Source organism: Palleronia sp. LCG004 (assembly GCF_032931615.1).
Taxonomy (GTDB): Bacteria; Pseudomonadota; Alphaproteobacteria; order Rhodobacterales; family Rhodobacteraceae; genus Palleronia.
On sequence record NZ_CP136759.1, the window covers coordinates 2,254,825 to 2,310,321 of the forward strand.

Consider the following 55,497-nt stretch of genomic DNA (forward strand, 5'->3'; position numbering starts at 1 on the left):
GTTGAACGCGTCGAGGTCGAAACCGTCACGACCGGACCCGGGCTCGGACTGGTCGACGAAGCGGATCTGGCTGAAGGCACCGGCGAATTCCAGACGGCTCGTCCCGCCGAGCGGCACGCCGTCGAAGTTGCCCTTGTTGCTCACGGTGCCGATCAACTGGAAGTCGTCGTCATTGCCGACGTAGACTTGGGCGACCTCGTCCGAATAGCTCGAACCGAATGTAACCTCGATGGCGGACAACGGACCGGTAAAGTCGGGCGAGATCCAGAAGGTCGCGGAACCGCCCAGGCCGAGGGCGAAGAAATCCCCGTCGCCCATCGAGCTGAGTTCGACGTTGTCGAGGTTACGCCGATCGCCCGCACCGCAGGTAACGCCTGCAGGCGCCACGTTCCCGAGGGCGCAATCCGCCTCGCGATCGGTAATTGTGAGAGCGTTCGCCGCCCCGCTCACAGCCATGAAAATCGCTGCTCCGATAATAGTATACTTCATTTCAAATACCCTCCGATGCTGTCGGCGGGCGGCAATCGCCCGCCGAGTGCGTTTGATTTTATGGGTAATGATCGCGCTTCGTTCAACATTTATTTACGACTTTGGGGTCGCTCGCGAACGAAGCGCCAAAACTGTATTTCACCTTATTATCAAGGCTCTACTCCCCCACCGGTTGATTCGTTTCGCGGGTCACAACTGGATCGACCAGTCCCGAATCCGGCCGCTTACCTGGCGCGGCTCTTGCTTCCCCTTCCTGCTGACCTATAGAGCCCGGGATCATCAGTCCCGAAGGAGCCCGGATGCCCCACGATCACCTCGAAGCCGCGATTTCCACAGCGTGGGAAGACCGCGAGACGATCTCGTCCAGCACGGGCGGGGAGACCCGCGAGGCGATCGAGGAGACGCTTGATGCGCTCGATCGCGGCACTCTGCGTGTGGCCGAGAAGCGCGGCGACACTTGGCACGTGAACCAGTGGGCCAAGAAGGCCGTGCTTCTGGGTTTCCGGATCCGCGACATGGAGATGCAGGCGGGCGGACCGCAAGGCGGCGGCTGGTGGGACAAGGTGGACAGCAAGTTCGCCGCCTGGGGCGAAGAGCGCTGGCGCGAGGCCGGTTTCCGTGCCGTGCCGAACTGCATCGTCCGTCGTTCCGCCCATATCGCGAAGGGCGTCGTGCTGATGCCCTCCTTCGTGAATGTCGGTGCCTATGTCGACGAGGGCACGATGGTCGATACCTGGGCGACGGTCGGGTCCTGCGCGCAGATCGGCAAGAACGTGCATCTCTCGGGCGGCGTGGGCATCGGCGGCGTGCTCGAGCCGCTGCAGGCGGATCCCACGATCATCGAGGACAACTGCTTCATCGGGGCGCGTTCGGAGGTCGTCGAGGGTTGCATCGTGCGCGAAGGCTCGGTCCTCGGGATGGGTGTCTATATCGGCAAGTCGACCAAGATCGTGGACCGCGAAAGCGGCGAGGTCTTCATGGGCGAAGTGCCGCCCTACTCCGTCGTCGTGTCGGGTTCGATGCCCACCAAGAACGGTTTGAACCTCTATTGCGCGGTCATCGTGAAGCGTGTCGATGCGCGTACGCGGGCAAAGACCGGGATCAACGAGCTTCTCCGCGACTGAGGAATCGGCCCAGGCAAGGCTTTCGCAACCCAAGGTAGAGCACCCTTGCCAGCCACGCCCAAAACACGTGCAGAAACACTCTGTTCTTGATCGAAACCCACTATTTCTTCGCGGAAAACGCCATTTTCCGCTAGGATGAGAAGACGGCTTCCGATGAGGGGGCCGCAATTTCGATCACCAGATTTATTGAACGGGATCGCCGCTTTCGCAAGGAAGCGGCGATCTCGTCTCATCCTTCGACCGCTCCGCCGCAAAGCGATGTGAACCAAATCGCTTTGCGCGTCGTTGCCGCTGCGCAATGACCGATCTGACTTCATGAATTTAGACACCCTGCCCCTCGTATGGGTGCTTGCGATCTTCGCCGCGGCGGCCCTCGTGGTCGTCGGAGCGTCGATCAAGGCCACGCATCTCGCCGACATCATCGCCGACCGCACCCGGATGGGCGAAGCGATGGCCGGTGGACTGATCCTTGGCGGGGCCACATCGCTCGCCGGGGTCGTCGTCTCGGTCGATGCCGCGGCCGGGGGCGATGCAAGTTTCGCTTTCTCGAACGCCGTCGGCGGGATCGCCGCGCAGACCGTGTTCCTCGCGCTGGCCGATATCCTGCACAAGCGTGCCAATCTGGAACACGCCGCGGCGGAACCCGCGAACCTGTTCCAGGCCGTCATGCTCATCATCCTGCTGAGCCTGCCGATCTGCGCCATCGCCGGCCCCGAGATCGCCTATTTCGGCGTGCATCCGGCATCGGTCGCACTGTTCCTCGCCTATATCGCCGGGACCAAGCTCGCTTCGGACGTGAGCGAAACCCCGATGTGGAAGCCGGTCCAGACCTCCGACACCCGCAACGACGAACCCGAGGAAGACAGCGATCCGTCGAAATCGGCGATGAAGCCCGCGCTCGTCTTTGCGGGACTTGTCGCGATGATGGGGCTCGGCGGCTGGGTCATCAGCCAGATCGGCGGCAGTTTCATCTCGCGCTTCGGCCTCGCCTCGAGCCTCGTGGGGTCGCTCATCACCGCGGTCGTGACCTCGCTGCCGGAGCTTGTCACCACGCTCGTCGCCGTGCGCCGAGGGGCGCTGCAACTGGCAGTGGGCGGGATCATCGGCGGCAACACGTTCGACACGCTCTTCCTCGTGGCCTCCGACGTCGCCTATCGCGACGGCTCGCTCTATCACGCGATCGAAGGCAACGACCTCTACTGGCTCGGAACCGGCCTGCTGATGACGGCGATCCTGCTTGCAGGCCTCATCCTCCGCCAGCGCGAGGGACCGGGCCGCATCGGCATCGAATCCGTGCTGATGATCGGCATCTATCTCACCGCGCTCTGCGTCGAGGTTTTTGCATAGCGGGTCACGGAACCGAGAGGACCGGGCGACGTTCTCTGGAGACCTCTCCGCGTTTTGGCGGACCTATAGACACGAAAGGAAATTCCATGGGCTGGCTTGCAGCTATCATCGTCGGGGGCCTCGCTGGCTGGTTGGCAGAGCAATTCATGAAGTCCAACATGGGACTTCTGATGAACATCATCGTCGGTATTATCGGCGCGATCCTGTTCAACTTCATCTTCGGAACCCTGCTGGGTCTTTATGCTGCCGGCGCAAGCTTCAGCATCGGCTACCTGGTCGCCGGTTTCATCGGGGCCTGCATCCTGATCTGGATCGTACGGATGGTGCGCGGACGCGCCTGACCCTCGATCTACGGGATCCTTTGATTGGCCGCGCCCTCACCGGGCGCGGCCTTCTTGTTGACACCACACGACTTTCCATCGAAGCAGGCGCGCATGGCACGTTCGCAATTCGTCTACACACTGGTTGTCGAAGTCGGTCGCGCGCCGGGCGACGGTCTGCCCGACGGCGCGACGGGGGCGGCACTCATGTGCTATGCCTCCGGCATCGACGAGGCCGAGGCCGTGCGCGAGACCGTCGCACTCCTCAAGCAGGCCGAGATGTCACCGCTTGACGTCACGGGGTACGGCACGGTCGAGGACAGGCTCGCCGAAGGCCACGAGATCGACGACGAGGAACGCGCCCTGATGGAGCGTGCCCGGTCCGAGAACGCCGTCATCGTGGCGCAGATGACCCCCTTCTTCGACGATGCAAAGGCAAAGGGCGGGAATGGCTGAGATCGATCCCGTCGAACTTACGGCAGAACTCATCCGCTGCCCGTCGGTCACGCCCGTCGAAGGCGGCGCGATCGATCTCCTGCATCGCCTTCTCGATGATGCCGGTTTCGTCTGTACCCGCATCGACCAGGGGGGCATCGCCAACCTTCATGCGATCTGGGACCGGGGCGGAAAGATCCTCGGCTTCAACGGACATACGGATGTCGTTCCGGTGGGCGATCCCGCAGCCTGGACGCACGATCCGTTCGGTGCCGAAATGTCGGATGGCCTCGTCTACGGACGCGGAGCCTGCGACATGAAATCGGGCGTGGCGGCCTTCGTCGCCGCCGCGATCGAACATGCCGGGGCGGGCAGACCGGGCTCCATCGCCATTGCCATCACCGGGGACGAGGAAGGTGACGGAATCCATGGCACGCCCGCCATCCTCGACTGGATGGACCGGACGGGCGCACGCATGGATGCCTGCATCGTGGGCGAACCCACCTGTCCCGAGACGATGGGCGAGATGATCAAGGTCGGTCGCCGGGGCTCCATGACCGTCTGGCTTACCGCCACGGGCCGGCAGGGCCATTCGGCCTATCCGCAGAACGCACGCAACCCGATCCACGCGATGGTGGCGCTGCTCGATCGTCTGATCGCCTTCGACCTGCCCGATGCCTCCGACCTTTTCGATCCGACGAGCGTGCAGGTCACCGGCTTCGATACCGGGAACGCGGCCAACAACGTCATTCCCGGCCAATGCCGCGCGATGGCGAACATCCGCTTCAACGACGCGCATCGCTCCTCCGACCTGTCGGAATGGATCGCGGACGAAATCGCGGCCGTCACCCGGGCGACCGATGTCGAATTCTCGACCGAAACCAAGGTCTCGGGCGAAAGCTTCGTCACCGAGGAAGGCGACTTCTCGCGCCTCATCGCCCGCGCGGTCGAGGCCGAGACCGGTATTTCGCCGATCCTGTCGACCAGCGGCGGCACGTCGGATGCGCGCCATATCCGCGCGCATTGCCCCGTGGTCGAGGTGGGGCTGGTGGGTCGGACGATGCATCAGGTCGACGAATACGCATCCATCGACGACATCCGGACGCTGAAGGCGATCTATTCCCGCATCCTGGACGCGTACGCACGATGACGGCAGATATCGGCGTGACCGAGGACATCGCGCTCTGTCACGCGCTGCGCCGTGCCGTCTTCATCGAAGAGCAGCGCATTGCCGAGGCGGAGGAATGGGACGATCTCGACGGCGAGGCGGTGCATCTTCTGGCCTCGCTCGACGGTGTGCCGGTCGGCACCGCGCGCCTGCTTTCGCTGGGCAAGACGATGCGGATCGGCCGCATCTGCGTCCTGCACGCCCATCGGGGCAAGGGGATCGGCCGGCAGCTCGTCGAACACGCGCTCGACGTCGCGCGCGATCGGGGCATGTCGGATGCCGCGCTCGGCGCGCAGGTCCACGCGCTCGACTTCTACCGGACGCTGGGCTTCGTGGCCGAGGGTGAGGTCTACGACGATGCGGGCATTCCCCATCGCGAGATGACGCGCCCCCTCTGACCCTGTTGCCCGGCCCCGCCCCGTGATAGCGGAAGGCATGGCTCAGATACCCAGCAAGCGACAGATCCTCGACTGGATCTCGGAAAACCCCACGCAGACGGCGAAGCGCGACATCGCGCGCGCCTTCGGCATCAAGGGCGCGGACCGCATCGACCTCAAGCGCCTCCTGCGCGAGCTCGAGGATGAGGGCCATCTGCGAAAGCGCGGCAAATCGTACCGCGACCCCGAAGCGCTGCCTCCGGTCTCGGTCTGCGAGGTGGGCGCGCCCGACCGCGACGGCGACCTCTTCGCGCGGCCGCTCGAATGGCATGGCGACGGGCCGGAGCCGCGTATCCTGATCGTCTCGCGCGATGCGGATCCGGCGGTCGGCGCGGGCGACAGGGTGCTCCTGCGTCTGCAGGAGGTCCGGGCCGAGGATCACCGCTACGAAGGGCGGCTCATTCGCAAGATCGACCGCGGCACGCGCCGGATGCTCGGGATCTTCCGGGCAGGCTCCGAAGGCGGGCGTATCGTCCCGATCGACAAGGGTCAGGACCGCGAGTGGATGGTGGGCCCCCGCGATGCGGGCGGTGCCGAGGAGGGCGAGCTCGTCGAGGCGGAACAGGCCGGACCTCCGGGCCGGATGGGTCTGCCGCGCGCCCGCATCGTCGCGCGCCTCGGCGACCCGAGCGCACCGCGCGCGGTCTCGCTCATCGCGATCCATCAGCACGGCATTCCCGACGACTTCCCGGACGAAGTCATCGCCGAGGCCGAGGCCGCCGAACCCGTGGGCCTTAAGGGCCGCGAGGATCTGCGGCACCTGCCCCTCGTCACCATCGACCCGAGCGACGCGCGCGACCACGACGATGCCTGCTTCGCCGAGCCCGATCCAGATCCGAAAAACCCCGGCGGCCATGTCGTCTGGGTCGCGATCGCCGATGTCGCGCATTACGTGCGCCCGGGATCCGCGCTCGACCGCGAGGCGCGGCTGCGCGGTAACTCGACCTATTTCCCCGACCGTGTCGTGCCGATGCTCCCCGAGGCGCTGTCGGGCGATCTCTGCTCGCTTCACGAGGGGGCGGACCGGGCCTGTCTTGCCGTGCGGATGGTGCTCGACGCCGAGGGCACCAAGATCGGACATGCCTTCAGGCGCGGTCTGATGCGCTCGCCCGCCTCGCTCAGCTACGAGGAGGTTCAGGCCGGCCGCGACGGGGCACCGTCCGACAGGGTCGCGCCCCTCATGGAGGGCGTGATCGACCCGCTCTACGCGGCCTATCACGCGCTCAAATCCGCGCGAGAGCGTCGCCAGCCGCTGGATCTCGACCTGCCCGAACGGCAGATCGTGCTGTCGCCCGAGGGCCGCGTGACCAGCGTCGAGTTCCGCGACCGACTCGATGCGCACAAGCTCATCGAGGAATTCATGGTCCTCGCCAATGTCGCCGCCGCCGAGGAACTCGGAAAGCGCAAGTCGCCCCTCCTCTACCGCGTCCACGAAGAGCCGAGCCCCGAAAAGATGGATTCGCTGCGCGAGGTCGCGCAGGCGGCGGGCTTCTCGCTTGCCAAGGGACAGGTCCTGCAGACCCGGCATCTCAACCGCCTTCTCGCGCAGGCGGCGGATGGCGAATTCTCCGAGCTCATCAACATGAGCACGCTGCGCTCGATGACGCAGGCCTATTACAGCCCCGAGAATTACGGCCATTTCGGCCTCGCGCTCAGGAACTACGCGCATTTCACCTCGCCCATCCGGCGCTATGCCGACCTCGTGGTGCATCGCGCGCTGATCTCGGCGCATGGCTGGGGCGATGACGGGCTCGATCCCGACGAGGTCGAGCGGCTGGAGGAGACGGCCAAGCAGATCAGCGATACCGAGCGGCGGTCGATGGTGGCCGAGCGCGACACGACCGACCGCTACCTCGCGGCCTATCTTTCCGAACGAGTCGGATCCGAGATGGGCGGGCGGATCTCGGGCGTTCAGAAATTCGGGCTCTTCGTCAAGCTCGACGAGACGGGTGCCGACGGCCTCGTGCCCGTGCGTTCGATCGGGCGGGAATTCTATGTCTTCGACCCGGAGGCGCACACGCTGATGGGGGCCGATAGCGGCCTCACCCTCGCGGCCGGTCAGCGGGTGACCGTGCGCCTCGCCGAGGCGGTGCCGGTGACGGGCGGCCTGATGCTCGAATTGCTGGCGATCGAGGGCGACCCCCTTCCGCGTGGCGGCGGAAAGCCGCCCCGCCGCGGCCCGCCCAAACGCGCGAAGGGCAAGTCGAAGGCCAAGGCCGAGAAAGCCAAGCGCAAGGTCAAGCGGACACGGCGCTAGGCCGCCGTCACGCGGGCGAGCCCGCGTCCGGCCATGCGTATTTCAGAAAGCAAAGAGGGGCCGATCAGTCCTCCGCGGCGGCGGGGCCGAGATGGTCCTTGCCGCGGGCCCGGGCGAGTTCGACCTGACGGTGGCGTTCGCGGAAACGGGCCCGCTGAGCCTCGGTGTATTCCTCAGCGCAATGCGCGCAACGCGCCCCCTCCTCGAAAAGCGGATGCGCGCGATCCTCGGGGCCCAGGGGGCGGCGGCAGGCATGGCAGATCGTGGCCGTACCGGGGGCGAGCCCGTGGCCGACCGTGACGCGGCCGTCGAAGACGAAGCATTCGCCCCGCCAGCGGCTCTCCCTCTCCGGCACCTCTTCGAGGTACTTGAGGATGCCGCCCTTGAGGTGCGAGACATCCTCGACCCCCTCGGACCGGAGATAGGCGGTCGCCTTTTCGCAGCGGATCCCCCCGGTGCAGAACATCGCGATCCGCTTGCCCGCGTAGCGGTCGCGGTTGGCCCGCCACCAGGCGGGAAAGTCGCCGAAGGCCGCGGTGCCCGGATCGACGGCCCCCTCGAAGCTGCCCATCGCGACCTCGTAGGCATTGCGCGTGTCGATCACCGCGACGTCCGGCGCGGCGATCAGCGCGTTCCACTCGGACGGATCGACGTAATGGCCCGCCATGTCGGGATCGACCGGCACCCCCATCGTCACGATCTCGCGCTTGAGGCGGACCTTGAGCCGGCCGAAGGGCATCTCGGCGGCGGCGCTCTCCTTCCAGTCGAGATCGGCGCAGCCGGGCCAGTCGCGGATATGGGCAAGCGTCGCCTCGATGCCCGCGCGGGGGCCCGCGATGGTTCCGTTGACGCCTTCGGATGCGACGAGGATCGACCCCCTGACGCCATGGCACGCGGCCAGATCGCGCAGCGGTGCACGCAGCGCGTCGGGATCGCGAAGGGGTGCGAAGGCGTAGAAGGCGGCAACGACGAACATCGGGCGGGTGATACGCCCCGGCCGGCGGCGTCACAAGCCCGGCCGGTTGACTTGCCGCCTGCCGCCGGCCCAATTGGCCAGAGCACGCAACCGGAGGAACGGACACGGTGAAGGACAGATCGCACGCATTGCTGGTCATCGACATGCAGAACGATTTCTGCCCCGGAGGCGCGCTCGCCGTGCCGGGCGGAGACGCGCTCGTCCCGCGCATCAACGCGGCGATGGACGAGTTCGCGACCGTGATCCTGACGCAGGACTGGCATCCGGCCGGCCATTCCTCCTTCGCGTCCTCGCATCCGGGACGCGATCCGATGGAAACGGTCGAGATGCCCTACGGCCTGCAGATCCTCTGGCCCGATCATTGCATCCAGGGCTCTCACGGGGCAGCGTTCCATCCGGACCTCAGGACAGATGGCGACCTGATCGTCCGCAAGGGGTTCAACCCGGCGATCGACAGCTATTCGGCCTTTTTCGAAAACGACCACGAGACGCCCACCGGCCTTGAAGGGTATCTCAGGACACGGGGCATCTCGAAGGTGACGATGGTGGGCCTCGCGCTCGATTTCTGCGTGAACTCGTCGGCGCTCGACGGGGCGCGGCTCGGCTTCGAGGTCACCCTGCGCGAGGAACTGAGCGCCGCGATCGATCTCGACGGGTCGCGGGAGGCTTCGATGGACGCGATGCGGCGCGCGGGCGTGGCGATCGCCTGATGGATGCCCGCTCGATCGTCCTCAGCATCGCCTTCGCGGCGATGTGGGCGTCGGGCTTCACTTCCGCCAAGTTCATCGTGGCCGATGCGCCGCCCCTGACGGCGCTGGCGCTGCGCTTTGCCATCTCGGGCATCCTCGCCGTCGCGATCGCGGGGGCGATGGGACAGGGCTGGCGGCTCGACCGCCGGCAATGGCGGCTGACGATCCTTTTCGGTCTCTGCCAGAACGCGCTCTATCTGGGCCTGAATTTCATGGCGATGCGCACCATCGATGCCGGGCTCGCCTCCATCATGGCCAGTACCATGCCGATCTGGGTCGCGCTCTTCGGCTGGGCGGCCCTGGGCGAGCGTCTGCGCCCCGCGACGGTGCTGGGCCTCCTGGCCGGGTTCACGGGCGTCACGATCATCATGGGAAGCCGCATCTCCGGCGGCGTCGATCCGGGCGGCCTCGGGCTCTCGGTGCTGGCCGTGATGGCCCTGACGGTGGCGACGCTGTCGCTCCGGGGGGCGTCCTCGGGCGGCAACGTCCTGATGGTCGTGGGCCTGCAGATGCTGGTGGGAGCCGCGGCCCTGGCCATCGCTGGCCTCGTCTTCGAGCCGTGGGAGGTGAACTGGTCGACCTCGCTGGTCGTGGCCTTCGTCTATACCACCCTCGTTCCCGGTCTGGCCGCCACGTTCGTCTGGTTCGTCCTGGTGCGTCAGATCGGACCGGTCCGGGCGGCGACGTTCCACTTCCTGACACCGTTCCTCGGCGCGGCGATGGCGGCAGCCCTGCTCGACGAGGATGTGAGCGCGCTCGATCTGTTCGGTGTCGCGATCATCATGCTCGGCATTCTGGCGGTTCAGTTGTCGCGACCGCGATCACGCGTGTGATGCGATCCGGGACCGGTCTTCGAAGGGGGGTGGAATGGTGAGCCCGCAGGGGTTCGAACCCTGGACCTACTGATTAAAAGTCAGTTGCTCTACCAACTGAGCTACAGGCTCACGAGGCGGGTGACTAAAGCCGCCTTTCTGGACCGTCAAGCGAAAAACTGTCTCGTCACGCTTCGCTTTTCAGCGGCCTCCGGGAGGATTATAGGGCGAGCCATGAAAAAGCCGTCCTCCGACCTGCCCTTCATGAAGATGCACGGGCTCGGCAACGATTTCGTTGTCATCGACCGACGTTCCGGCGGACGGGCCGTCGATGCACGCCTTGCGCGCGCGCTCGGCGACCGGCATCGCGGGATCGGCTTCGACCAGCTCGCAACGATCGAGGCCGAGGACGGCGTGGATGCGCGGCTCGTCTTCTGGAATGCCGACGGGACGCTTTCGGGGGCCTGCGGCAACGCCACGCGCTGCATCGCGCGCTATCTGATCGAGGAGGGCCGCTCGGAGGTCACTCTCAGGACCGATCGCGGAGATCTCGTGGCACGCGACGCGGGCGAAAAGTTGACAGCCGTCAACATGGGTCCGCCGCTTCTCGACTGGCGGGAGATTCCGCTGGCCGAGGCCGTCGACACCGACAGGCTGCCCTTGCCCGGCGACCCGGTGGCGACCGGCATGGGCAACCCCCATTGCACCTTCTTCGTCGAGGATGCCGAGGCCGTGGACCTCGGGGCCATCGGAGCCGAATACGAACATCACCCGCTCTTTCCGGAACGCACCAACGTCCAGGTCGCGCATCTCGTCGGGCCCGATCACCTGCGGATGCGCGTCTGGGAGCGTGGCGTGGGCGTCACGCTGGCCTCCGGCTCCTCCTCCTGCGCGGTCGCGGTCGCCTCGGCACGACGCGGGCTCACGGGTCGGCGGGTCGCGATCGACCTCGATGGCGGGCGGATCGTCATCGACTGGCGCGAGGACGGCGTCTGGATGACCGGGCCGACGGCCCATGTCGCCGATGGCGTGATCCGCGCCGCCTGGATCGGAGCAGTGACATGAACGCGCCTGTCTTCTCGAACCATGGCTGCCGGCTGAATGCCTACGAGACCGAGGCGATGAAGGCCCTCGCCCGCGAGGCGGGGCTCGAGGACGCGGTCGTCGTCAACACCTGCGCCGTCACGGCCGAGGCGGTGCGCAAGGCCCGCAAGGATATCCGCCGCCTCGCGCGCGAGAATCCGGGCGTGCCTCTCATCGTGACGGGCTGCGCCGCACAGACCGAAGCCGAGCGCTTCGCCGCCATGCCCGAGGTCACCCGCGTCATCGGCAACGCGGAGAAGATGCGCCCCGAAACATGGTCCGGCCTCGCCCCCGACCTCATCGGCACGACCGAGCGGGTGCAGGTCGACGACATCATGTCGGTGACCGAGACGGCCGGGCATCTCATCGACGGGTTCGGCACCCGAAGCCGCGCCTATGTCCAGGTGCAGAACGGCTGCGACCACCGATGCACCTTCTGTATCATCCCCTATGGGCGCGGCAATTCGCGATCCGTCCCCGCGGGCGTCGTGGTCGAGCAGATCGCGCGCCTTGCCGCGCATGGCTATGCCGAGGTGGTGCTGACGGGTGTCGATCTCACCTCGTGGGGGGCGGATCTGCCGGGGCATCCGCGGCTCGGGGATCTCGTGAGGCGAATCCTGAAGCTGGTCCCGGACCTGTCGCGCCTCAGGATCAGTTCGATCGATTCGATCGAGGCCGACCCGGCGCTGATGACCGCGATCGCCGAGGAAGAGCGGCTGATGCCGCATCTCCACCTGTCGCTCCAGCACGGCTCGGACCTCATCCTGAAGCGGATGAAGCGGCGGCACCTGCGCGGCGACGCCATCGCCTTCTGCGAGGAAGCGCGCAGGCTCCGCCCCGACATGACCTTCGGCGCGGACATCATCGCGGGCTTCCCGACCGAGACCGAGGCCCATTTCGAGGACAGCCTCGCGCTCGTCGATGACTGCGACCTGACATGGCTGCACGTCTTTCCCTATTCCGCGCGCGAGGGCACGCCCGCCGCCCGCATGCCCGCCATCGACGGCGCGACGATCAAGGAGCGTGCGGCGCGGCTCCGCGCGGCGGGAGACCGGGCGGTCGAGCGTCATCTCGCGGCCCAGACGGGCGTGACGCACCAGGTCCTGATGGAGAGCGCCCGCATGGGCCGCACCGCGCAATTCGCCGAGGTGCGCTTCGACGCCAACCGCCCGGTCGGGGACATCGTGTCGGCGCGGATCGCCGGGCATCGCGACGCACATCTCCTCGCGGTCCGAGATCGGGGCTTTCCCCCCGACGGCAAGCCGCTAGAGTAAGCGCAGAACCCGGACCCGGAGGACGCGATGGAACTCTTCTACAGTCAGGCATCGCCCTTCGTGCGCAAGGTGATGGTCCTCCTGCACGAGGCCGACAAGCTCGACGCGGTCACGCTTCGCCAGGTGAGCATGACACCGCTCGCCCCCGATGCGGGACACAGCTCCATCGCGCCGCTGGGCAAGATCCCGACGCTGACCCGGCCGGACGGCCCCGCCCTGTTCGACAGCCGCGTCATCACCCGGTATCTCGACGAGCGGTTCGGGACGGGCCTCTATCCAGACGCACGGCTCTGGGAGACGCTGACGCTCGAGGCACTGGCCGACGGGATCATGGATGCGAGCGTTCTCATGGTCTACGAGGGGCGCACGCGGCCCGAGGAAAAGCGCCACGAGCCTTGGGTCGATGCCCAATGGTCCAAGATCGGCCGGGCGCTCGACGCGATCGAGGAACGCTGGATGAGCCATCTTTCGGGGCGTCTCGACATGGGTCAGGTCGCGGTGGCCTGCGCGCTCGGCCATCTCGATTTCCGACACGCAAGCCGCAACTGGCGCGCGACCCGCCCGAACCTCGCCGCCTGGTCAGAACGTCGCGCCGAACGCCCGTCGTTCAAGGCAACCCGCCCGGAGTGACGCCGACCGCCCTGCTCGGCTCCGACGGTTTGCGGGACGCATCGTGTCCGACCGGGATCCGGCAGTGCGTGACCGACGGCACCGACTCTGCGACCCAGATCAAGGCCGATCGGGCCGGGAAAGCGCATCACGCCCGCGGCAAGCCCTGCGCTGCCATGCGTTGTTCCGATGAAGATGGCGGAGGAGGTGGGATATTCCGCCCCCGCGCCTCAACTTCCTTTTCCCCTTGATTGCATAGCGATGGCGATGGCAAATGTGTGTGGGAACTGTGTGTGGAAGCGCCTTGGCCAAGTATATTCAGAAGCGTCGACGTCGCTGGTATGCGACCCTTGATATTCCAAAGGATCTCCGCTCGCATTTCGGCGGAAAGCCTCGTTTCGTCGAGAGCTTGAAGACGGAAAGCCAGACCGAAGCGGAGCGCCGCTGTCCATTGCTGATTATTCGATGGAAGGCGGAGATTGAGGCTGCCCGCACCGGCGATACTGCGCCGTTACAGCATCTTCGAGAGGCTGCACTGGATTGGCGTGATCTCTTCGACACTACGCCGCATGGCGAGCAGAGAGATGCGTACGCAATGATCCTTCAAGATAAGGCGGAAGCTGCCGAGCAGGAACGTCAGGGGGCTGGGAAGGCGCTCTACAAACTGGCGACGCGGCAGTGGCTCGAAACGAGTGAGAACGTAGAAGACTGGCTGACGACACTAGAGAACGAGCCGAAGACCATCGACATGAAACGGTCAGACCTCAAGCGTTTCGCGGGAAGGTTCAAGCTGACCAAGAGTGTTCAGCGAAAACACGTTCAGCGATGGGTTCACGACCTGCAGAACGAAGACGGCCTCAAGCTCGCTACCGTCCGCCGGATAGTCTCAGCCGCACGGGGATACTGGGATTACCTGCAGCGCCTCGATGTTGTCAGAGACGACGTTGATCCATTCCACAAGGTGGTGCCGAACCGAAAGAGAAGCAGCAAGTCCACAGCCGCGGACAAACGCCAGACGTTCTCCGCTTCGGCTGTCGTTGCTCTACTCTTCGCTGCGGTGGAACAGGGTGATCGCGACCTTGGCTTCCTGATCTGGCTTGGTATGTGGACGGGCTGTAGAATTGAGGAACTATGTGCCCTTCGCGTTTCCGACGTTTCCGGGGACCGCTTCACCGTCAGCGACGCAAAGTCCGAAGCAGGATTGCGAGAGGTGCCAATCCACTCTCAGCTGCTACCAGCAATAAGGTACTTGTGCGATAGCAGCTCTGACGGCTTCGTGCTCTCAGGTCTGACCTTCAATAAATACCAAGACAGATCCAACGCGGTCGGCAAACGCTTCGGTCGCTTGAAGACGAAGATGGGCTTCGACAAGACCCACGTATACCACTCGCTGCGGAAGACTGTTGCCACTCAGCTTGATGCCGCAGGTATCCCCGAAACTGTCAGCGCGAGGATTGTTGGCCACGACCTCAAGACCATGACTTACGGCCTTTACTCTGGCGGGGTTCCATTTGAGACGAAGCGACAAGCACTAGAAGCTCTCAGCTACCCCTTGCCGGATAACTCTCATGCGGAGTTGTGGAAAGGGGCGGAATGAAGCGTGCGCCGCTTGCGCCCCTCTAAGCGTCACTGAGGACCCTGTAGACGCTCCGCTCGGAAACCCCCAGCTCGTCGGCGATCTCCTTCCTCGTGCGCCCTGCATCGCTCAGGCGGCGCATGTCGTCAGCCTTCGCCCGGGCAGTCGGCGCTCTGCCCTTGTACTTCCCGTCAGCCTTCGCCTTCGCGATGCCTTCGCGTTGCCGCTCCAGCATAATCTCCCGCTCGAACTGAGCGATGCCGCCCAGCATCGTCAGCATCAGACGGCCGGTCGGCGTCTTCGTGTCAAGGTTCAGGTCGAGCACGTGAAGTGCGGCACCCTTGGCTTCGAGCGCGGCAGTGATTTCTAGCAGGTGCGCTGTCGAGCGGGCCAGCCTGTCGAGTTTCAACACGGCAAGTGTGTCTCCCTCCCGCACGTAGTCCAGAGCTTCAGCCAGCCTGTCGCGCTTCGCTGTGTCCACCGAGGAGACTTGTTCAGCAAAGATCCTCTCGCATCCTGCCGCCTCCAACTCCCGGCGCTGGGCGTCCAGTCCCGCTTTCTGATCAAGGGTCGAGGTTCGGGCGTATCCGATCTTCATGGTAGTCGTCCTTCTGTCATAAGTATCTAAGACCTAATGGCAGATACCATGCCATAATGTCAAACCCACTCTTGTGTCAGTCTGTGGCAGCGGGAAACAACCCTGTCACAAGAGCAAGCCCCAAAGGCATGTCGTATGCCGACTAACGGTTCGCGGACAATCGAGCGCATCCCGCAGTCGCTGCCGCTATATCCTTAGTTAGAAGCTGATTAAGGAGACTAGTATGCTTCCCTATTCCCGCGATGGTAGCACCTTCGATCACTCTTGCCGCTACAAGGACGGCCTCTTCCGGATCGGCGCGAAGGGGCGCGAGGACAAGGTGGCCAGCTATTCGGCTGCCCTCGCGTTGCTTGCTGCCATGCCTGTGGCTCGCTGGCGTAGACCTAACAGGAACGGCAACTTCGGGATCGTTCGCGGTTGCCACTGGGCTTAAAGAGCCATCACAACAGGAGTCGGGGCAGCTACAGTGCCCCGGCCACCCCCGGAAAAGGCGATGGGGGAACGTGCTCTCCGCCGCTTATGAAATAAGGCGCTCAGATTTCTGTGGTGAAAACCTCCGTGGGTCCCATGAGGACCTGCGGGCTCAGTAGGGCCAACCCTCTACAGCGTCCTCGCGCCACCAGTCGGCAAGGATGCGTGTCTTCTGTCCAAGGCGCTTCTCAAGCATCTTGATGACAGCCTCGATCTGGATCTCCGCCATGTTGCCGATGTCCTTTCCGACTCTGTCATCTAGCCTTCGTGCGCGTTCCTCGACCATGGCATCCCGGTCGTCGTCGGTAAGCTCTTTTCCGGCTAAGTCCTTCAGCGCTGCTAAGGCTCCCCACCAAGTCTCAGGTAACGGCTTATCCGCCTCCAGCAGTCGCCTCCGTGAGCGCCGCATGTTCCCGACGGTGCCGTCCGCTGCTCCTGTGCTCTCGACCAGCACCCTCTTGCTGTAAGTATACGCGCCGCTGCAATCAGTCTGGCACGCCAACCGCCACGTCGCGTTGTTCTTCTCGGTTGCAGTCATAGGAAGGCGAGCCTTCGCGTTCTCCCGAAGCGCATGAAGCCGTGCCGCCTCCGCTGATCCTTCCCAGACTATAGCGGGCACCTTGTTCACGCCTGCCCGTTTGTACGCCTGACGCCGGTGGTGGCCGTCAACTACTACAAGCTTGCCGTTCTTCGCGTCTCGCCACAGGTCGACCCTGTCGACGCTCCCTTTCCGCCGGATCGCTTCCGCAATCTCCTCAACGTGGTGGTTCTCGTACTCATTGTCGCGATACTGAAATTCATCCGGGCGAGCATGGATTTCACTCAGCTTCACAGTGCGCTTGGTTGGCCGCGTAAGCCTTTGTTCTACAGTGGTCATTTCTGCTGGTCCGGTATCTGTTCAGGGTGGTTCGCCGGTCCAGTGCCCTATGCAGGATGACATGCCTGAGGTTGCATACCTCAGCGGCTCACTTGGCCGCCCCGAGGTTACCCCGGAGGGCAACCCCGAGGACGCACTCAGGACCAGCAAGAGAGAGACTGAGGACGCCTTGGCATTGTGCGGTGGCCGTCACCACCACGTCATCCTCACGGTTCTCCCTGCAATGGTGGGTCCTTTTAGTCCCTATCATCTGTTTGCCCACTGGCGCGAAGATGCTCCGTTGGAAATCCAAGGCCAGACAGAGTACTGTACATACGGTGCGTATCTGCGGTTGCAGATGCCTGAAGGACGTACTCGACGTCCCGTTGCATAGCGACGTCGCTCTCGGCTCCCCACAAAGAGCTTCTAAGCGCTTTCATCGCTCGTTCAAGACAAAGGTCAGCGCAGTAAAAGGCCCACTTATCACCGAACTCGTCAAAACCCTTCTGAGCTTCCGGAAGCACTTGCAGAATTTTACCACGTATCGAGCCGAAGCTGAAAAAATCCCTAGGATCTATGGAGTTAGCCATAAAATTAATGAGGGTGACCGCGTAAACCACTACCATCTCATAAGCCTCGACATTCTGCACCACCTCTTCGGGTAAGAACACATCTCGCCTGAATTTTCCTCTTGCCCTGTCTTTGTGTCTATTCAACCATTCATCGACCGCCGCAGACTTGGACAGCAGCGCGAATAGCTTCGCAGTTTCATCTAGGCCCGCGTCCGCGATCAGCTCTTCGTACTTAATAATCTTCAGCATCTCTATGCAGACGCCCATACCGTTCAAGTGTTCGAAAGTCGCCACCAGTTCCTCGGCCACTTCTACCTTTTTTTCTTGAAGCGCCGCGTTCCTTTCGCGTCGTGAAGTCGCAAGTTCCCGGCGAAAAAATGCCCGCTGCTCTATAAGCTCTTGCTGCTCGGCTGTGTGCCGCATCTCGATTGCTTTGAGTTTCGCCTTGACCTCCTCAAGCTCGGCGGATGCTCTAAGGTTGATACGTGCTGCAAAGTGCTTTCCGATGCTGTCTCGAAAGAGCACCAACACTGCAATCGCGATGGCGGCAGCTATGCCAGACTGCAGGATCGCTGTAAGCCAAGTAGAAATGTTGCTCGTGTCGGGTAAAGACATCAGTTGCTCCTACTGAATCGTCTTAGAAACCGGCCAGAGGAACATCAAAGACTTCGAAGCTCGCTTGGTCAACTACACTCAGCTGCGCAAGCATGACGCTAACACCATGGGATCAACGTGTGTGGAACTCGTGTGTGGAAGGTCGACCGACAAATCTCATAAGTCATTAAATTATAACGAATTTATTCTCGAATTGAGATTTGGCGGAGGAGGTGTCCTCCGCACCTTTCCGCTAGACATCTGACGAGGTTGATTAATTTCAACCAATTTCAAAATCATACCACAAAAAATACCACGCCGCGCCGAGATTGGCGGCAGCTTGGCGGGCCATGGGCGCAGGCAAGCATCGCGCTCAACGCCGGTCGGTCCACCTCTACTCTAGCCGTCACCAAGGGTCCCAGCAAAAAGGTTGCGATGATGCATCTCGCGTTGCCCGGGGGGGGGCGTGACAATCTGCGAGACCGACGCCTGAAGGGGACCGACGCCCCATGCCGCGTATCTGCTAACGCAGTAATTCGGTTGCTCAAGCCAACAAGTGCTGCGCCGATTTTCGGTCCACTACGCGCGCGCGTGCGAGGGTCCGTTAAACACCGTTATGAAGCGGCGCATGGCGGCCGTCATCGTCCGACCGCAAACCATCAAGTGCGCCGGGGTTCGGTCCCGCTTGAAAATGGATCGTGGACCACGAACGCTGACGCATGGGGAGTGGTATCTATAAGTGTTCCGATCCAGAACCGATGCGATTTCCCGAAAGCGCCCCCACAGGTTCTATTTTGGAACCAAGTAGAACGCATCGGTTCTGATACGGAACCGTCAGCCCGCGTTCTGGTCCATTCCAGAACCGCGTTCTGTTTTTGGCAGACGGTAGTTGCGCCACTCGTTCGACGCGGGTTCCTGGCCTTTAATCTTCTGGACCGGCTTGGTCGTCAGCCGCCATTCGTGGGCTTTCCTATGATACCAGTTGCCCTCAGATTCCAGCCTCAACAGTCCCTTGTCGATCAGCTCGTCATACGCGCGCTGGACGGTTGCCTTTCCTATACCCAGCGCGCGGCCCGCCTCCGCAAACGACAGCCTAACGTTACCGTTGTTCGATCCGTTGTAGCGGGTGTGGAGTTCGAGAAAGACACGGACGGCTGCGCCCGACAGGCTGCGCCATGCGTCACTCTTCAGTAGGGCGTATGGGAGGGGCGCGTATTGCCCCTCCCGATGCTTCCTTGCTCTACCCATGGGCAGTGCGCCCGTGCGCGGGTTTACCGCCCAGAGCGCCGCCCAGCGCGCCATCCATGACCTTTCGGCGCAATGGCTGGGCCGAGCGCGGGAAACGCAATGCGACCACGTGGCAGGCTTTGGACAGGCGGTAGTGCGCGATCCGCTCAGGCCCCACGTAATCGGTCGTGATGGGCCAGCCGTAGGACGCGCGGAGCCGGTGAACGATTGCGCCCAAGCGCCAGCCGCGCACCTCTCCAATCTCGTCCAGATGGGTGATTGTGCGCCCTTGTAGCAGCGCGTGACAGGTCCAGTAGATCTGGGTTGGGTTGCTGTGCCAGTGTTCAGACATGGGCGATACGTCCTCTGTCAAGGATGACGGGCTGTATGGAATTGCTAAGGTTGCACCAACGGAAGCGGCGTTCCTTTGGACTTGCCGAGACCCTGCCCGATATGTCATCAACTGGACTTGTCACGGTGGCAGTTGATGTCACTCGGAAAGCCCCGACCCCGCCTGCGGAGTTGGGGTTTTTCATTACGCGGCCTCGGAGTTAGGGTCAGTGCGCTGGGCGCGCAGATAGGCGTTCAGGTCAGTACCGTGGTAGCCAATACGCCGCCCGATGCGGATGAATGCGGGGCCGCGATTGCGGTGCCGCCATTGTGCGAGTTTTTCGACGCTGCCAAAAATACGCATTTCGGAATCTTCGGGAAAGAAAATTCGGTCGCTGTCCAGTATATCACTGGCAGCACGTTTTGTTTCGTCGCCCATGCCGGTCGATCCTCGGTTGCTTCTGATGCCTCCAAATTACCGCGGGGTTTCACCGCTTGTCACGAGCGACATTCTTGCGCTTAAGCAGTTTCCGAAATCCGGAAAACGCTCAAGCCTTTTTTCGGAAAATCGCGTCATACCGAGACTTGTATTGCTCTTCGGAGCGAATAATTATCCCGTACGTATCTTTAGTCTTTTGAGACTTGGGCATTCTTCGAACAGCGCTAGCGTTAGCGTAGGCCTGCTTGAAAATTGCTTCCTCACTCATCTGCGGATAGACATCGGCAAGTGCCTCCAGCTCTTGCATCAAACAATCAAGGTTCTCTTTTTTCGCTCGACCGGAAGCATCAGCACCTTTCTTGCCGCGTAGATAATTTGCTTTTGCGGAACGGATACCTTTTAAAGCTGCAGCTTCGTAACTGAACTTCCATCGGTAATGCTCAACCATTCTACCTAGCCCCATAGCACGGCCAAACATGTACATTCTAATTTGACCGGCCAATTGCTTAGATAAAGGGCTGTCTCGCTGCCCGTCCTGGACAAAACTTTCAAAAGCCGACAATTCATCTAGAATTTTGAATTCGAACCACTGCTTTGAAAATACGGACTCAAGGTCTGATAACTTATGAGCGATAAGTTCTTGAAGCAGATCATATGGGCTTCTAGACTTTTTTGGGACTTCTTCATAATCCACAAAATCGAGTGGGTAGCTCTGATCTACAATCTTAAATGCCTTAGCAACTTCCTCTTGCGAGAAGTGAGTTGAATTTAGCTTGGCTGCACGAACTACGCGCAAAGCCCAATTAAGCTCAACAGCTCTCTCAATCAGAATATCGAAATACTCTCGTAAACTTTCATGGTCGAAGTTATTCCGGCATTGCTGAACAATAAATTGCCACAACTCGTGACGGTTGAAATCGAAAAACTCCAATTCCCACCACTGAGGGGCAGAATAAACCTGATTTCTATCCAGATATTCGCTTAGTTCACGCACTCGAACGCTGTTGGCAACGTTTTCGGAAAGAACGTTTTGCAGTTCATCCTTAGCGCGAGGAGGAAGATTCATATGAGTTCGGAACAACCATTCCTGTGTCGTCTTGCCGAGCTGAACCGAAAAGCCTCCAGCTTCCCCATTCAAGAACGGGTTAAGTTCATCAGATAGAATCTTATTTAGTCTTTCGGTTTCCTCTGGAGTAAACTGATCCATCACACCTCCCTATTGTTGTTTTTCGAGAACAGCCTCGACCAAGCATCCATAGTGACCCGTCTACGCTCCAGTAGGTCCGACCGCGCATAAGCACGCTCCACATCTGTTCCAACCTGATGCGCTAGCGCTGCTTCCGCGACCTCGCGCGGCGCGTTCGCCACCTCGGACGCCCAATCCCGAAAGCTGCTACGGAAGCCGTGGACGGTGAAGGCATCGCGTCCCATGCGGCGCATCAGCATTAGCATGGACATGTTCGACAGGGGCTTGTGCCGCTTCTGGCCCTCAAACACGTAATCCGACGCCGTGGCCCGCATCTCGCGCAAGATTGCTAGCATCTCGTCCGTTAGGGGAACGCGGTGCTGAACGCCGCCCTTCATTCGCGCGCCCGGTATGGTCCAGAGACGCGCTTCAAGATCCACCTCGTCCCACGTCATGCCTAGAACCTCGGACGTGCGACAGGCGGTCAGGATGGTGAATTGAAGCGCCCGCGCCGCCGTGGCCGTGCGCGCGCCTAGTTCGGCGTAGAACGCGGGAACGTCCGCGTAGGGCATCGCATCATGGTGCTGCGCCCGGACCCTTACTTTTGGCAGCACGTGGGCTTCCTTGACTGCCGTGACGGGGTTCTCCCCCGACCGGAGGCCCTTGGACCGCGCCACGTCCAGAACCGCCTTGAGGCGCTGGGCCAGCCGCTTGGCCGTTTCATGCTTCGTGGTCCAGATGGGGGACAGGCACATCAGGATTTCGGGTTGCCCGATACTGTCCACCGGCATCCGCCCGATCTTGGGGAATGCATAATCCCGAAGGGTATTCAGCCATTGATCGCCGTGCTTGGGGTTCTTCCACGTGGGAAGGCGGTCAATATGGACCTGACGCGCCAGTTCCTCGAACGTGGGAACGTCCATCTGAGCGTTGAAACGGGGATTGAGGCCCCGCTTTGCCATGCGACGATATTCGAGCGCCCGCTCGCGGGCTTGGTTCAGGGTGACGACATCAGCGCCGCCCAAGCCAAAGTCTGTTCGGAGCGGTGCGCCCGCGCGATTCTTCTGCCCTTTGATGGTGACACGCACGATCCAGCGCCGCGCGCCGGAGGGGTCCACTACCAGATAGAGGCCCGCGCCATCGCCGTGCCGTCCTGGCCCGTGATTCTCCACCAGCCGTTTCGTCAGCTTTCCGCCCAGCGCCGCCATACGTCCCTACCACATTCCGTACCACACAAGGAAAGCGTAGCAGACAAAACGAATGAAAGCGAACAAAACCCGAAACAGGGCATATCCCTAAAGAAAACTGTGGGTTAGGCCGGTGTAGACTGCCATATGATATTGGGGAAAATTGGTCAGTGGCGGAGGAGGTGGGATTCGAACCCACGGTGCGCATTCACGCACGTCGGTTTTCAAGACCGGTGCAATAGACCACTCTGCCACTCCTCCGTGCGGGCGTGCTAGCGCGTGCGGCGGGATTTTGGAAGGGCGCTTGGCGGCGGGGCAGCGGATCTTTTCAGTACCTGTGGCCGGCGTTATGGTCGCGGGCGAGACCGGGTCGCGGCGGAGGCTTTCCGCCTCGACGCGGCCCCGGACAATCGAAGGAGCCAAGATGTCCAAGCGGGAGATGTGCCGCCCGATCCTGCGGGCCGCGACGATCGGATCGGTGCTGATGCTCGCAGGCTGCGTCGGCGGGTCTGCGGATCGCGACGGCCGGGCGGCGCGTGACGGCACGGAGATCCCGACCACGCCTGCCGCCGCCAGCGGGCCGGACGTGGAGGCACCCGAAGTCTTTCAGGCGCGCGCGGAGGGCCTCTGGGACGGCCGGCCGTCGCTCGGCGGGATCTGGGTCGCGCATCCCGATGTCGACACGCCGGAACGGGTGATCATCCGCAACGTCGAGACCGGCAGCGTGACGACCGGCGCGCTTTTCCGGCGCGAACGAGAGATCCCCGGGCCCGTCCTGCAGGTCAGCAGCGATGCGGCCGCGGAACTCGGGATGCTGGCAGGTGCGCCCGCGACGCTCGACGTGACGGCATTGCGCCCGGCACCCGCCGGGGACAGGCCGGAAGGCGCGCCGGACGACATCGCGGACGCGCCCGCCGAAGAGGTCGAGGGGAGCTGAGACAAGACGGATGTCTCGCGAATGTGATGGCGCGCTGGGTGGGGGATGCCTCTTCCTCAGCGCGGCGATAGGCCATAGGGTCGGGACCGAGACGAGGACCAAGGGGACGCTCAGATGACGATCATGAGACTGGCTCTGGCGATCCTGGCCGTGGCGACGGCCGGATCGGCGCAGGCGCAATTCGATACGAGCGCCAGCTCGGCCTACGTCTATGACGTCGGAACCGAAACGGTGCTGATGGAAAAGCAGTCCGACGTGCCGCTTCCGCCCGCCTCCATGTCGAAGCTCATGACGCTCTACATGCTGTTCGACGCGCTGCGCGACGGACGCGTCAGCATGGATACGCGGTTCGGCGTAAGCTCGCGCGCGACCTCCCTCGGCGGATCGTCCATGTATCTGACCGAGGCCGACCGTCCGACGGTCGAGGAACTGATCCAGGGGATCATCGTGCAATCGGGCAACGATGCCTGCGTGGTGGTGGCCGAGGGCCTTGCCGGAAGCGAGGAGGCCTTCGCGACGATGATGACGCAGCGCGGCCAGGAGATCGGCATGACGCAGTCGACCTTCGCCAACGCCTCCGGCTGGCCGGATCCCCGGCATCGCATGTCGATGCACGATCTGGGCGTGCTGGCCACGCATCTGATCACCGAGTTTCCCGAATATTACGGCTATTTCTCGCAAGAGAGTTTCGCCTTCGACGGACGGGTTCCGGCCAATCACAACAACCGAAATCCGCTTCTGGGGCTCGGCATCGGGGCCGACGGGCTCAAGACCGGGCACACGCAGGAGGCGGGATACGGTCTCGTCGGGTCGGCGGCCCAGGGGGATCGTCGGATCGTCTTCGTCATCAGCGGACTTTCCTCGACCAACGAACGCGCCGAGGAAGCCGAGCGCATCGTGAACTGGGCCTTCCGCCAGTTCGTCGAGCGCCAGATCGTCTCGCAGGGGCAGGCCGTCGCGACGGCGGATGTCTGGCTCGGGCAGACGAACGAGGTGGGATTGGTGACGCGCGACGGCGCGAAGATGCTGGTCCCCGCCCTCTCGCAGGACAGCATCGTCGCAGAGGCGCATTTCACGGGTCCGATCGAGGCTCCGATCGAGGATGGTCAGGAACTCGGGTCGCTCGTCATCCGGGTGGATGGCCTGCCCGATTCCGAGATCCCGCTCCTGGCCGATCGCGCCGTCGCGGCGGCGGGCTTCGTGCCGCGGCTCAAGACCGCGGCGGGTGTCCTGCTCGACCAGGCGATCGGAGCCGCCGGCGCCGCCCGCGCGGAGTGATGCCTGACGGCCTTTTCCTGAGTTTCGAGGGTATCGACGGATCCGGCAAGTCCACGCAGGCGCGCCGTCTGGCCGAACACCTGCGCGGACATGGTCGCGAGATCATCCTCACCCGCGAGCCCGGCGGATCGCCCGGTGCCGAGGAGATCCGCCGCCTGCTGCTCGAAGGAACGGTTGATCGCTGGTCGGCCGAGACCGAGCTCCTGCTCTTCACGGCGGCACGACGCGATCATCTGGAACGCACGATCCGGCCCGCGCTCGATCGCGGGGCCGTCGTGATCTGCGATCGCTTTGCCGACAGTACGCGGATGTACCAAGGCCTGTCGCGCGGGGATCTTCGCGCGCATGTCGATGCGCTCCACGAGGCGATGATCGGAACCGAGCCGGACCGCACCTTCCTGATCGACATGGATCCCGAAAGGGGCCTTGCCCGGGCGCTCGGGCGGGCAGGACCCGAGGAGCGGTTCGAGAGCTTCGGGACAGAGCTTCAGGCGAAGATGCGCGCGGGCTTCCTCGCACTCGCCCGGGAATTTCCCGAGCGCATCGCCGTGATCGACGGAGATGCTTCCGAGGACGAGGTCGCGGCCCGCATTCTCGCGTCGCTGCCATGAGCGAGGAGACGCAATACGAACCGGATCGGGTCGAGGGTGTCGCGCATCCGCGCCTTACCCGGGCCCTCTATGGCCAGTCCGAGGCAGAGGTGGCGTTCCTCGCGGCCTACAATTCGGACACGCTGCATCATGCGTGGCTTCTCACTGGGCCGCGCGGGGTGGGCAAGGCCACGCTCGCCTGGCGCATGGCGCGGTTTCTGCTGTCGCAACCCGCGGCCGACGGCATGTTCGGGGCGGAGCCGGCTTCGAGCCTCGATACGCCCGAGGATCATCCGGTCGTCCATCGCGTCGCCGCCCTGGGCGAGCCGCGGCTCTTCCTCATGCGGCCGGGCGTCAATCCGTCGACCGGCACACCCAGACGCGACATCACGGTGGACCAGTCCCGGAAGCTCAGGGATTTCCTGCATCTCAGCGCGGCGGATGGCGGACGCCGGGTCGTCGTGATCGACAGTGCCGACCAGATGAACGTGCCGGCCGCGAACGCACTTCTCAAACTGCTGGAGGAGCCTCCGGCGCTCACGACCTTCCTGCTCGTCAGCCATGCGCCCGCGACGCTGCTTCCGACGATCCGCTCTCGGTGCCGGACGCTAGCCTGCCGGCCCCTCGCGCCCGACGATCTGGCCTCGGCCCTCGAACGGGCGGGCCTCTCGACCGAGGTTCCGGCGCTCGTCCTTGCCGAACTCGCCTCGGGGTCGGTGGGGGAGGCCGCCCGGCTTCTGAACGAGGATGGCCCCGCGACCTATGCGCGTCTCGTGAAGCTGTTCGAGAGCTGCCCGGACATGGACCGTCAGGCGCTCCTTTCGTTGACGAACGGGATCACGGTCGCGGCGGGACAGACGCGGATGGATATCCTCGTCCGGCTGATCGAACTCATGCTCTCGCGGCTCGCCCGCCATGGCGCAGGTGCCCCGCCCCAATCCGAGGCCGCGCGCGGCGAGGCGCAACTCCTCGCGCGGCTCGCCCCCGACGTGGAGGCGGCGCGCCGCTGGGCGGCGCTTCATCAGGCCGCGATCGCCCGGCTCGATCAGGGGCGGCGGGTCAACCTTGACCCCTCCGCCCTCATCCTCGATACGGGGGCGAGCATCAACGACACGGGCCGCGACATCCTCTCGCGTTAGGTCCGGATCATCGGGGCCGCCATGACACCCAGGATAACCGACAGCCATTGCCATCTGGACTTTCCGGATTTCGAGGGCGAACGCGCCGAGATCGTCGCCCGCGCGGCCGAGATGGGCGTGGCGCGGATGGTCACGATCTGCACCAAGCTGCGGCAGGCCCCCGAGGTTCGCGCCATAGCCGAGGCGCATGCGCCCGTCTTCTGGGCCGCCGGAACCCATCCGATGAGCGCGGCGTCCGAACCCATGGCGCGCGTGGAGGAACTCGAGGCGCTGGCCGAGCATCCGAAGATGGTCGGCATCGGCGAGACCGGGCTCGACTACCATTACACCGCCGACAGCGCCGAGGTTCAGCAGGAAAGCCTGCGCCTCCATATCGAGGCGGCGCGGCGCACAGGTCTGCCGCTCATCATCCATGCGCGCGACGCGGACGAGGACATGGCCCGGATCCTGACGGAAGAACACCGCGCCGGGGCCTATGGCTGCGTCATGCACTGCTTTTCCTCAAGCGCGGCCTTGGCCGAGGCGGCGCTCGGGCTCGGCTTCTATCTCTCGATGTCGGGCATCGCGGCCTTCCCGAAGAGTGGCGCGCTGCGCGAGATCTTCGCCGCCGCGCCGCGCGACCGGATCCTCGTGGAGACCGACAGCCCCTATCTCGCCCCCCCGCCCCATCGCGGGAAGCGGAACGAGCCGGGCTATACCGCGCATACCGCCCGCAAGGGGGCCGAGGCGCTCGGGCTCGACTATGCGGAATTCGCCGCCTTGACCGAGTCGAATTTCGAGCGCCTGTTCGCCAAGGCCGCCGCCTGGAAACCCGAATGAGCGATCTGCGCTTCACCATCCTCGGCTGCGGCTCGTCGGGTGGCGTGCCACGGCTCGGCGGGATCTGGGGCGAATGCGACCCCGACAATCGCAAGAACCATCGTCGCCGCTGCTCGATCCTGGTCGAGCGGACGGGGGCGGGGGGCACCACGCGGGTCCTGATCGATGCCTCGCCGGATCTGCGCGCGCAACTGCTCGACGCGGGCGTGGGAGAGCTCGACGGGGTGGTCTTCACGCACCCCCATGCCGATCACTGTCACGGGATCGACGACCTGCGCATGGTCGTCTTCAACACCCGTCGCAAACTGCCCGTCTGGGCGGACGGCCCCACGAGCGACAGCCTCACCGCGCGCTTCGGATACGCGTTCCGGACACCGCCCGGGTCGAGCTATCCGCCGATCCTAGATCTCAATCTCATCGACGGGCCCGTCGAGGTCACCGGGGCCGGCGGTACGGTCACGCTCACGCCGTTTCCCGTGACCCATGGCGCGATCACTGCGCTGGGCTTTCGCGTCGGTGACGTGGCCTATCTTCCCGACGTCTCGGAAATCGGGGCGGATGGCTGGGCCGCGCTCGGCGATCTCGACATCTGGATCGTGGATGCGCTGCGTCGCTCGCCGCATCCCAGCCATTCGCATCTCGACAACACGCTCGGCTGGATTGCACGCGCCGCCCCCCGGCGAGCCGTTCTGACCAACATGCATGTCGATCTCGATTTCGAGACGGTCCGCGCCGAGACCCCCCCGAATGTGGAGCCCGCCTTCGACGGCATGATCCTGAGCCCCGGGGAATGAGCGCGCTCGTCGACGTCGTCCTGCCCGTCTTCATCCTGATCACGGCGGGCTACGTGGCGACATGGCGCGGGCTTTTCGCCGACAGCGCGGTCGACGGGCTCATGGCCTTCACGCAAGGCTTCGCCATTCCCTGCCTGCTTTTCCAGGCGATCGCGACGATCGACCTCGGCGACGAGTTCAGCCTGGATATCCTCGTCCCCTTCTATGTCGGCGCGGTCGCGGGTTTCGCGACCGGGATCGTCGGGGCGCGTGCCTTCGGCCGCAACTGGGAGGATTCGGTCGCGATCGGCTTCTGCGGCCTGTTCTCGAACTCCGTCCTGCTCGGGCTGCCAATCGCCGAGCGCGCCTTCGGAAGCGACAGCCTGCGGTTCAACTATGCGATCATCGCCGTGCATGCGCCCTTCTGCTATCTGCTGGGCGTCACGGTGATGGAGCTCGTCCGGGCGCGTGGGCAATCGCTGGCGGGGCTTCCGGCGAAGGTCACGCGTGCGATGTTCAACAACTCGCTCGTCATCGGGATTGCACTCGGCTTCGTCGTCAACCTCACCGGCCTGACGATCCCGCGGATTCTCGACGATGCGTTGCAGATGATGATCCGGGCCGCGCTGCCCGCAGCGCTCTTCGGGCTGGGCGGCATTCTCTTCCGCTACAAGCCCGAGGGCGATCTGAAGCTCATCGGGCTCGTATGCTTCTGCTCTCTCGTGCTGCATCCGGGGGTGACATACCTGATCGGCTCGGCGATCGGCCTCGGCACCGTGCCGCTGCGCGCGGCGGTGATCACCGCCGCCATGGCCCCCGGCGTCAACACGTACATCTTCGCGAATATCTACGGCGCGGCACAGCGCACCGCCGCGTCGGGCGTGCTGGTCGGGACGGTCGTCTCGATCGTCAGCGTCTGGGCGTGGCTCGTGATCCTGCCCTAGCCGGGGCTCATCCCGCGCATCCTCTCCGACCGGCGGCGCAACAATTCGACCGTCGTCAGGAGGGCGATCGAGATCGCGACGAGGATCGAGGCCACCGCGAGGATCGTCGGCGAAATCTGCTCTCGCAGACCGATGAACATCTGCCATGGCAGGGTCTTCTGCTCGGCCGAGCCGACGAAGATCACGACGACCACCTCGTCGAAGGAGGTGATGAAGGCGAAGAGACCGCCCGACACGACCCCGGGCAGGATGAGGGGCATCTGCACCTTGAAGAATGTGCGCACCGGCCCTGCCCCGAGATTGGCCGAGGCCCGCGTCAGCGAGCGGTCGAACCCCACGAGCGTCGCCGTCACCGTGATGATGACGAAGGGAATGCCGAGCGCGGCATGGGCCAGGACGACACCGATATAGGTCCCCTGCAGACCGATCCGGCTGTAGAAGAAATACATCCCCGCAGCCGAGATGATGAGCGGCACGATCATGGGCGAGATGAGGATCGCCATGATCGCACGGCGTGCGGGCACGTGGCTCTGCGACAGGCCAACGGCGGCGAGGGTGCCGAGCGCCACCGACAGGATGGTCGCCGCCGGCGCGATCTTGACCGAGTTCCAGAGCGCGGCCTGCCATTGGGCGTTCTGGAAGAAGTCGCGGTAATGACGCAGCGAATACGCCTCGGAATCGAAGGCGAGCATGCCCGGTGTGAACGTGAAGAAGTTCTCGGCATTGAACGACAGCGGGATGATCGTGACGATCGGGGCGATCAGGAAGAAGAAGATCAGCCCGCAGATCACCCGGAAGGTGTAGAACCAGAGCTTCTGGCCCGGCGTCGCATAGGGAGGCAGTTCCATCGGTGCGTCTCCTTATCCGAGGCTCACGTTGTCGATCCCGACGAGCCGGTCGTAGAGGTAGTAGAGCACCAGCACCACGACCAGCAGGATCGTTCCGAGCGCGGCGGCCAGCCCCCAGTTCAACGATGTCGAGATATGATACGCGATCCGGTTCGAGATGAACGTGCCGGTCGTTCCACCGACGAGTTCGGGCGTGATGTAGTAGCCGATCGACAGGATGAACACGAGGATGCAGCCCGCGCCGATCCCCGGCACCGATTGCGGGAAGTAGACCCGCCAGAATGCCGTCCAGTTCGTCGCGCCGAGCGATTTCGCGGCGCGTACGTAATGCGGCGGGATCGTCTTCATCACGGAGTAGAGCGGCAGGATCATGAAGGGCAGCAGGATATGCGTCATCGCGATGATCGTGCCCGTCTGATTGTTGATGAGCGCGAGCCGCCCCGCATTCGAGATCACGCCGAGCCAGACGAGAATGTCGTTGATGACGCCTTGCTGTTGCAACAGCACCTTCCACGCGCTCGTGCGCACCAGAAGCGAGGTCCAGAACGGCAGCAGCACGAGGATCAGGAGAAGGTTCGACGTCCGCATCGGCAGGTTCGAGAGAAGAAACGCGATCGGATAGCCGAGCAGCACGCAGCTTCCCATGATCATGAGCGACATGAAGAGCGTCCGCTCGAAGAGCAGGATGTAGATCTGCTGGCCTTCCGGCTGACGTTCGATCCCGTCGGGCGTCAGTCGCAGATCGACCGCGGTCAGGAAGTAACCTGCCGTATAGGGATCGGAGAACGCCTTGATCGTTCCCCAGATTTCCGGATCCGCCCAATCCTCGTCGATCTCCTCCAGGAAGAAATCGCGCACGGACATCGTCTCGAATCCCGGCACGGCTTCGCGCGCGGCCGAGAGCAGGGATGCAGCCTCGCCCTCGTATCCCTCGCCCCGACCGGCCGAAAGATCCTCGTAGAGAGCCTGGTACACGATGTTCCAGGGTTCCTCCTCGGCCGGGCTGTCCTCGTCCTCGACCTGGATGACACGTGCGAAATCGTCGTAGATCGCGGCGGTGCGCGGCAGGGCATCGGTCGCAAGGTCGCTGAGCTCGAAGGCCGGCTCGGGATCCTCGAACCGCAGGGCGCGCCGCTCGTCGCGGGTCTCGGCGGCCTCCTGCGCGGCTTCGGCCTCGGCCTCGGCGGCGAGCCAGTCCTCACGTTCGTCGAGCCAGTCCTCGGACGCCATCAGCGTCATCCAGGTCGCGGGGTCTTCCCACGCCTCGTTCAGCTCGACGAACTGGTCGGTGTAGATCTCTCCGATCTCGTCGACATCGCGGCCCGTCTGCCGGAACAGCGAGGAGATGCCCGTCGTCTCGTAGTTGAGACGGCTGCCGACGCGTGTGTGGTTGCGCCGTTCGCTCGCCACGACGAAATCGGCCCCGAGCGCGCGGAACGCCTCCTCGTCGGGGGTGCCGGTACCGTCCCAATCCTGGAGGGCCTGCACGGTACGGGGCAGGTTCTCGCTCACGATGTCGTTCTCGACCGAGCGGAACAGCATGTCGACGATCGGTGCCACGAAGGTCACCAGGACGAAGATGAGCAGCGGCGCGATCAGTGCCAGCGCCCGCAATTTCTGAGCGCGCAATGCGCGGTTGAGCGATCGCTTCAGCGGCGTGCCGTCGGCGGCGACCATCTCGGCGCGGTCGGCGTCCCGCAACGCGTTGTCGGGGGTCGCGCCGGTAAAGGCGTCGGGCCCCGTGGCGCTCGACCGCGTCATGGTTCAGGTCCCCTCGACGAGAATGATGGTGCTTTCGGCGCAGCGCCGGCGGATATCGGCGACTTCCTGGTATTCGGGGTCGTTGTAGGCAGCCTTGGCGGCCTCGTAGCTGTCGAATTCGATCACGACGTGACGGCCCATCTCCTCGCCCTCGGGCGTCTCGGACTGGCCGCCCCGCACGATGAAGCGCGCGCCGTGCTTCTCGAGCACGGGGGTGTCGCGACGGACATATTCGGGATAGCCGTCCGGATCCGTCACCTTGATATGACCGACGATATAACCCTTGGGCATGATTGCCTCCCTGACGGCGTTAAATTTTCAGCGGATAGGCGGGGCCGGTTCTGGCCCCGCAGGATCGGAGGGCGCGCAAGGGCGCGCCCTCCCGAAGGTTCGATTACTGGGCGAGCCAGGCCTGGAACTTGGCGTCGAGATCGTCGCGGTAATCCGCCCACCATTCGTAGTTCTGCACGAAGGCGTTCGACGCGTTGTCAGGGTTGGTCGGCATGTGCGGGGCCATGTCGATGCCGAGCTCGGCATGCTGACCGACCAGCGGAGCCGACGAGGAGCGGGCCGGACCGTAGCTGATGTACTTCGCCTGATCAGCGAGACGCTGCGTGTCGGTCGCGAACCACAGGAAGTCCTTCACGCGGTTCAGGTCCTCTTCGGCGAGGCCTTCGGGAATGATCCAGCCGTCGAGATCGTAGGATTGCGCATCCCACATCATGCTGACCGGCTGATCCTGCTCGGCGATGAGGCTGAAGAGGCGACCGTTGTAGGTCGAACCGAAAACCACCTCGCCGTCGGCCAGAAGCTGCGGCGTATCGGCACCGGCGGTCCACCACACGGTGTCGTCCTTGATCGTGTCGAGCTTGTCGAAGGCGCGCTGCTGGCCTTCATCGGTCTCGAGCACGTCGTAGACCTCGTCCATCGCGACGCCGTCGCAGATCAGGGCCCATTCCATGTTATTGTGAGGACGCCGCTCGAGGCTGCGCTGGCCGGGGAAGGTCTCGAGGTCGAAGACATCGCAGATCTCCGTCGGTTCCTGGCCGTTCCAGGCCTCGACGTCGTTGCGATAGCCGAACGTGTAGGAATAGGCGATCTGCGGGATGAAGCAGTCGCTGACAAGCATCTCGTCGCCGAAATCCTCGCTGGCGGACGTGCCGTCCGGCGCGGGGGCCGCGAGATCGTCCATGTCGACCTCCATCGCGAGGCCCTCGTCGCAGAGGCGCATCGCGTCGGCGGCGGTCACGTCGACGAGATCCCAGGTGATGTTGTTGGCTTCGGCCTGTGCGCGCATGCCGGCCACCGCCTCGGCGGAGCTTTCGTCCCAGGTGACGGTCACATCGGGATGCATCTCGAGATAGGGCTCGACATAGGCCTTGAGTTGGCTCTCCTGATAGGCACCGCCCCAGGAGACGATCGTCATCTCGTTGGACATCGGCTCGCCTGCGACGGGGCTGTCGGGGGTCTCGGACTGTGCCAGAGCACCTGTGGCGGCAACGGCGAACGCTGCCGAACTCATCATGATCGTTTTCAGTTTCACGTCTTTATCTCCTTGTTTTTTCTTGCCTTCGCGGTGTTCACCGCCGTCCGGGTCGGTTGCCCGGATCGCGTTGCGCGCAGCATCATGGATCAAGCGCGCGACAATCCTCCGGCAACCAGCCGATCTTGACCTTCTGACCGGGCTTCAGCCGGGTCTGGTCCGCGCGGTTGCGCGTCTTGACGATGAAGTCGTCCCGCCCGGCAACCTTCAGGCGGGTCCGGAAGACATCGCCCATGTAGATGAATTCGAGCACCTCGGCATCGAGCGTCAGGGCCCGTTCACCCCAATCGGGGTCGAACTCGACCCGCTCGGGCCGGATCGAGACGAGCGTCCTGTCACCGACCTTGTTCACGTTGACCGGAACGGCGTCGATTTCCTCTCCGCTCGCATCCAGCCGCACGACGCAGCGCCCGTTCTCGAGCGAGACGACCTTGCCGAGCAACGTGTTGTTCTCACCGATGAACTGCGCGACGAAGCTGTTCTGCGGCTGCTCGTAGAGCGCGTCCGGCGAGGCCAGCTGCTGGATCCGCCCGTCGTCGAAGACCGCCACGCGATCCGACATGGTCAGGGCCTCAGTCTGGTCGTGCGTGACGTAGACGACCGTGATGCCCAGATCGTGGGCGAGACGCGTGATCTCGAATTGCAGCGTCTCGCGAAGCTGCTTGTCAAGCGCGCCGAGCGGCTCGTCCATCAGCACGAGCTCCGGTTCGAACACAAGGGCCCGCGCCAGCGCGATCCGCTGCTGCTGTCCGCCCGAAAGTTGCGCCGGACGGCGGCCGCCGAAATCGCCCATCTGGACCATGTCGAGGGCGCGCTTGATCTTTTCTTCCCGCTCGGACTTGCCGATCTTCCGCACTTCGAGAGGGAAGGCGAGGTTCTCGGCCACCGTCATGTGAGGGAAGAGCGCGTAGTTCTGGAACACCATCCCGATGCCGCGCTTGTGGGGCGGGATGTCGTTGATCTCGGCCCCGTCGAGCCGGATCTCGCCATGCGTGGCGGTCTCGAAGCCCGCGAGCATCATGAGGCAGGTGGTCTTTCCCGACCCCGAGGGCCCGAGCATGGTCAGGAACTCGCCCCGGCCGATCGACAGGTTCAGATCCTTGACGACGAGAGTCTCGCCATCATAGCTCTTTTGCACACGTTCGAACTCGACGAACGCCTGATTGCTCTTGCCCTCTGGCAACAGATCATCTCCCTTTAGGTGGCCGTCATTGTCGCGACCTTGAGCAGAACTAAACTCATCGACCGACCACAATGCAAGCAAGTCGCGCAGTTTTTCGCGTTTCCCCTACGGGAGCCACGCGATCTGCGGGCGCTTCGCCCGCCATGCGGACATTCGAGGCGGACCGTGAACGGAAGGGCGCGAATGGGCACCATCATCTTCGATCTGGACGGAACGCTGATCGATTCAGCACCCGACATTCATGCGACGCTCAACCGGGCGCTTGGGCCGCTCGGCGTGCCGGAGCTTTCCCTCGAACGGGTGCGCGGCTTCATCGGACGCGGCGCGCCGGTTCTGGTACGCCGCGCATGCGACGCGCTGGATGTGCCGCCGGACGCACGGGACGAGGTTCTCGAACGCTTCCTCGCCCGCTATGAAAACGCGGTCGAGCTGACGCAGCCCTACGATCAGGCGTTCGAGGCGCTCGATGCGGTTCGGGCGCGGGGGCACCGGCTCGGGCTCTGCACGAACAAGCCGATCGCCGCGACGCAGTACGTTCTGGAGCATTTCGACCTGGCGCGGCGGCTCGACGCGGTGATCGGCGGCGACAGCCTTGCCGTGAAGAAACCCGACCCCGCGCCCCTGCGCATGGCGATGAGTGCGCTCGGGGCCGAGCACTGCCTTTATGTCGGAGACAGCGAAACGGATTGCGAAACGGCCGAGAACGCGGGGATGCCCTTCGCGCTCTTCACGAGGGGCTACCGCAAGACCGCACCCGAGGGGCTGCCCAATCGCGCGGCGTTCGACGATTGGAGCGACTTTCCCGCGATCGCCGAGACGATCATTTCAGAATGACATGGGGGAGTTGAGACCCGAGCGGAGAGATGGTGCGGTTGAGAAGACTCGAACTTCCACGGGTGTTACCCCACAGCGACCTCAACGCTGCGCGTCTACCATTCCGCCACAACCGCATCTCTCGCGCTCGGGTGGCGGCTACTTAGCGAAACGGATTGGGCTTGTGAAGGGGGTTTTCCCAAATCTTTTCGCAGCTCTGGCGGAGGGTTCGCCCGCCTTGTAAAAGCGGCGGCGAACGCAGGCATCCGGCGAGGAACAGGCGACATGGTCGAATGGAAGGTTTCCCCCGATCCGGTCGCCTACGAGGACGCCCTGTCGGAAATGGAAAGTCGGGCGGCGGCGATCCGCGAGGGGCGCGCGGCCGAACGGATCTGGCTGCTCGAACATCCGCCGCTCTATACGGCGGGCACCTCGGCGAAAGTGGAGGATCTGCGCGAGCCGGACCGCTTTCCCGTGCATCAGGTGCGACGTGGCGGGCAATATACCTATCACGGGCCGGGTCAGCGCGTCGTCTACGTCATGGTCGATGTGGGCGCGCGGGGCCGCGACGTCCGGCGATTCGTGGGACAGCTCGAAGCCTGGGTGATCGCGACGCTTGCCGAGTTCGGCGTGACGGGCGAGTTGCGGCCGGGACGCGTGGGCGTCTGGGTCGTCCGGCCCGAACGGCCCCCTGCCCCCTCCGGCGCGCCGGCCGAGGACAAGATCGCCGCGATCGGCGTCAAGCTCACGAAATGGGTGAGCTTTCACGGCATTTCGATCAACGTGGAGCCGGATCTGGGCCATTTCGACGGGATCGTCCCCTGCGGGATCAGCGATCACGGGGTCACTTCCCTTGTCGATCTGGGCCTGCCGGTGACGATGGCCGATCTCGACGTCGCGCTCTTTCGCAACTTCGAGGGCATCTTCGGCGAGGCACCGCAGATCGTCGGCGCCTAGCGACGCTCGCGAAAGAACCCGCGCAGCAGCGCTTCCGCCTCGGGCGCAGCGATCCCGTCGTAGATTTCCGGCGCGTGATGGGTCTGAGGGTGCGAAAAGACCCGTGCGCCCTGCGCCACGCCGCCCGATTTCGGGTCCGCCGCACCGTAATAGAGCCGCGCGATCCGCGCCGCGGCGATAACGCCCGCGCAGGCGGCGCAAGGCTCCAGCGTGACGTAGAGGTCGCATCCCGGAAGCCGTTCGGCCCCCGAAGTGACACAGGCCGCGCGGATCGCCTGAACCTCGGCATGGGCCGAGGGGTCGCGGAGCGCCCGCGTCTCGTTGCCCGCCGCGCCGAGAATCGTACCGTCCGGACCCACCACGACAGCCCCGACGGGGACCTCCCCCCGGGCGGCCGCCGCACGGGCCTCGGCCAGTGCCAGATCCATGAAGGAACGAAAGGGACTTTGCATGGAGGGGTGATCGCCATATGCGGGGGACATGGCAAGCCCCACGACACCCCCCGGCGAACGTATCGCCAAGGTCATCGCCCGTTCGGGCCGCGCCTCGCGGCGCGTGGCCGAGACACTGATCGCCGACGGCCGCGTGCGCGTGAACGGCAAGGCGATCTCGAGCCCGGCGCTCAACGTCACGCCAACCGACCGGATCGAGGTCGACGGCACCCCCATCGACGCGCCTGAACCGCCGCGCCTCTGGCTCTATCACAAGCCCGAAGGCCTCGTGACGACCGAGCGCGACGAGAAGGGGCGCCGCACAGTCTTCGACGCGCTGCCCGAGGAAATGCCCCGGGTCCTCAGCGTGGGGCGGCTCGATATCGCATCCGAGGGACTGCTCCTCCTGACCAATGACGGCGAGCTCAAACGCCGGCTGGAGTTGCCGTCGACCGGATGGCTCCGGAAATATCGCGTGCGCCTGAAGGGAAGTCCGAAGGACGAGGATTTCGCCCCGCTGCGCCGCGGCCTCGTGATCGACGGGGAACGGTTCCAGCCGATGACCGTCTCGCTCGATCGGCAGCAGGGGGCCAATGCCTGGGCAACGGTCGCTCTTCGCGAGGGAAAGAACCGCGAGATCCGCCGTGCGATGGACGAGGTGGGGCTGCCGGTCAACCGGCTGATCCGGGTCTCCTACGGGCCGTTCAGGCTCGGCGATCTGAAGCCCGGCATGGTCGAGGAGGTGAAACCGCGCGTGCTGCGCGACCAGCTCGGGCTCGGAAATGAGGGCGAGGCGAAGCCCAAGCCCAAACGCCAGCGGCGCAGGCGCGACGGCACAGCCTAGCCGTCCGCCCTAAAAATTCCGGCGCGCCGACTTATCTGGATGGATGATCGGGCCCGGCGCGCAGAAATGTTTCGCGCGCGAGACATTCGCCCGCGACGAGGGAGGTGCATGCGTCATGGCGAGACTGGTTCTGGTGGCCGCGATCGTATTGGCCCTCTGGGCGCTCATCGTCGGGGCCGAATCGCTCTGGCGCAGGATCGCGAGCAGGACCGGTACATTTGCCCAGAGATCCGAGCCCGGAGACGCCCTGATGCGTAAGACATCCTTCCTGATCCTCGTCGCGCTGATCTTCTACGTCTCGCTCTGGGGCGGCGCATGACCGGACCGGAGGCATCATGAGCGACGAAACACGCGGCACGTGGCGCGGACGGCGACGCAGTCGCGTGGGCGCGCGGGTCAACGCGCTCTTCATCGCGCCGGTACCGCTGGTCTTCCGTGCCTTCGGATCGGACCCTATGGGCCTGTTCCTGAACCTGCTGGCCTTCGGCGCGCTGATGGGTGCCGCCTGGCTTACCCGCGAGGGGCTCAGGGCCGAGGATGCCTACGACGCCCGCGCGGTCGCACGGCGGCCGACATTGCCGCGCAAGCTGCTCGGTGCGGGGATCACCGGCGGGGGGCTTGCGCTGGCGGGGCTCGCGGGTGGCGATCCGGTCGCCGCGGTCATCTTTGCGGTCCTCGGAGTCGTCCTGCACGTTCTGGCCTTCGGTCCCGATCCGATGCGCGACAAGGGCGGTCCCGGGCTCGACAGGTTCCAGTCGGATCGCATCGCCCGCGCGGTGGACGAGGCGGAGGCCTATCTGGCCGAGATGCGGCGTCTGATCGAGCCGCTGGGCGATCGCGGCCTCTCGTCGCGGGTCGAAGGATTTTCGGCGACGGCCCGCAGGCTCTTTCGTCTGGTCGAGGCCGATCCGCGGGAATTGTCTGGGGCGCGGCGCTGGCTCGGGGTCTACCTGTTGGGCGCACGCGACGCGACGGAGAAGTTCGCGGCGCTCTATTCGAGACGGCGTGACAAGGACGCGCGCGCCGATTATGTCGCGTTGCTGGACGATCTCGAAACCGGCTTTGCCAGACGAACCGAAACGATGCTTCTCGACGACCGCTCAGATCTCGATGTCGAGATCGAGGTGCTGCGCGACCGTCTGGCGCGCGAAACGCTCCACCACGAGGACGAGAGCTAGGAGAGCCCGATGTCCAAGCCCGCCCGCACGATGCCCCGCGCCCCCGAACTCGACACGGATCGCGCCCCCCTGCCCGAGCCCGGCACCGGCCCCGTAAGCTATCGCGACGCGGATCCCGAAACGCGCGCCGCGATCGAAACCCGGCTTCGGCAGATCGACATGGACGACAGCGGATCCATCATCGGCTTCGGCAGTGCCGCGCAGGCCGAATTGCAGAAGATCAGCCAGAGCATGCTGGCCGACGTGCAGAACAAGGATCTGGGCCCCGCGGGCGACAATCTGCGTTCCATGGTCGCCGCGCTCAGGGGCTTTTCGGTGGCCGAGCTCGACCTGCGGCGCACGCGCACGCTCTGGGAAAAGGTGACGCGCCGCGCCGCCCCGGTTGCACGGTTCAAGGCCCGCTTCGAGGAGGTCCAGAGCCAGATAGACGAGATCGCGGACAATCTCCAGACGCACGAGCATCAGTTGCTGAAGGACATCAAGTCGCTCGACAAGCTCTACGAGAAGACGCTCGCCTTCTACGACGAGATCGGAATCTATATCGCCGCCGGGGAAGAACGGCTGCGCCGCCTCGACGAGGAGGAGATCGCCGCACTCGAGGCCGAGAGTGATGCGCATGGCGATGTGGTCGCGGCGCAGAGGCTGCGCGACCTGCGCGGTGCGCGTGACGATCTGGACCGCCGGGTGCACGATCTGCGGCTTACCCGGCAGGTGACGATGCAGTCTCTTCCCTCAATCCGGCTGGTGCAGGAGAACGACAAGTCGCTCGTGGCCAAGATCAACTCGACCCTCGTGAACACGGTCCCCCTGTGGGAGACGCAGCTTGCGCAGGCCGTCACCATCCGTCGCTCGGAGGAGGCAGCGGATGCGGTCCGCGAGGCGACCGACCTGACCAACGAACTCCTGACCTCGAACGCAAAGAACCTTCGCCGGTCGAACACGAAGGTCCGGGAAGAGATGGAGCGCGGCGTCTTCGACATCGAGACGGTGAAGGCCGCCAATGCCGAACTCATCGCGACGATTGAGGATTCGCTCGCGATCGCCGAGGAGGGCCGCTCGCGGCGCGCCACGGCCGAGGACGATTTGCGCGGCATGGAGGCCGAGCTTCGGGCCACGCTTTCGGACGCGTCCGACCCGAAGATGCCGCGGGGATAGCCATGCGCCTTGCGCCTTTCGGAATGCTGGCCCTGGGCCTCGGTTTGCTCGCGGCCTGCGGTGGGGGCCGACCGGTCGACCCGGTGCCCCGCCCCGTGGAGCGCCCGGCACGACAGGCCCCCGCCCCCGCGCCGCCTCCGGAACCCGTCATAGAGCCGGCCGACCGCGCCGAGCTGAGGGATTACTACCGCCGGATCGAGAACGGCCTCGTCGCGCAGGGCCTGCTGCGGCAGGATGGCGGGGGCCCGGATACCCCGTACGACGCCGAACGCCTGGCCGAGACCTTCGTGCGGGTCGCCCTTTATCAGGAATACGACACAAGTTCGGGACGTCTGGTCCAGCGCGAGACGCCGAGCAGACTGCATCGCTGGGAAGGACCCATCCGGATCGAGACGCGGTTCGGCCCCTCCGTCACGGACGCGGTCAAGGCCCGCGACCGCAACGAGATCGTGGCGCTCGCCAACCGGCTCGGACGGGCGAGCGGGCATCCCGTATCGGTGGTGCCGGAGAACGGGAATTTCACGGTCTTCACGCTTCACGAGGATGAACGCCTTGCGCTCGGGCCGGAGCTTCGCAGGCTCGTGCCCGGCCTTTCGAACGCCGCGCTTTCCTCGGTCGTGGCGATGCCGCGGTCGAGCTATTGCGTGGTCTTCGCGCTCGATCCGAGCGATACCGGTCGTTACACGCGGGCGATCGCGATCGTCCGGGCCGAGCATCCCGACCTGCTGCGGCTGTCGTGCCTGCACGAGGAAATCTCGCAAGGTATGGGCCTGCCGAACGACTGGTCGGCCGCGCGACCCTCGATCTTCAACGACGACGAGGAATTCGCGCTGCTGACGAACATGGACGAGCAGATGCTCGAGATCCTCTACGATCCGCGTCTCGCACCCGGCATGACCGTCGAAACGGCCGCGCCCATCGTCGATACGATCGCGGCCGAAATCATGGGTGGCCCCAGCTGATCAGAGCCCGTCGCGGGCGATGAGCTGCGCGAGCTGATCGATCACCTCGGCCTTGGCAGCCGCGATGGCCGGCGAGGTCGGCGTGACGATCGGGGCGCTCAGGTCGAACCTGCGGGCGGTGTCGCGCCGCTCGCCATCGACGGAAGCCACGAAATACTGTCCCGCGATGCGGTAGCGGCCGGTATTCTCGGGCAGAGCACGGGAGAACCGCACTTCGATCCGCGCATCGGGGTTCTCGTAGAAGGGCCACGGCTCGGAGGCGACGCGCGCCCGGGTGAGCGCGGCCAGCCGGAAGGCGAGACCCTCGGTAAAGGCGCGCTGCGGGTCATCCGCCCAGAGCAGGTCCGTATCGCCCACGAGAGCACCGTCCTCGTCCTCGACATAGATGATGTCCTGCTGCGCATAGGTCGGCAGCGAGACGTCGCGGATCTCGACCGAGCCGTAGCTCACAGGGATCTGCGCCGTCTCGGCGACTTCGGGCAGTTCGTAGCGCAACTGCGTTCCGCCACAGGCGCTTAGGAGAAGAGCGAAGGCAAGGGTCAGGCGTTTCATCGATTACCGTCCGAAAAGAAGGGAATTGGGAGCGCGTTCGATCTGTCGCGCCAGCGAATCGATGGAGGATGCGGCCTCCTGAACCTCGCGAAGGGTGCTGCGCGCCTGCGCGCCCAGCGGTCCGTTGGCCTCGTACCCCGCGATCACCGCCTGCGTCCGCGCCAGCAGCGCGTTGGTGCTGTCGAGAAGGGTCGGAAGCTCGTCGGACGCACGGCGGATCGCGTCGGCCGCCTGCTCAGCCGAGGCGAGCGTCTGGTTCGCGTTCTCGACGAGGCCGCCTTCCTGCACCTCGATCAGCAGGCGCTGGACCTCTTCGAGCGTGTCCGCAAGCGCACCGGGAAGCCTTTGGGTGTCTTGGGAGGCGACGAGGTCGTTGGCCGAGGTCACGAGTGTCGAGATGCGGGCCGACAGTTCCTCGATCGGGATCTGGGTGGCCTCGCTTGTGAGCTCCTCGAGGTCTTCGGCGATGCGGTTGGCACGTGCGACGACTTCGGGCGCGCTTTCGGCGGCAACGGCGACGGAGCCTGCGGCACGCTCGGCCTCGCTCAGCACGCCGCGAAGCTGAAGCGTGAGGTCCTGCACCGCGTTCTCGGTCGTGGCGAGAGTCTGCGTCGCCTGATCGAGCACGCCGCCCTCCACGATCTCGGCCATGACCTGCCGCGCGGCGGCGAGCGTCTGGGTAACCTCACCCGGAAGCGCCTGCGTCTCAACGCGGGTGACGAGCAAGTCGATCCCCGCGATGAGATCATCGACATTCGCCACGACTTCGGACAGCGGGAGCGTGCCGAGATCGTTCACGAAGGTCGAGAGGTCGCGCGACAGCGTGTCGATCCCCTCGATGAGCTGGGGCACCCCGTCGATGCTGCTGCGCGCGCTGGTGATCGCGGTGCGTGCCTCGGCGAGGAGCGGGTTCAGCTCGGTCGCGAGATTGGAAACGGTCGCGCGCAGATCGACGAGGGTCGCCTCGGCAGTCTCGACGAGACCGGCCTCGCGGATTTCGGCGATGAGGCCCTCGACCTCGGTCAGGAGGGCCGAGACATCGCCGGTCAGGCCTTGCGTCTCGGGGGCCGCCAGCAGCGTCCGAAGCGCGGCGATCGTGCCCTCGGTCTCCTCCACCACGGATTGCAGCGGCAGGTCGTTCACCGAATTGATGAGCCTGTCGAGGCTCTGAACCGCGGTCTCGATCTCGGCGAGGGTGGCGGGGAAATCGTCGACGGCGACGAACACGGCGTTGGCCGCATCCTCGGCCGCGTCGAGCGCGGCCACCAGCTGCGTGACCGCCCCTGCATCCTGCAGTTCGACCACGACGCCCTGAAGGGTCTGTGCCGTGTCGTTCAGCGTCAGCATCAGGTCGTTGGCCTGGTCGGGCAGCCCCTGCACGCCGTCGGACCCGACGAGGCTGCGCACGGCCGACAGGATGCCCAGCACCTCGGAGGGGGTATCGCGGACGCCCTCGTCGTTCAGGATCTCGTTGGCGCTCGACATGAGGGCGATGGCATTGTTCAGCACCTCCTCGATCGGCAGGTTGTTGACCCGGTTGAAGACGCCCTGCGCGGTATCGGCGAAATCCGAGACGTCGCCGGGGATCGAGGGGATCTGCGGATACGGGTCGGCATCCATGTCGAGGCTCGCGGTCTGGACCTCGTCGAGCTGGACGAGCCCGATCTGCAATCCGCCGAGCAGCGATGCACTCTGCAGCTGCGCGCGGAGACCGCTGCGCACGGCGAAATCCATGAAATCGTAGACGACCTCCTCGTCCGCATCGCCCTCGAGGCCGAGATTGCCGGGCTGGATCTCGACCGTGACGAGCAGGCGGATCTCGCGGTCACCGAAGAGTTCCTCGTCGATGAGGCCGGTCAGGGCGTCGATCTGACCGACCGAGACGCCGCCGAACTCGACATCGGCACCGACCTCGAGCCCCTGGATCTGATCCTCGAACACGATCGAGAACAGCACCGGATCGCCGGCGAGCGAATCGGCAAACACGGAGCCCCGCGCGGATTCCTCGTCCTCGTAGAGCCGGAATACGGTGTCAGAAGTGACCTCTTCGCCGCCGGAGACGGTCGTGGCGAAGCTGATCCCGCCTGAGACGAGCGAGGCGATGGAGGCCACGTCGAGCCGCGCGCCCTGCGCCCCGAAGCTGAAGGTGAACCCGGACGTGTCCCAGAACCGCGTCGATGTGGTGATGAGCCTCGCCTCGGGCTCGCGCACGAATCCGTCCGCGACGACAGAGCTCGAATCGCCCCCGAGACGAAGGTTCGCGATCTGGCCGACCTCGATTCCGCGATAGTAGATCTTGGTGCCTTCGGAGAGCCCCTCGACGCTGTCGCCGCGAAGCTCGAAGGAGACGCCACGCTCGCCGTAACGCACGAGCGGTGCCGAGCTGACGCCCTCGAAAAGATGCCTCGGTTCGCCCGCGACACCGTCCCAGTCGCCCTCGATATAGACACCGCCCAGAACCGTATCGAGCCCTGCGACGCCCTGTGCCGAGACTTCGGCGCTCACCACCCAGAACTGCGCGCTGTCGTCGATGTAATCGCCGATTTCCTTGTCGACGCGGATCTCGACCGCAACCTGATCCAGATCCTCGGAAAAGCGGACGGCCTCGACCACGCCCACCACCACGTCGCGATAGCGCAACTGCGTCTCCTCGGCCCGGACGCCGGAGGCGTTGTCGAAGAGCACGGTGATGAGGGGCCCACGATCTGCGTAGTTCTGCCACACGACAGTGAGCGAGATCACGAGCGCCAGGACCGGAACCAGCCAGACGATCGACAGGCGCGACAGTACCGAACGGCGCGCAGTGCGCAGTTCGGGCGTCGCGGCCCCGGCGGACCGTTGGCTGGAAGGATCGTCTGTCATCGCGAAAGGCTTTCCCTGTTCGTGTCCCAGATCATGCGCGGATCGAAGCTTTGGGCCGCGAGCATGGTGAAGATCACCGACAGCGCGAACGTTACCGCCGCGGGACCGGGGTTGATGGCGGCCGCGAAATTTAGCTGCACCAGAGCGGACAGGATCGCAACGACAAACACGTCGATCATCGACCAACGGCCGATGAATTCCACGATTTCATAGAGTTTGTGGCGCCTATGCGGCTCCATCGAAAGTGGTTTCGCGACCGAATAGGCAAGCCACCCGATCGCCACGAACTTGCCGACCGGGATCAGCACCGACGCCACCAGGATCACGACCGCGACGCCGAGAGAGCCATGTGCGGCGAGCTCCATCGCGCCCTCGATGATCGTATCCTCCGAGGAGGTGAAGAGCACGCGGGTGCGCAGCATGGGGTAGAGGTTGGCGGGAATGTAGCAGATGAGCCCCACCGCGAGCCACGCCCAGACCCGTTGGAGCGAGCTCAGGTCCCGCGATCTGAGCGCGGTGCCGCAGCGGTCGCATTTCGCGGTGCCGACGGGCCAGACCCGCGTGCAGCGACGGCAGGCGACCAGTCCTTCGTCCCGCGCGGTGGTCAGGGGCGTCTGTCTTCCAGCGTCTTCCATATGGTCCATCTGCACATCGTTGCGTCCTGCAGGACGATCACCACCACGAGGCCCGCGAACATCCAGAATGCGGGTCCGTATTCCACGCGCGCGAGGTCGCTGACCTTCACGAGCGCCACCGCCACGCCGATCACGAAGATCTCGGCCATCGACCAGGGGCGGAGGTCCTCGGACCAGCGAAAGGCCTTGCGCGCACCGTGCAACGGTGCCCGCCCGAGGGCGAGCGGCGCGATCACGTAGATCACCAGCCCCGCTCGCAGTACCGGGATGAGAATGATGAGCGCCGCGACCGCGAAAGACAGGCCCACCATCCATCCGCCGTCGAGGAAGGCAAGCGCCGCGTCGAAGACCGAGGCGCGATTGGTGATCCCCTGCGCATTGATCCCCAGGAACGGAAAGAAGGTCGCTCCGATCATCAGGATCATCACCGTCACGGCAAGCGCCACCACGTGCACGAAGGCTCCGTTACGCGGCGCGATCAACGTGTGATGACAGCGCCTGCAGAGAAATCGCTCGCCGTTTCCCGGTTCGTACGCCTCGTAGAGGGCATCGCATTGCGGGCAGGCGATCAGGTCGCTCAGGTGGTTCTGATCCTCGGCGCGGGCGGTCATTCGCGGGCTCCGTCTCGGGCGGGCCGGAGACGGCCGGCCCTTTGGCGGATGGATAGTCGAACGGCACGGCAAAGACCAGCGACGGGCCGTCGCGCCCCCTGGCGGGCGGGTTGCGGGATCAGGCCGCGATCCGCACCGGACGTTTCATCGCCGCCTCGATGGTCGCGTAGAGATCGGCACGATTGATGGGCTTTGCCAGATATCCGTCGAACGCGCATTCCACGGGGACGTCGGCGGCGCTCAGCAGGATGACGGGAAGATCGCGCAACGCATTGTCCGATCTGATCTCGGAGAGCAGTTCCACGCCGCCCATCACGCTCATGTGCTGATCGGTCAGGACGATATCCGCGCCCTCCTCGCGCAGAAGCTCGAGCGCCTCGGCCCCCTGGGAGGCCTCCAGCACCACCATGCCCGCAAGCTCGAGGAAGGTGCGGGCGATGGCCCGGTTGAGCCGCGCGTCGTCGACGACGAGGACGCGCAGCGACCGCTCGGCGGGGATCTCGGCCTTGAGCGGACGCGCTTGCGGGATCGCGTCCTCCTCCGGCAGAACGAGCGGCAGCGTCAGCGTGAAGCTCGCCCCCTGCCCCGGCACCGACGCGGCGGAGAGATCGCCCCCCATGAGCCGCGCCAGTTCGCGGGCGATCGCAAGGCCGAGCCCCGTGCCCGCACCGGAGGCCGAGACCGCATCGTCGAGCTGGCGATAGGGCTCGAAGACCCGCTCGAGCGCGTCGACCGGAATGCCATGACCGGTATCGCGGACAGTGATCCGCAGGATCGGCCCGCCTGCACCGTCGAAGCACGTCGCGGCGAGCGTGACGGTACCGCCTTCGGTATGCTTGACGGCGTTCGACACGAGGTTCGAGACGATCTGTCGAATGCGGACCTCATCCCCGACGAGATGCGATGGCACATCCGGCGAGACTTCGATCCGCATCGATGTTCCATGCGCTTGGGCGACATCGGCAAAGAGGGTGGCGACGACCTTCAGTAGCGGCGCGATCGCCATCGGTGCGGGACGGATCACGAACTGTCCCGCTTCCAGTTTCGCATGGTCCAGAAGATCGTCGAGCAGCGATCGCATGGCCGTGCCGGACGACAGGATCATCGCGGCGCGTTCATGTTCGCGGTCGGTCCGGGCCTCGATTTCCATCATCTGGCCCGCCCCCATGACGCCGTTGAGCGGCGTGCGGATCTCGTGGCTGATCATGGCGAAGAAACGGTCCTTCGACTGTATCGCGTCCCGAGCGCTATCGCGCGCCGCGGTCAGCTCGACCTTGGCCTTGTGGGCGACATATCCGGACCTCAGGCTGGTCAGAAAGCCCAGAAGCAGGACCGGAAGCATCAAGTGGATCATCGATGGATCGACGAATTCGACATGCGAATAGCCGACGGCTAGGCCCAGGCCGGGGAAGATGGGCGCGACCATGGCCAGGAAGTAACGCATGTCCTCGGTCCGGACATTGCTCGCCGTCTGGATCCAGAGCCCGGTGACGATGACGGCGACGATCAAACCGAACCCGCCCGCCTGCGCCACGAACGCCCAGTTGGCCAGCGCCACGCAGGTCGACTGCCCGAGCGTGAGCGCTATGCTCCCCACGAGGTGGGCACGTGACCGGACGGCCAGATACCGTTCCTCGAACACGTTGATCCCCAAGGTCGCGACGAAAAAGAGGGCGAAGGGCAACAGCCCCCAGCCGCGGACCCCGCAAAGCACCGCGACCAGCAAGAAGCCGAGGCCCGCGAGATGTGCGGTCAGACGCTCGGAATAGTTCGTCGCAAGCTGACGCCGTGCGGTGGCGTCGTTTGACGTGGCGAAGATGGCCCCGAGCAAAGATCCGAAGCCGTGCCAAGCGCGCGCGACTGACCGCAGAACCCCTTCGGTGGTCCCGCCGATCCGCACTTCGCCATCCATCGTCCGGACCACATGCCGCATCGCTCACCCTTTCAAACCGGGATCGCTCATACGCCGCGGACTTCTCCATACGATTAACGGAAAACTTCGCCTTGTAGATATTGCCCGGTCGCCCATGCGCACAGTCGCCCCCTTGTCCAACGCGATCCGCGCGCGCATCCTTGCAGCGGGGCGGCCGCCGGTCCGGCATCCGCCAAGGAAAACGCAGGGAGATCCCATGTCCTATATGAAACATCTGTCCATCGCGGCGCTCGCCGTCGGCATGGCCGGTCCGGTATCCGCGCAGGAAGAGAACTTCATCACGATCGGAACGGGCGGCGTGACGGGCGTCTATTATCCGACCGGCGGCGCGATCTGCCGGCTCGTCAATCGCGGCCGGTCCGAACACGGCATCCGCTGTTCGGTCGAGAGCACGGGCGGATCGGTCTTCAACGTGAACGCCATCCGGCAGGGCGAGATGGAATTCGGCGTCGCCCAATCCGACGTTCAGGCGCAGGCCTATAACGGCGAGGGCCAGTTCGAGGAGCCGTTCGAGGGGCTGCGCGCGGTCTTCTCCGTCCACCCAGAGCCCTTCACCGTCGTCGCGCGCGCCGGAGCGGGCATCGAGACGTTCGACGACCTGCAGGGCAAGCGCGTCAACATCGGCAACCCCGGATCTGGCCAGCGCGTCCTGATGGAGCGTCTGATGGATGCGAAGGGCTGGACCACCTCCGACTTCGCGCTCGCCTCCGAACTGCAGGCCGCCGAGCAGAGCCAGGCTCTCTGCGACAACAACATCGACGCGATGGTATATTCGGTCGGCCACCCGTCCGGATCGATCCAGGAGGCGACGACCGCTTGCGATTCGATCCTGGTCGACGTGAACGGTCCCGAGGTCCAGAAGCTGGTGGACGAGAACAACTACTACCGCACCGCGACCATTCCGGGCGGCATGTATCGCGGCAACGACGAGGATACCGAGACCTTCGGCGTAGGTGCGACTTTCGTGACTTCCGATGCCGTGTCCGACGATGTCGTCTACGAGGTCACGAAGGCCGTGTTCGAGAACATCGATCAGTTCCGGTCGCTGCACCCAGCCTTCGCCAATCTCGACCCCGAGGAAATGGCCAATGACGGGCTGAGCGCGCCGCTCCACCCCGGTGCCCAGCGCTATTTCGAGGAGGCGGGCCTCCTGCGGGAAGGCGGATCCTCGGAAAGCGGCGAAAGCGCGAACTGAGGATCGATTCATGGCCCGTGAAAGCGGGCCATTCCCTGCAGGCGAGCCCCGGCCGCGCCTGCAGGCGTCCCGAATGCGTGGCGGATCACCCTGCGCGCAATTCCCGGCAGTGACCCCGATGACGTGCAAGGACTGACCCATGGTGCCGCATAGGGCGGCATGATGGTCGCATCGGCTCCATCTCGATTTCGCGACACGAGCCCCCTGTATCCGCTGCGATCAAGGATCGGGCAGTTGCGTTTTTCCGGAGACACCGCGCGCCGGTCCCCCGAGATTCCCCAAGTTTGCGGTAGGCGATCTTGACACTGTCGTTAAGGTAAACGGGTGCAGACGAGGGGCAGCAGATGAGCGACGACACAAGCGGCGACCGCAAATTCACCGACGAGGAGCTTCAGGACCTCGTCGCGTCGTCCGATGCCGGCGCGCGCACGCCGACGCAAAGGCCGGTCGCACTCCTGATCGGGGGGCTCGCTCTAACCTGGTCGCTCTTCCAGCTCTGGATCGCGCAGCCGCAGCTCTGGTTCGGGGCGTATTTCCCGGTCCTGAACTCCTCGCAGACACGGCCAGTGCACCTGGCCTTCGCGCTCGCTCTCGCCTTCCTCTGCTATCCCGCGCTGAAGTCGAGCCCGCGCCACAAGGTGCCGATCGTGGACTGGGTCCTCGGGATCGTGGCGACGGGTACTGCGCTCTACGTCTTCTGGTATTCCGATTACCTCGCACAGACCGCCCGCTCAGGCCTGCCCACGCAGACGCAGATCGTGATCGGATGCATCGGCATCGTCCTGTTGCTCGAGGCGTCGCGCCGCGCGCTGGGCCCCGCGCTGACCATCGTCGGCGCGATCTTCCTCGCCTATTCCTATTTCGGACAGGGATGGCTGATCCCCGATATCATCGCGCATGAAGGGCTGTCGTTCACCAGCATCGTCAACGCGCAGTGGCTCGACACCCAAGGTGTCTTCGGCATTCCGCTGGGCGTCTCGACCGCGTTCGTCTTTCTCTTCGTGCTGTTCGGGTCGCTTCTCGACAAGGCGGGGGCCGGAAACTACTTCATCCAGCTCGCCTTCGCGGGGCTCGGCCATCTGCGCGGCGGCCCCGCCAAGGCGGCGGTCGTCGGGTCGGCGATGACGGGCGTCATTTCCGGATCCTCGATCGCGAACGTCGTCACGACCGGCACCTTCACCATTCCCCTCATGAAGCGGGTGGGATTCACCGCCGAACAGGCCGGATCGGTCGAGGTCGCAAGCTCGGTCAACGGGCAGATCATGCCGCCCGTCATGGGGGCCGCGGCCTTCCTGATGGTCGAATTCATCGGGATCTCCTACGTGGAGGTGATCAAGCACGCCTTCATCCCGGCGGTGATTTCCTACATCGCGCTCGTCTACATCGTGCATCTCGAGGCGCTGAAGAAGGACATGCCCTCCCTCGGGGAAGGTCCGTCCCTCGGTCGGATGGCGCTGAACTTCTTCCTCGGCTTCGCGATCTTCGGGGCGGGCTTCACCGCGCTCATCTACATCATCGGCGGGCTCAATGCCGTGGTCCCCTCCCTCACCACGCCGATCACGATGGTCGCGCTGGCGGCCGTGTACGTCGCGCTGGTCTATGTCGCATCGCGGCAGGAAGACCTCGAGATGGACGACCCTAACGCCGAGATCGTCAAGCTGCCGAAGGTCGGCGAAGTCTGGAAGACGGGCCTTCACTATGTCCTGCCAATCATCGTGCTCGTCTGGTTCCTGATGGTCGAACAGCAGAGCCCGGCACGATCCGCGTTCTTCGCGACCGCGCTGATGCTGTTCATCATCGTCACGCAGAAGCCCCTCAAGGCGATGTTCCGCAAGGGATCGTCGATCCGGGCCGCGACGGTCGAGGGTGGGTGGGACCTTCTCGACGGGCTCATCGCGGGCGCGCGCAACATGATCGGGATCGGCGTGGCCACGGCGGCGGCGGGCATCATCGTGGCCACCGTGACGCGTACCCCTATCGGAACCGAGCTCGCCTCTCTCGTCGAGGCGCTGTCGGGCGGCATCCTCATCGTCATGCTCGTGCTCGTCGGGCTTTTCAGCCTCGTGCTCGGAATGGGATTGCCGACGACGGCCAACTACATCGTCGTTTCGTCCCTGATGGCCTCGGTCGTCGTGTCGCTCGGCGCGCAGGAGGGGCTGATCGTCCCGCTCATCGCGGCGCATCTCTTCGTGTTCTACTTTGGGATCATGGCGGACGTGACGCCGCCCGTGGGCCTTGCCTCATTCGCCGCTGCGGCGGTGTCGGGAGGAGATCCGATCAAGACGGGCTTCACGGCGTTCTTCTATTCGCTCAGGACCGTCGCGTTGCCCTTCCTCTTCATCTACAACCCGACCCTGATCCTTTACGGTGTGGACCTAGCGACGGCCTCGGGGGTCGCGCATGCCGCCTTCGTCTTCGTGATCGCCACCTTCGCCATGCTGCTCTTCGCGGCGGCGACGCAGGGGTATTTTCTCGCGCGCTCGAACCTTCTCGAATCGGCGGCATTGCTTCTCGTGGCGTTCACGCTCTTCGTTCCGAACTTTTGGCTCAATCAGGTGTCGCCCCGCTTTGCCGACATTCCGCCCGACCAGTTCGAGCAGGCACTGGCCGAGGCAGAACCTGGATCGCGGATCCGCATCCGGATCGAGGGGCCGGACTTCGCCACCGGCAACACGACGGCCACGACCCTGCCGATCGACGTGCCCGAAGGCGACGCCGCCACGCGGATCCAGGAGACGGGCCTCATGTTCCGCCCCGATTCCGACGACGCCGCGCTCGAGGAACCGATGTTCGGCACGTCGATCCAGGAGCGCCTGTCGAGCTTTGACTTCTACTCCGACGATCCGGTTCGGATCTCCGAGGTTCTCGCGCCGCGCGACCGCATGCCGGCGCAGATCTTCTACATCCCGGCGCTGATCCTGCTCGGCGTCGTGATCGTGATGCAGCGCCGCCGCCAGACCAAACCGGCCTTCTGAGGGAGATCGAAATGCCCGAAACGATCCTGTTGCCCGTCGATCTGTCCTCCTCCGCCTCGTGGGAAAAGGCGCTGCCCCGCGCCCGCGCGCTGGCCGAGGACGGCGTCTTGCACGTCATCACGGTAATCCCGAATTTCGGGGCCTCCATGGTCGGCAATTTCTTCGGAGAAGGCTGGATGGAGCGTGCGCTGCACGAAGTGGGCGAGAAGCTGACCCAATGGGTGAACGCCCACGTCCCGCGCGGGCAGGAGGTGCATCCCCACGTCATGCATGGTCGCATCTATGACGAGATCATCCGCGCGGCCGAACGGCTGGACGTGGACACGATCGTGCTGGGTGCGCCGCCGGCGGATGTCGCCGACTATCTGCTGGGCCCGAACGCGGCCCGCGTCGTGCGCCATTCGCGCAAGTCGGTCTTCGTCGTGCGTGGCTAGAAGGCGCGGAAGGTCAGCGTCGTCAGCGTTCGTTCGATCCCGTCGATGCCCTGAAGCTCGTCGTTGATGAATTTGCCGATGTCGCGGTCCTCGGGAATGTAGAGTTTCAGGAGGAGCTCGTATTCGCCCGATGTCGAATAGAGCTCCGAATGGATCTCTCGCAGCGCGATCTCCTCGGCGACGGCATATGTCGTACCGGGGCGGCAGCGGATCTGCACGAAGACGCAATGCATGGGGCGCACTCCTCAGGCTTTCGCCGGATCTCATCATTTTGCGGGGCGAAGGGCCAGCCCCTTCCCTCGTGCGACGAGTTGTTGCAGAAACGGTATACCAAATGGGAGGGGCCGAGATGGCGACATACGATTTCAGCGGACAGACAGCGATCGTGACCGGCGGTGCGCAGGGCATCGGGCTTGCTGTCGCGAAGCATCTCGCGCGCGATGGCGCGAAGCTCGCCATCTGGGACCGCGACGAGGCATTGGCGCAGGAAAGCGCCGCGAGCTTCGAGGGTGCCATCGCCTGCGGCGTCGACATCTCGGACTGGGACAGCGTTCAGGCGGCGATGGCCAAGACGACCGAAGCGCTCGGATCCGTGTCGATCTGCGTCAATTCCGCGGGGGTTGCGGGATCGAATGCGCCGGTCGTCGACTACGACGTGGCCGAGTTCCAGCAGATCGTGAACATCAACCTCATGGGCACCTTCCACGTGAACCGCGCGGTGGTGCCGGGCATGACCGAGGCGGGATATGGCCGCATCGTCAACATCGCATCCATCGCCGGCAAGGAAGGCAATCCGAAGGCCAGCGCCTATTCCGCGTCCAAGGCCGGGGTGATCGGGCTCACCAAGTCACTCGGCAAGGAGCTCGCCGACATGGACATCGCGGTCAACTGCGTGACGCCGGCCGCGGCGCGGACCCGCATCTTCGACCAGATGAGCCAGGAACACATCGACTACATGCTGTCGAAGATCCCGCGTGGCCGGTTCCTCGAGATCGACGAGGCAGCGAACATGATCGCCTTCCTCTGCTCGCGCGAGAACAGCTTCACGACCGGTTCCGTCTTCGACCTGTCTGGCGGCCGGGCGACCTATTGATGAGCTTCATTCCCGATTTCGCGCCGTCGCTGTCCCGGCTTGGGACGGAATCGGCATTCGAAGTGCTCTCGCGCGCCGCGCGGATGCAGTCGCAGGGCCACGACGTCATCAATCTCGGCATCGGTCAGCCGGACTTCCGCACGCCCGAACATATCGTCGAGGCTGGGCGCAAGGCGCTGAGTGACGGCGCGCATGGCTACACCCCCGCGAACGGCCTCCTGCCCCTGCGCGAGGCCGTGGCCGCGGATCTCGGCAGGCGGCACGGACTTGCCGGGGAGACCGAGGTCGATCCCGATCACGTCGTCGTCGTGCCCGGCGGCAAGCCCACGATGTTCTTTGCCTGCCTGATGTTCGGACGCCCGGGTGTCGAGATCCTGTATCCCAATCCCGGTTTTCCGATCTACGAATCGGTGATCCGCTACACGGGTGCGACGGCCGTGCCGATCGAATTGCGCGAGGAGAACGGCTTCGCTTTCGACGCCGACACGGTTCTGTCGCAGATCACCGACGCGACGCGGCTCATCATCGTCAACTCGCCCGCAAACCCCACGGGCGGCGTGACACCGAAGGCCGAGATCGACAAGCTTGTCGCGGGCCTCGCGGCGCATCCGCATGTCGCGATCCTGAGCGACGAGATCTACTCGCAGATGCTTTATGGCGGGCGCGAGCATACCTCGTTGCTGAGCTATCCGGAAATTCGCGACAGGCTCATCCTGCTCGACGGCTGGTCGAAGACATACGCGATGACCGGGTGGCGGCTGGGCTTCGCGATCTGGCCCAAGAGCATGGTGGACCACGCGACGCGGCTCTGCATCAACGACCATTCCTGCGTGAATGCGGCCAGCCAGCATGCGGGGCTTGCCGCGCTGACGGGTCCGCAGGACGAGGTGCGCGACATGGTCGCACAGTTCGACCGACGGCGGCAGGCGATCGTCGGCTGGCTCGATGCAATCCCGGGATTTCGGTGCGGCGATCCGGGCGGCGCGTTCTACGCGTTCCCGAACATCTCCGGCACCGGCATGAATGCGCGTGCGCTTCAGGATCTGCTGCTGGCCGAAGCCCATGTCGCGACCGTGGCGGGCACGTCCTTCGGGATCCACGGAGAGGGATACCTGCGGTTCTCGTATGCCAATTCGCTCGAGAATATCGAGGAGGCGATGAACCGGATCGAGCGTGTGCTCGAACGTCAATCGACGCTCAGCCCCGGGGGCTGAGCGCTCGAAGGATCAGCCGCCCTTCTTTTCCATCGCGTCGAGCCGCGCCTTCAGCGTCTCGTTCTCCTCGCGGGCCTTCTGGGCCATCGTGCGCACCGCGTCGAATTCCTCGCGCGTCACGAAATCGCGATCCGCGAGGAAGCGATCGATCATGCCCTTGAAGGCGGTCTCGGCCTCGTCGCGGGCTCCCTGCGCCACGCCCATCGCGTTGGTCATGAGTTGGCTGAGATCGTCGAACATCTTGTTGCGGGTCTGCATGATCGGGCATTCCTCCGGGCTGCTGGATTCCAAGACGATATGGCGATCTCGGCGGTAATTCTCAAGGTTGACACCGGACGGGTCATGGGGCTTCTGCCGGACCATGATTTTCGCGATCCCCTTCCCCGACATCTCTCCCGAGATCTTCTCGGTCGATCTGGGGCAATTCACTTTCGCGCTCAGGTGGTACGCCCTCGCCTATATCGTGGGCATCGTCATCGGATGGCGGCTCGCCGTGATGGCGGTCAGGCGCGATGCGCTCTGGCCGGGCGGTGTCCGCCCCTTCGCGCCCGAAGCGGCCGAGGATCTGATAACGGCCGTGATCGTGGGGATCCTGGCCGGCGGGCGGCTCGGCTTCGTGTTCTTCTATCAGCCGGCATACTATCTCTCGAACCCGATCGAGATCCCGATGATCTGGCAGGGGGGCATGTCGTTCCATGGCGGCATGCTGGGCATGGCGGCCGGCGCGCTCTGGTTCGCCTGGAAACACAAGGTCCGGATCCTGAGCGTTCTCGATCTCATGGCGCTCGGCACGCCGCCGGGTCTGCTGCTGGGGCGGATCGCGAACTTCATCAACGCGGAGCTCTGGGGGCGGCCGACCGACCTGCCCTGGGCCGTGATCTTTCCGGGTGCCGCCGCGCAGGATTGCCCCGGCGTCGAGGGCCTCTGCGCGCGCCACCCCTCGCAACTCTACGAGGCTGGGCTCGAGGGGATCGTGCTCGGTGCGCTGCTGATCTTCGTGGTCTTCGCATGTGGCTGGACCCGTCGGCCCGGTCAGGTCACCGGACTCTTTCTCGTGGGCTACGGGGCCGCGCGGATCTTCGTCGAATTCTTTCGTCAGGCCGACGCGCAGTTCATCGAACCCGGAAATCCGATGGGCTACGTGGTACAGATCGGTCAGGCGGGGCTCAGCATGGGGCAGCTTCTGTCGTTGCCGATGGTGGCGCTGGGACTCGCTTTCATCCTGCGCGCGCGGATGCGCCGATGACGCCGCTGGGCGATCTTCTTGAACGACAGATCCGTGCGACCGGGCCGATCACCGTCGCGGAATACATGACGACCTGCCTGCTGCATCCCGAACACGGCTATTACAGAACGCGCGATCCGCTGGGGGCCGCCGGGGACTTCGTGACCGCGCCCGAGATCAGCCAGATGTTCGGCGAACTCGTGGGCCTTGCTCTCGCCCAGAGCTGGATCGACCGCGGTTGCCCCGCCCCCTTCGCGTTCGTCGAACTGGGGGCCGGCAGGGGCACGCTGATGGCCGATGCGCTGCGCGCCACGAAGGCGGTCCCGGGCTTTCACGACGCGATGGACCTGATCCTGGTCGAGACGTCCGAACCGCTCAGGCGCAGTCAGGCCGAGACGCTCGCGGGACATGATCCGCGCTGGGTCGCGGGCATCCCTGACCTGCCCGCGCGTCCGCTCTTTCTCATCGCGAACGAACTTTTCGATGCGCTGCCGATC

56 protein-coding genes, 3 tRNA genes and 1 pseudogene (2 of these 60 cut by a window edge) are annotated in these 55,497 nt (G+C 64.7%); 34 read left to right on the forward strand and 26 right to left on the reverse strand.

Going from position 1 to position 55,497, the window contains the following annotated elements; all coding sequences use genetic code 11:
• Positions 1-489 carry the 5' portion of a hypothetical protein gene (locus RVY76_RS11030; RefSeq protein ID WP_317374036.1) on the reverse strand. It extends 102 nt beyond the left edge of the window, so 489 of the gene's 591 nt are visible here — the first part of the coding sequence; the start codon lies at positions 487-489; its stop codon lies beyond the left edge, outside the window.
• Positions 490-788: 299 nt separating this feature from the next.
• Here RVY76_RS11030 and dapD point away from each other — a divergent pair, with 299 nt between their 5' ends.
• The 7 genes from dapD to rnr all read left to right on the forward strand — a co-directional run bounded on the left by dapD (position 789) and on the right by rnr (position 7,577).
• Complete coding sequence (gene dapD / locus RVY76_RS11035) at positions 789-1,613, forward strand: 2,3,4,5-tetrahydropyridine-2,6-dicarboxylate N-succinyltransferase (RefSeq protein WP_317374038.1); 825 nt, start codon at positions 789-791, stop codon at positions 1,611-1,613.
• A gap of 315 nt (positions 1,614-1,928) precedes the next feature.
• Entirely contained in the window at positions 1,929-2,960 is a 1,032-nt protein-coding gene (locus tag RVY76_RS11040; RefSeq protein WP_317374040.1) for a sodium:calcium antiporter, read from the forward strand.
• Between the two features lie 86 nt (positions 2,961-3,046).
• Positions 3,047-3,301: a GlsB/YeaQ/YmgE family stress response membrane protein gene (locus RVY76_RS11045; protein ID WP_317374042.1), complete on the forward strand. Its 255-nt coding sequence runs from the start codon at positions 3,047-3,049 to the stop codon at positions 3,299-3,301.
• Positions 3,302-3,394: 93 nt separating this feature from the next.
• Positions 3,395-3,736 carry a hypothetical protein gene (locus RVY76_RS11050; protein ID WP_317374043.1) on the forward strand — a complete coding sequence of 114 codons (342 nt, stop codon included), beginning with the start codon at positions 3,395-3,397 and terminating at the stop codon, positions 3,734-3,736.
• Positions 3,729-4,865 carry a succinyl-diaminopimelate desuccinylase gene (gene dapE / locus RVY76_RS11055; protein WP_317374045.1) on the forward strand — a complete coding sequence of 379 codons (1,137 nt, stop codon included), beginning with the start codon at positions 3,729-3,731 and terminating at the stop codon, positions 4,863-4,865. Before RVY76_RS11050 ends, dapE begins: the two co-directional genes overlap by 8 nt.
• Positions 4,862-5,281, forward strand: a complete 420-nt coding sequence (locus tag RVY76_RS11060; protein ID WP_317374047.1) for a GNAT family N-acetyltransferase — start codon at positions 4,862-4,864, stop codon at positions 5,279-5,281. Before dapE ends, RVY76_RS11060 begins: the two co-directional genes overlap by 4 nt.
• A 37-nt stretch (positions 5,282-5,318) precedes the next feature.
• Positions 5,319-7,577, forward strand: coding sequence for a ribonuclease R (gene rnr, locus RVY76_RS11065; protein ID WP_317374048.1), 2,259 nt, complete (start codon positions 5,319-5,321; stop codon positions 7,575-7,577).
• A gap of 64 nt (positions 7,578-7,641) precedes the next feature.
• Here rnr and RVY76_RS11070 read toward each other — a convergent pair whose 3' ends face one another.
• Positions 7,642-8,553, reverse strand: coding sequence for a rhodanese-related sulfurtransferase (locus RVY76_RS11070; RefSeq protein ID WP_317374050.1), 912 nt, complete (start codon positions 8,551-8,553; stop codon positions 7,642-7,644).
• Positions 8,554-8,696: 143 nt separating this feature from the next.
• Between RVY76_RS11070 and pncA the strand changes: the two genes are divergently transcribed.
• Complete coding sequence (gene pncA / locus RVY76_RS11075) at positions 8,697-9,263, forward strand: bifunctional nicotinamidase/pyrazinamidase (protein WP_410796031.1); 567 nt, start codon at positions 8,697-8,699, stop codon at positions 9,261-9,263.
• Positions 9,263-10,135 carry a DMT family transporter gene (locus RVY76_RS11080; protein ID WP_317374052.1) on the forward strand — a complete coding sequence of 291 codons (873 nt, stop codon included), beginning with the start codon at positions 9,263-9,265 and terminating at the stop codon, positions 10,133-10,135. Before pncA ends, RVY76_RS11080 begins: the two co-directional genes overlap by 1 nt.
• Positions 10,136-10,170: 35 nt before the next feature.
• Here RVY76_RS11080 and RVY76_RS11085 read toward each other — a convergent pair.
• Positions 10,171-10,246 (reverse strand) — tRNA-Lys (locus RVY76_RS11085).
• Between the two features lie 102 nt (positions 10,247-10,348).
• On the opposite strand from RVY76_RS11085, the gene dapF reads away from it, so the two are divergent.
• The 4 genes from dapF to RVY76_RS11105 all read left to right on the forward strand — a co-directional run bounded on the left by dapF (position 10,349) and on the right by RVY76_RS11105 (position 14,677).
• Entirely contained in the window at positions 10,349-11,179 is an 831-nt protein-coding gene (gene dapF, locus RVY76_RS11090; RefSeq protein ID WP_317374053.1) for a diaminopimelate epimerase, read from the forward strand.
• On the forward strand, positions 11,176-12,471 hold the full coding sequence (gene mtaB / locus RVY76_RS11095) for a tRNA (N(6)-L-threonylcarbamoyladenosine(37)-C(2))-methylthiotransferase MtaB (protein WP_317374055.1): 1,296 nt from the start codon (positions 11,176-11,178) through the stop codon (positions 12,469-12,471). The genes dapF and mtaB overlap by 4 nt, the downstream gene beginning before the upstream one ends.
• Before the next feature lie 27 nt (positions 12,472-12,498).
• Positions 12,499-13,101 (forward strand): glutathione S-transferase, encoded by a 603-nt coding sequence (locus tag RVY76_RS11100; RefSeq protein WP_317374057.1) that lies wholly within the window; start codon positions 12,499-12,501, stop codon positions 13,099-13,101.
• Positions 13,102-13,384: 283 nt separating this feature from the next.
• Positions 13,385-14,677, forward strand: coding sequence for a tyrosine-type recombinase/integrase (locus RVY76_RS11105; protein ID WP_317374058.1), 1,293 nt, complete (start codon positions 13,385-13,387; stop codon positions 14,675-14,677).
• A 22-nt stretch (positions 14,678-14,699) separates the two neighbouring features.
• On the opposite strand, the gene RVY76_RS11110 is transcribed toward RVY76_RS11105, so the two are convergent.
• From RVY76_RS11110 to RVY76_RS11150, 9 genes are all read right to left on the reverse strand, one after another.
• On the reverse strand, positions 14,700-15,254 hold the full coding sequence (locus RVY76_RS11110) for a recombinase family protein (protein WP_317374059.1): 555 nt from the start codon (positions 15,252-15,254) through the stop codon (positions 14,700-14,702).
• Between the two features lie 583 nt (positions 15,255-15,837).
• Positions 15,838-16,602, reverse strand: a complete 765-nt coding sequence (locus RVY76_RS11115; protein ID WP_317374060.1) for a ParB/RepB/Spo0J family partition protein — start codon at positions 16,600-16,602, stop codon at positions 15,838-15,840.
• A 236-nt stretch (positions 16,603-16,838) separates the two neighbouring features.
• On the reverse strand, positions 16,839-17,768 hold the full coding sequence (locus tag RVY76_RS11120; protein WP_317374062.1) for a hypothetical protein: 930 nt from the start codon (positions 17,766-17,768) through the stop codon (positions 16,839-16,841).
• 813 nt (positions 17,769-18,581) lie between these two features.
• Positions 18,582-19,049: a helix-turn-helix domain-containing protein gene (locus tag RVY76_RS11125; protein ID WP_317374063.1), complete on the reverse strand. Its 468-nt coding sequence runs from the start codon at positions 19,047-19,049 to the stop codon at positions 18,582-18,584.
• Entirely contained in the window at positions 18,988-19,326 is a 339-nt protein-coding gene (locus RVY76_RS11130) for a hypothetical protein (RefSeq protein WP_317374064.1), read from the reverse strand. Before RVY76_RS11130 ends, RVY76_RS11125 begins: the two co-directional genes overlap by 62 nt.
• Before the next feature lie 183 nt (positions 19,327-19,509).
• Positions 19,510-19,743 carry a MerR family transcriptional regulator gene (locus tag RVY76_RS11135; protein WP_317374066.1) on the reverse strand — a complete coding sequence of 78 codons (234 nt, stop codon included), beginning with the start codon at positions 19,741-19,743 and terminating at the stop codon, positions 19,510-19,512.
• A 109-nt stretch (positions 19,744-19,852) separates the two neighbouring features.
• Positions 19,853-20,950 carry a hypothetical protein gene (locus RVY76_RS11140; RefSeq protein ID WP_317374068.1) on the reverse strand — a complete coding sequence of 366 codons (1,098 nt, stop codon included), beginning with the start codon at positions 20,948-20,950 and terminating at the stop codon, positions 19,853-19,855.
• Positions 20,950-22,137, reverse strand: coding sequence for a tyrosine-type recombinase/integrase (locus RVY76_RS11145; protein WP_317374069.1), 1,188 nt, complete (start codon positions 22,135-22,137; stop codon positions 20,950-20,952). The genes RVY76_RS11140 and RVY76_RS11145 overlap by 1 nt, the downstream gene beginning before the upstream one ends.
• Before the next feature lie 150 nt (positions 22,138-22,287).
• A tRNA-Ser gene (locus RVY76_RS11150) sits at positions 22,288-22,377 on the reverse strand.
• Between the two features lie 163 nt (positions 22,378-22,540).
• Here RVY76_RS11150 and RVY76_RS11155 point away from each other — a divergent pair.
• The 7 genes from RVY76_RS11155 (at position 22,541) to RVY76_RS11185 (ending at position 28,596) form a co-directional block, all read left to right on the forward strand.
• Entirely contained in the window at positions 22,541-23,053 is a 513-nt protein-coding gene (locus tag RVY76_RS11155) for a hypothetical protein (protein WP_317374071.1), read from the forward strand.
• Positions 23,054-23,167: 114 nt separating this feature from the next.
• On the forward strand, positions 23,168-24,331 hold the full coding sequence (locus RVY76_RS11160) for a D-alanyl-D-alanine carboxypeptidase family protein (RefSeq protein WP_317374072.1): 1,164 nt from the start codon (positions 23,168-23,170) through the stop codon (positions 24,329-24,331).
• Positions 24,331-24,942: a dTMP kinase gene (tmk, locus tag RVY76_RS11165; protein ID WP_317374073.1), complete on the forward strand. Its 612-nt coding sequence runs from the start codon at positions 24,331-24,333 to the stop codon at positions 24,940-24,942. Before RVY76_RS11160 ends, tmk begins: the two co-directional genes overlap by 1 nt.
• On the forward strand, positions 24,939-26,060 hold the full coding sequence (locus RVY76_RS11170) for a DNA polymerase III subunit delta' (RefSeq protein ID WP_317374075.1): 1,122 nt from the start codon (positions 24,939-24,941) through the stop codon (positions 26,058-26,060). Before tmk ends, RVY76_RS11170 begins: the two co-directional genes overlap by 4 nt.
• A 21-nt stretch (positions 26,061-26,081) precedes the next feature.
• Entirely contained in the window at positions 26,082-26,879 is a 798-nt protein-coding gene (locus tag RVY76_RS11175) for a TatD family hydrolase (RefSeq protein WP_317374076.1), read from the forward strand.
• Positions 26,876-27,673 (forward strand): MBL fold metallo-hydrolase, encoded by a 798-nt coding sequence (locus RVY76_RS11180; protein ID WP_317374077.1) that lies wholly within the window; start codon positions 26,876-26,878, stop codon positions 27,671-27,673. Before RVY76_RS11175 ends, RVY76_RS11180 begins: the two co-directional genes overlap by 4 nt.
• Entirely contained in the window at positions 27,670-28,596 is a 927-nt protein-coding gene (locus RVY76_RS11185) for an AEC family transporter (protein WP_317374078.1), read from the forward strand. Before RVY76_RS11180 ends, RVY76_RS11185 begins: the two co-directional genes overlap by 4 nt.
• Here RVY76_RS11185 and RVY76_RS11190 read toward each other — a convergent pair.
• From RVY76_RS11190 to RVY76_RS11210, 5 genes and pseudogenes are all read right to left on the reverse strand, one after another.
• Positions 28,593-29,444: pseudogene (locus tag RVY76_RS11190) on the reverse strand (ABC transporter permease); the annotation flags it as partial. The gene RVY76_RS11185 and the pseudogene RVY76_RS11190 sit on opposite strands and share 4 nt — an antisense overlap.
• 12 nt (positions 29,445-29,456) lie before the next feature.
• Positions 29,457-31,205 (reverse strand): ABC transporter permease, encoded by a 1,749-nt coding sequence (locus RVY76_RS11195; protein WP_317374082.1) that lies wholly within the window; start codon positions 31,203-31,205, stop codon positions 29,457-29,459.
• Between the two features lie 3 nt (positions 31,206-31,208).
• Entirely contained in the window at positions 31,209-31,496 is a 288-nt protein-coding gene (locus RVY76_RS11200) for a DUF1330 domain-containing protein (RefSeq protein ID WP_317374083.1), read from the reverse strand.
• A 103-nt stretch (positions 31,497-31,599) separates the two neighbouring features.
• Positions 31,600-32,748 (reverse strand): extracellular solute-binding protein, encoded by a 1,149-nt coding sequence (locus RVY76_RS11205; RefSeq protein ID WP_317374084.1) that lies wholly within the window; start codon positions 32,746-32,748, stop codon positions 31,600-31,602.
• Positions 32,749-32,830: 82 nt separating this feature from the next.
• Positions 32,831-33,931 (reverse strand): ABC transporter ATP-binding protein, encoded by a 1,101-nt coding sequence (locus RVY76_RS11210; protein ID WP_317374086.1) that lies wholly within the window; start codon positions 33,929-33,931, stop codon positions 32,831-32,833.
• A gap of 183 nt (positions 33,932-34,114) precedes the next feature.
• Here RVY76_RS11210 and gph point away from each other — a divergent pair, with 183 nt between their 5' ends.
• Complete coding sequence (gph, locus tag RVY76_RS11215) at positions 34,115-34,765, forward strand: phosphoglycolate phosphatase (RefSeq protein WP_317374088.1); 651 nt, start codon at positions 34,115-34,117, stop codon at positions 34,763-34,765.
• A 30-nt stretch (positions 34,766-34,795) separates the two neighbouring features.
• Here the strand turns inward: gph and RVY76_RS11220 are convergent.
• Positions 34,796-34,881, reverse strand: a tRNA-Leu gene (locus tag RVY76_RS11220).
• 148 nt (positions 34,882-35,029) lie between these two features.
• Here RVY76_RS11220 and lipB point away from each other — a divergent pair.
• A complete protein-coding gene (gene lipB, locus RVY76_RS11225) occupies positions 35,030-35,701 on the forward strand; it encodes a lipoyl(octanoyl) transferase LipB (RefSeq protein ID WP_317374090.1) in 672 nt (223 codons plus the stop codon).
• Here lipB and RVY76_RS11230 read toward each other — a convergent pair.
• Positions 35,698-36,153: a nucleoside deaminase gene (locus RVY76_RS11230; protein ID WP_317374092.1), complete on the reverse strand. Its 456-nt coding sequence runs from the start codon at positions 36,151-36,153 to the stop codon at positions 35,698-35,700. The two genes, lipB and RVY76_RS11230, sit on opposite strands and share 4 nt — an antisense overlap.
• A 28-nt stretch (positions 36,154-36,181) precedes the next feature.
• On the opposite strand from RVY76_RS11230, the gene RVY76_RS11235 reads away from it, so the two are divergent.
• The 5 genes from RVY76_RS11235 to RVY76_RS11255 all read left to right on the forward strand — a co-directional run bounded on the left by RVY76_RS11235 (position 36,182) and on the right by RVY76_RS11255 (position 40,271).
• Positions 36,182-36,976, forward strand: coding sequence for a pseudouridine synthase (locus tag RVY76_RS11235; protein ID WP_317374094.1), 795 nt, complete (start codon positions 36,182-36,184; stop codon positions 36,974-36,976).
• A 115-nt stretch (positions 36,977-37,091) separates the two neighbouring features.
• Complete coding sequence (locus tag RVY76_RS11240) at positions 37,092-37,295, forward strand: hypothetical protein (protein WP_317374096.1); 204 nt, start codon at positions 37,092-37,094, stop codon at positions 37,293-37,295.
• A 16-nt stretch (positions 37,296-37,311) separates the two neighbouring features.
• The gene (locus tag RVY76_RS11245) at positions 37,312-38,154 is read left to right on the forward strand and encodes a 5-bromo-4-chloroindolyl phosphate hydrolysis family protein (protein ID WP_317374097.1); all 843 of its coding nucleotides are present in this window, start codon (positions 37,312-37,314) and stop codon (positions 38,152-38,154) included.
• A 9-nt stretch (positions 38,155-38,163) separates the two neighbouring features.
• On the forward strand, positions 38,164-39,309 hold the full coding sequence (locus RVY76_RS11250) for a toxic anion resistance protein (RefSeq protein WP_317374099.1): 1,146 nt from the start codon (positions 38,164-38,166) through the stop codon (positions 39,307-39,309).
• 2 nt (positions 39,310-39,311) lie between these two features.
• Entirely contained in the window at positions 39,312-40,271 is a 960-nt protein-coding gene (locus RVY76_RS11255) for a DUF2927 domain-containing protein (RefSeq protein WP_317374101.1), read from the forward strand.
• Here the strand turns inward: RVY76_RS11255 and RVY76_RS11260 are convergent, their stop codons facing one another.
• The 5 genes from RVY76_RS11260 to RVY76_RS11280 all read right to left on the reverse strand — a co-directional run bounded on the left by RVY76_RS11260 (position 40,272) and on the right by RVY76_RS11280 (position 46,864).
• The gene (locus RVY76_RS11260; RefSeq protein WP_317374103.1) at positions 40,272-40,823 is read right to left on the reverse strand and encodes a membrane integrity-associated transporter subunit PqiC; all 552 of its coding nucleotides are present in this window, start codon (positions 40,821-40,823) and stop codon (positions 40,272-40,274) included. It lies immediately after the preceding gene.
• 3 nt (positions 40,824-40,826) lie between these two features.
• Positions 40,827-43,685: an MlaD family protein gene (locus RVY76_RS11265; protein WP_317374105.1), complete on the reverse strand. Its 2,859-nt coding sequence runs from the start codon at positions 43,683-43,685 to the stop codon at positions 40,827-40,829.
• Positions 43,682-44,320 (reverse strand): paraquat-inducible protein A, encoded by a 639-nt coding sequence (locus RVY76_RS11270; protein WP_317374106.1) that lies wholly within the window; start codon positions 44,318-44,320, stop codon positions 43,682-43,684. Before RVY76_RS11270 ends, RVY76_RS11265 begins: the two co-directional genes overlap by 4 nt.
• Entirely contained in the window at positions 44,290-44,931 is a 642-nt protein-coding gene (locus RVY76_RS11275) for a paraquat-inducible protein A (protein ID WP_317374108.1), read from the reverse strand. Before RVY76_RS11275 ends, RVY76_RS11270 begins: the two co-directional genes overlap by 31 nt.
• A 118-nt stretch (positions 44,932-45,049) precedes the next feature.
• Positions 45,050-46,864: an ATP-binding protein gene (locus RVY76_RS11280; protein ID WP_317374110.1), complete on the reverse strand. Its 1,815-nt coding sequence runs from the start codon at positions 46,862-46,864 to the stop codon at positions 45,050-45,052.
• A 205-nt stretch (positions 46,865-47,069) separates the two neighbouring features.
• Here RVY76_RS11280 and RVY76_RS11285 point away from each other — a divergent pair, with 205 nt between their 5' ends.
• From RVY76_RS11285 to RVY76_RS11295, 3 genes are all read left to right on the forward strand, one after another.
• Positions 47,070-48,059 carry a TAXI family TRAP transporter solute-binding subunit gene (locus RVY76_RS11285; protein ID WP_410796032.1) on the forward strand — a complete coding sequence of 330 codons (990 nt, stop codon included), beginning with the start codon at positions 47,070-47,072 and terminating at the stop codon, positions 48,057-48,059.
• Positions 48,060-48,403: 344 nt separating this feature from the next.
• Positions 48,404-51,034, forward strand: a complete 2,631-nt coding sequence (locus RVY76_RS11290; protein ID WP_317374113.1) for a TRAP transporter permease — start codon at positions 48,404-48,406, stop codon at positions 51,032-51,034.
• An 11-nt stretch (positions 51,035-51,045) separates the two neighbouring features.
• Positions 51,046-51,468: a universal stress protein gene (locus RVY76_RS11295; protein WP_317374115.1), complete on the forward strand. Its 423-nt coding sequence runs from the start codon at positions 51,046-51,048 to the stop codon at positions 51,466-51,468.
• Here RVY76_RS11295 and RVY76_RS11300 read toward each other — a convergent pair.
• A complete protein-coding gene (locus RVY76_RS11300) occupies positions 51,465-51,701 on the reverse strand; it encodes an Lrp/AsnC ligand binding domain-containing protein (protein ID WP_317374117.1) in 237 nt (78 codons plus the stop codon). The two genes, RVY76_RS11295 and RVY76_RS11300, sit on opposite strands and share 4 nt — an antisense overlap.
• 116 nt (positions 51,702-51,817) lie before the next feature.
• Between RVY76_RS11300 and RVY76_RS11305 the strand changes: the two genes are divergently transcribed.
• Positions 51,818-52,561 (forward strand): SDR family NAD(P)-dependent oxidoreductase, encoded by a 744-nt coding sequence (locus RVY76_RS11305; protein ID WP_317374118.1) that lies wholly within the window; start codon positions 51,818-51,820, stop codon positions 52,559-52,561.
• Positions 52,561-53,775, forward strand: a complete 1,215-nt coding sequence (locus RVY76_RS11310; protein WP_317374119.1) for a pyridoxal phosphate-dependent aminotransferase — start codon at positions 52,561-52,563, stop codon at positions 53,773-53,775. Before RVY76_RS11305 ends, RVY76_RS11310 begins: the two co-directional genes overlap by 1 nt.
• A 12-nt stretch (positions 53,776-53,787) precedes the next feature.
• Here the strand turns inward: RVY76_RS11310 and RVY76_RS11315 are convergent, their stop codons facing one another.
• Positions 53,788-54,033 (reverse strand): accessory factor UbiK family protein, encoded by a 246-nt coding sequence (locus RVY76_RS11315; RefSeq protein WP_317374120.1) that lies wholly within the window; start codon positions 54,031-54,033, stop codon positions 53,788-53,790.
• A 103-nt stretch (positions 54,034-54,136) separates the two neighbouring features.
• Here RVY76_RS11315 and lgt point away from each other — a divergent pair, with 103 nt between their 5' ends.
• Positions 54,137-55,021 carry a prolipoprotein diacylglyceryl transferase gene (lgt, locus tag RVY76_RS11320; RefSeq protein ID WP_317374122.1) on the forward strand — a complete coding sequence of 295 codons (885 nt, stop codon included), beginning with the start codon at positions 54,137-54,139 and terminating at the stop codon, positions 55,019-55,021.
• Positions 55,018-55,497, forward strand: the beginning of a protein-coding gene (locus RVY76_RS11325) for a class I SAM-dependent methyltransferase (protein ID WP_317374123.1). Its footprint extends 591 nt past the window's final position; 480 of the gene's 1,071 nt are visible here — the first part of the coding sequence; the start codon lies at positions 55,018-55,020; its stop codon lies beyond the right edge, outside the window. The genes lgt and RVY76_RS11325 overlap by 4 nt, the downstream gene beginning before the upstream one ends.

Bases quoted from the DNA above. Each gene is read 5' to 3' on its own strand.
- dapD (WP_317374038.1), top strand. From the start codon at position 789: ATGCCCCACGATCACCTCGAAGCCGCGATTTCCACAGCGTGGGAAGAC.
- RVY76_RS11040 (WP_317374040.1), top strand. From the start codon at position 1,929: ATGAATTTAGACACCCTGCCCCTCGTATGGGTGCTTGCGATCTTCGCC.
- RVY76_RS11045 (WP_317374042.1), top strand. From the start codon at position 3,047: ATGGGCTGGCTTGCAGCTATCATCGTCGGGGGCCTCGCTGGCTGGTTG.
- RVY76_RS11050 (WP_317374043.1), top strand. From the start codon at position 3,395: ATGGCACGTTCGCAATTCGTCTACACACTGGTTGTCGAAGTCGGTCGC.
- dapE (WP_317374045.1), top strand. From the start codon at position 3,729: ATGGCTGAGATCGATCCCGTCGAACTTACGGCAGAACTCATCCGCTGC.
- RVY76_RS11060 (WP_317374047.1), top strand. From the start codon at position 4,862: ATGACGGCAGATATCGGCGTGACCGAGGACATCGCGCTCTGTCACGCG.
- rnr (WP_317374048.1), top strand. From the start codon at position 5,319: ATGGCTCAGATACCCAGCAAGCGACAGATCCTCGACTGGATCTCGGAA.
- RVY76_RS11070 (WP_317374050.1), bottom strand. From the start codon at position 8,553: ATGTTCGTCGTTGCCGCCTTCTACGCCTTCGCACCCCTTCGCGATCCC.
- pncA (WP_410796031.1), top strand. From the start codon at position 8,697: ATGCAGAACGATTTCTGCCCCGGAGGCGCGCTCGCCGTGCCGGGCGGA.
- RVY76_RS11080 (WP_317374052.1), top strand. From the start codon at position 9,263: ATGGATGCCCGCTCGATCGTCCTCAGCATCGCCTTCGCGGCGATGTGG.
- dapF (WP_317374053.1), top strand. From the start codon at position 10,349: ATGAAAAAGCCGTCCTCCGACCTGCCCTTCATGAAGATGCACGGGCTC.
- mtaB (WP_317374055.1), top strand. From the start codon at position 11,176: ATGAACGCGCCTGTCTTCTCGAACCATGGCTGCCGGCTGAATGCCTAC.
- RVY76_RS11100 (WP_317374057.1), top strand. From the start codon at position 12,499: ATGGAACTCTTCTACAGTCAGGCATCGCCCTTCGTGCGCAAGGTGATG.
- RVY76_RS11110 (WP_317374059.1), bottom strand. From the start codon at position 15,254: ATGAAGATCGGATACGCCCGAACCTCGACCCTTGATCAGAAAGCGGGA.
- RVY76_RS11115 (WP_317374060.1), bottom strand. From the start codon at position 16,602: ATGACCACTGTAGAACAAAGGCTTACGCGGCCAACCAAGCGCACTGTG.
- RVY76_RS11120 (WP_317374062.1), bottom strand. From the start codon at position 17,768: ATGTCTTTACCCGACACGAGCAACATTTCTACTTGGCTTACAGCGATC.
- RVY76_RS11125 (WP_317374063.1), bottom strand. From the start codon at position 19,049: ATGGCGCGCTGGGCGGCGCTCTGGGCGGTAAACCCGCGCACGGGCGCA.
- RVY76_RS11130 (WP_317374064.1), bottom strand. From the start codon at position 19,326: ATGTCTGAACACTGGCACAGCAACCCAACCCAGATCTACTGGACCTGT.
- RVY76_RS11135 (WP_317374066.1), bottom strand. From the start codon at position 19,743: ATGGGCGACGAAACAAAACGTGCTGCCAGTGATATACTGGACAGCGAC.
- RVY76_RS11140 (WP_317374068.1), bottom strand. From the start codon at position 20,950: ATGGATCAGTTTACTCCAGAGGAAACCGAAAGACTAAATAAGATTCTA.
- RVY76_RS11145 (WP_317374069.1), bottom strand. From the start codon at position 22,137: ATGGCGGCGCTGGGCGGAAAGCTGACGAAACGGCTGGTGGAGAATCAC.
- RVY76_RS11155 (WP_317374071.1), top strand. From the start codon at position 22,541: ATGTCCAAGCGGGAGATGTGCCGCCCGATCCTGCGGGCCGCGACGATC.
- RVY76_RS11160 (WP_317374072.1), top strand. From the start codon at position 23,168: ATGACGATCATGAGACTGGCTCTGGCGATCCTGGCCGTGGCGACGGCC.
- tmk (WP_317374073.1), top strand. From the start codon at position 24,331: ATGCCTGACGGCCTTTTCCTGAGTTTCGAGGGTATCGACGGATCCGGC.
- RVY76_RS11170 (WP_317374075.1), top strand. From the start codon at position 24,939: ATGAGCGAGGAGACGCAATACGAACCGGATCGGGTCGAGGGTGTCGCG.
- RVY76_RS11175 (WP_317374076.1), top strand. From the start codon at position 26,082: ATGACACCCAGGATAACCGACAGCCATTGCCATCTGGACTTTCCGGAT.
- RVY76_RS11180 (WP_317374077.1), top strand. From the start codon at position 26,876: ATGAGCGATCTGCGCTTCACCATCCTCGGCTGCGGCTCGTCGGGTGGC.
- RVY76_RS11185 (WP_317374078.1), top strand. From the start codon at position 27,670: ATGAGCGCGCTCGTCGACGTCGTCCTGCCCGTCTTCATCCTGATCACG.
- RVY76_RS11195 (WP_317374082.1), bottom strand. From the start codon at position 31,205: ATGACGCGGTCGAGCGCCACGGGGCCCGACGCCTTTACCGGCGCGACC.
- RVY76_RS11200 (WP_317374083.1), bottom strand. From the start codon at position 31,496: ATGCCCAAGGGTTATATCGTCGGTCATATCAAGGTGACGGATCCGGAC.
- gph (WP_317374088.1), top strand. From the start codon at position 34,115: ATGGGCACCATCATCTTCGATCTGGACGGAACGCTGATCGATTCAGCA.
- lipB (WP_317374090.1), top strand. From the start codon at position 35,030: ATGGTCGAATGGAAGGTTTCCCCCGATCCGGTCGCCTACGAGGACGCC.
- RVY76_RS11230 (WP_317374092.1), bottom strand. From the start codon at position 36,153: ATGCAAAGTCCCTTTCGTTCCTTCATGGATCTGGCACTGGCCGAGGCC.
- RVY76_RS11235 (WP_317374094.1), top strand. From the start codon at position 36,182: ATGGCAAGCCCCACGACACCCCCCGGCGAACGTATCGCCAAGGTCATC.
- RVY76_RS11240 (WP_317374096.1), top strand. From the start codon at position 37,092: ATGGCGAGACTGGTTCTGGTGGCCGCGATCGTATTGGCCCTCTGGGCG.
- RVY76_RS11245 (WP_317374097.1), top strand. From the start codon at position 37,312: ATGAGCGACGAAACACGCGGCACGTGGCGCGGACGGCGACGCAGTCGC.
- RVY76_RS11250 (WP_317374099.1), top strand. From the start codon at position 38,164: ATGTCCAAGCCCGCCCGCACGATGCCCCGCGCCCCCGAACTCGACACG.
- RVY76_RS11255 (WP_317374101.1), top strand. From the start codon at position 39,312: ATGCGCCTTGCGCCTTTCGGAATGCTGGCCCTGGGCCTCGGTTTGCTC.
- RVY76_RS11260 (WP_317374103.1), bottom strand. From the start codon at position 40,823: ATGAAACGCCTGACCCTTGCCTTCGCTCTTCTCCTAAGCGCCTGTGGC.
- RVY76_RS11265 (WP_317374105.1), bottom strand. From the start codon at position 43,685: ATGACAGACGATCCTTCCAGCCAACGGTCCGCCGGGGCCGCGACGCCC.
- RVY76_RS11270 (WP_317374106.1), bottom strand. From the start codon at position 44,320: ATGGAAGACGCTGGAAGACAGACGCCCCTGACCACCGCGCGGGACGAA.
- RVY76_RS11275 (WP_317374108.1), bottom strand. From the start codon at position 44,931: ATGACCGCCCGCGCCGAGGATCAGAACCACCTGAGCGACCTGATCGCC.
- RVY76_RS11280 (WP_317374110.1), bottom strand. From the start codon at position 46,864: ATGCGGCATGTGGTCCGGACGATGGATGGCGAAGTGCGGATCGGCGGG.
- RVY76_RS11285 (WP_410796032.1), top strand. From the start codon at position 47,070: ATGAAACATCTGTCCATCGCGGCGCTCGCCGTCGGCATGGCCGGTCCG.
- RVY76_RS11290 (WP_317374113.1), top strand. From the start codon at position 48,404: ATGAGCGACGACACAAGCGGCGACCGCAAATTCACCGACGAGGAGCTT.
- RVY76_RS11295 (WP_317374115.1), top strand. From the start codon at position 51,046: ATGCCCGAAACGATCCTGTTGCCCGTCGATCTGTCCTCCTCCGCCTCG.
- RVY76_RS11300 (WP_317374117.1), bottom strand. From the start codon at position 51,701: ATGCATTGCGTCTTCGTGCAGATCCGCTGCCGCCCCGGTACGACATAT.
- RVY76_RS11305 (WP_317374118.1), top strand. From the start codon at position 51,818: ATGGCGACATACGATTTCAGCGGACAGACAGCGATCGTGACCGGCGGT.
- RVY76_RS11310 (WP_317374119.1), top strand. From the start codon at position 52,561: ATGAGCTTCATTCCCGATTTCGCGCCGTCGCTGTCCCGGCTTGGGACG.
- RVY76_RS11315 (WP_317374120.1), bottom strand. From the start codon at position 54,033: ATGCAGACCCGCAACAAGATGTTCGACGATCTCAGCCAACTCATGACC.
- lgt (WP_317374122.1), top strand. From the start codon at position 54,137: ATGATTTTCGCGATCCCCTTCCCCGACATCTCTCCCGAGATCTTCTCG.